The sequence below is a fragment of the Streptomyces sp. NPDC005805 genome (assembly GCF_040630445.1).
Taxonomy (GTDB): Bacteria; Actinomycetota; Actinomycetes; order Streptomycetales; family Streptomycetaceae; genus Streptomyces.
This window is the reverse complement of sequence record NZ_JBEXXN010000025.1, coordinates 1-55,660: the sequence shown is the minus strand read 5'-3', so window position 1 is coordinate 55,660 and position 55,660 is coordinate 1. Positions and strand designations below refer to the sequence as shown.

Sequence of the window (55,660 nt, the reverse complement as noted above, 5' to 3'; positions counted from 1 at the left end):
CGGCGTCAACTACACGGTCTCCGCCGGTGAGACGCTCGCCGTCCTCGGCGAGTCCGGCTCCGGCAAGTCCGTGACGGCGCAGGCCATCATGGGCATCCTGGACATGCCCCCCGGCCGCATCCCCAAGGGCCAGGTGCTCTTCCGCGGCCAGGACCTGCTGACCATGTCAAACGAGGAGCGGCGGCGCATCCGCGGCTCGAAGATCGCGATGATCTTCCAGGATGCGCTCTCCTCCCTCAACCCCGTGCTCTCCGTGGGCTACCAGCTCGGCGAGATGTTCCGGGTGCACCAGGGCCTGAGCAAGAAGCAGGCCAAGGCGAAGGCCATCGAGCTGATGGACCGGGTCAAGATCCCCGCCGCCGCGGCGCGGGTCAACGACTACCCCCACCAGTTCTCCGGCGGTATGCGCCAGCGCATCATGATCGCCATGGCGCTGGCCCTGGAGCCGGACCTGATCATCGCCGACGAGCCCACCACGGCCCTCGACGTGACGGTCCAGGCGCAGGTCATGGACCTGCTCGCGGAGCTCCAGCGCGAGTACAACATGGGCCTCATCCTGATCACCCACGACCTCGGCGTGGTCGCCGACGTCGCGGACAAGATCGCCGTGATGTACGCGGGCCGGATCGTCGAGACCGCCCCCGTGTACGAGCTCTACAAGCGTCCGGCCCACCCCTACACCAAGGGCCTGCTGGACTCGATCCCTCGCCTCGACCAGAAGGGCCAGGAGCTCTACGCGATCAAGGGCCTGCCGCCCAACCTGCTCAAGATCCCCTCGGGCTGCGCCTTCAACCCGCGCTGCCCCAAGGCCGAGGACATCTGCCGCACCGACATCCCGGCGCTGCACCCGGTGACCGAGCAGGACGGCGCCGATCTGCCGGGCCGCGGCAGCGCGTGCCACTTCTGGAAGGAGACGATCCATGGCTGAGCTCAGGAAGACCGACGAGGCCGTGGACGCGACTCCGAACACGACGGCCGTCGACAGGGTGGACGCCCCGACCGAGGACGCGGCGGTCGCCGCGATCGAGGCGCCCGTCGGGCGCGGGGAGCCGATCCTCCAGGTCCGCAATCTGGTCAAGCACTTCCCGCTGACCCAGGGCATCCTCTTCAAGAAGCAGGTCGGCGCGGTCAAGGCCGTGGACGGCATCTCCTTCGACCTGTTCCAGGGCGAGACCCTGGGCATCGTGGGCGAGTCCGGCTGCGGCAAGTCGACCGTCGCCAAGCTGCTGATGACGCTGGAGCGGGCGACCGCCGGCGAGGTCTTCTACAAGGGCCAGGACATCACCAAGCTGTCGGGGCGCGCGCTCAAGGCCGTGCGCCGCAACATCCAGATGGTGTTCCAGGACCCGTACACCTCGCTCAACCCCCGTATGACGGTGGGCGACATCATCGGTGAACCCTTCGAGATCCACCCCGAGGTGGCGCCGAAGGGAGACCGGCGCAAGAAGGTGCAGGAGCTGCTGGAGGTCGTGGGTCTCAACCCCGAGTACATCCACCGCTACCCGCACCAGTTCTCCGGCGGCCAGCGCCAGCGCATCGGCATCGCCCGCGGCCTCGCGCTCAACCCGGAGATCATCATCTGCGACGAGCCGGTCTCCGCGCTCGACGTGTCCGTGCAGGCGCAGGTCATCAACCTGATGGAGAAGCTCCAGGACGAGTTCAACCTGTCCTATGTCTTCATCGCGCACGACCTGTCCATCGTCCGGCACATCTCGGACCGGGTCGGCGTGATGTACCTGGGCAAGATGGCCGAGATCGGCTCGGACGTCCAGATCTACGACCACCCGACGCACCCCTACACCCAGGCGCTGCTGTCGGCGGTCCCGGTCCCGGACCCGGAGTCCCGTGAGGGCCGCGAGCGGATCATCCTCACCGGTGACGTGCCCTCCCCGGCCAACCCGCCGTCGGGCTGCCGCTTCCGCACCCGCTGCTGGAAGGCCGAGGACAAGTGCGCCACCGAGGTGCCGCTGCTCGCGGTGCCGGAGCGGTTCAAGGGCCAGGACACCCCGGCCGCGCACGAGTCGGCGTGCCACTTCGCCGAGGAGAAGGACGTCGTCCACGCCGTCTGATCCGCCTCCCGAGCGCCGTACGCGCCCGTCCCGCCCCTCCGGCGGGGCGGGCGCGTCCGCGTCGGGGGCCAGTCCGGCGGGGCGTCCGCGTCCGGGTCCGTCCGTGCCACGGGCCGTCCCCGGAAAAGGCGTTGCGGCGGGCGGGCACGGCGCGAAGAGTGACGGCATGTCCCTCACCGTCCGCCCGGCGGCGCTCGCCGACGCCCCCGCGATACGCGACCTGATGAACGCCGTCGACCTCGTCGAGATCGGCCGCCCCGAGACCGATCTGCACACGGTGGAGGCGGACCTCGCCCACCCGGAGACCGACCTCGCCCGCGACACCTGGCTCCTGACCGACACCGACACCGACACCGGCGCCGAAGGCCCCGTGGGGTACGGCGTGATCTGGAGCGACTCCGGGCAGGGGGACATCGGCGTCGACCTCTACACCCTGCCCGGCCGCTCCGACGCGACCGCGCTGCTGCTGGAGCGGATCGAGGAACGGGCCGCGGAGGCGGCGGCCGGGGCCGGGGCGGCGCGGGCCGTCCTCCATCTGCACCTCAATGTGCGCCCCGCCCTGGACACCGGCCTGCTGACCGGCCGGGGCTGGCGGACCGTGCGGCGCCACCAGATCATGACCCGCCCGCTGTCGCCCGCCTCCGACACCCCGCCCGTCCCGCCCGCCGGGCTGACCCTGCGCGACTGCCGGGACGAGGCGGACCGCCGGCTCGCCCACGCCCTGGTCGAGGAGACCTTCGCCGAGCACTTCGACCACCACCCGCGCCCCTATGCCTCCTGGCTCGACGACATCGACGGCGCCCGGCTCGACTGGTCGCTGGTGTGGATCGCCTCGCTGCCCGGGGAGGGCGATGTCGCCGTCCTGCTCAGCCGGGACGACCGGGAGGCCATGGGCTGGATCCGCAACGTCGGAGTCGTCGGGCGCGCCCGGGGCCGGGGGATCGCCGGTCATCTGCTGCGCCACGCCTTCGCCGTCTACGCGGCCCGCGGCCGGGACACCATCGGCCTGGGCGTGGACACCGGCAACGAGACCCGCGCCCTCGCCCTGTACGAGGCGCACGGCATGACCCTGCACTACGCGGTGGACACCTGGGAGGTCACTCTTCCGGCGGCAGCGGGAGCCGCCCGGCCGCGCTGAGGGTGCGTCATGTCCTGTATGGGGTGATATTCGGTGCTACGTCAGGCCGAGGACACGGGAGGAACCCCATGCGTGGAGCCACGCACGCCCGATGGGCCGCTTGCGCGGTGGCCGTCGCACTCGCGGCGACCGGCTGCGGCGGTGGCGGAGGCGACAGCGGAGGGAGCGGCGCGGACGGGATCGTCAGCTCCTCCTGGAGCGACCCCCAGAACCCCCTGGAGCCGGCGAACACCAACGAGGTGCAGGGCGGCAAGGTCCTCGACATGATCTTCCGTGGTCTGAAGAAGTACGACCCCAAGACCGGCGCGGCCACCGACATGATGGCCGAGAGCATCGAGACCACGGACTCGACCAACTTCACCATCAAGATCAAGAACGGCTGGACCTTCAGCAACGGCGAGAAGGTCACCGCCAAGTCCTATGTGGACGCCTGGAACTACGGCGCCAACCTGCGCAACAACCAGAAGAACGCCTACTTCTTCGGCTACATCGACGGCTACGAGCAGGTCCACCCCGAGAGCGGCGACCCCACCGCCCAGACCCTGTCGGGGCTGAAGGTCGTCGACGACCTCACCTTCACGGTCAAGCTCAGCCAGAAGTTCTCCACCTGGCCCGACACCCTCGGCTACTCCGCCTTCGCCCCGCTGCCCCAGGCCTTCTTCGACGACCACGACGCCTGGGTGGCCAAGCCCGTCGGCAACGGCCCGTACACCCTCCAGTCGTACCAGAAGGGCAACCAGGCCCAGCTGCGGCGCTGGGACGACTACCCCGGCCCGGACAAGGCGCAGAACGGCGGGATCGACCTCAAGGTCTACACCGACAACAACACCGCCTACACCGACCTGATCGCCGGCAACCTCGACCTCGTCGACGACGTCCCCGCCTCCCAGCTCAAGAACGTGCAGGCCGACCTCGGCGACCGCTACATCAACACCCCCGCCGGCATCATCCAGACCCTCGCCTTCCCGTTCTACGACGACGCCTGGAACACCCCGGACGGCGCCAAGCTGCGCACCGGGCTCTCCCGCGCGATCAACCGCGAGCAGATCACCCAGACGATCTTCCAGAACACCCGCACCCCCGCCAAGGACTGGACCTCCCCGGTCCTCGGCGCGGACGGCGGCTTCGACGACACCCTCTGCGGCGACGCCTGCGAGTACGACCCGGCCGCGGCGAAGCAGCTGATCGAGGAGGGCGGCGGTCTTCCCGGCGGCCAGGTGCGGCTCACCTACAACGCGGACACCGGCTCCCACCGGGACTGGGTCGACGCCGTCTGCAACTCCATCAACAACGCCCTCGGCAACGACAAGGCGTGCGTCGGCAACCCGGTCGGCACCTTCGCCGACTTCCGCAACCAGATCGGCGAGCAGAAGATGCCCGGCCCGTTCCGCGCGGGCTGGCAGATGGACTACCCGCTGATCCAGAACTTCCTCCAGCCGCTCTACTACACCAACGCCTCGTCCAACGACGGCAAGTGGTCCAACGAGCGCTTCGACGACCTGGTCGACCAGGCCAACGCCGAGAGCGACACCGCGAAGGCGGTCGACCTGTTCAAGCAGGCCGAGGAGGTCGTCCGCGACCAGATGGCGGCCATCCCGCTCTGGTACCAGAACGGCAGCGCCGGCTACTCGGAGCGGATCTCCAACGTGGCCCTGAACCCGTTCAGCGTCCCCGTCTACAACGAGATCAAGGTCAACTGACGGCGGAAGCCACCCGGCCCGGCGACGCGCACCGCGAGCGCCGGGCCGCACCCCTTCCCGGGACCTCCTGCCGGAGACCCCCGCCTCCCGCGACGACCCCCGGAGCGCTTCATGGGACGCTATGTGATCCGGCGTCTGCTGCAGATGATCCCGGTCTTCTTCGGCACGACGCTGCTGATCTTCCTGATGGTCAACGTCATGGGCGACCCGGTCGCCGGCCTCTGCGGCGACCGGCAGTGCGACCCCGCGACCGCCGCCCAGCTGCGCAAGGAGTTCGGCCTCGACAAGCCCGTGTGGCAGCAGTACCTGACCTACATGGGCAACGTCTTCACCGGCGACTTCGGCACCGCCTTCAACGGGCAGCCGGTCACCGAGCTGATGGGCGAGGCGTTCCCGGTCACCATCCGGCTCACCCTGGTCGCCATCTTCTTCGAGATCCTGATCGGCATCAGCCTCGGCGTCGTCACCGGACTGCGCCGCGGCCGGCCCGTGGACACCGGGGTGCTGATCCTGACCCTGGTCGTCATCGCCGTCCCCACCTTCGTCACCGGCCTGATCGTCCAGCTGGTGCTGGGCATCAAATGGGGCTGGATCGACCCCTCGGTCTCCTCCGACGCCCGGCTCGACGAACTGCTGGTGCCCGGCCTGGTGCTCGCCTCCGTCTCGCTCGCCTATGTCACCCGCCTCACCCGCACCTCGATCGCGGAGAACCTGCGGGCCGACTACGTACGCACCGCCAAGGCCAAGGGCCTGCCCCGGGGGCGGGTCATCCGGCGGCACCTGCTGCGCAACTCGCTCATCCCCGTGGTCACCTTCATCGGCACCGACGTGGGCGCCCTGATGGGCGGGGCCATCGTCACCGAGCGCATCTTCAACATCCACGGCGTCGGCTACCAGCTCTACCAGGGCATCCTGCGCCAGAACTCGCAGACCGTGGTCGGCTTCGTGACCGTGCTGGTCATCGTCTTCCTGCTGGCGAACCTGCTGGTCGACCTCCTGTACGCCGTTCTCGACCCGAGGATCCGCTATGCCTGAGCAGCAGCCTCCCTACGAGGACAATGCGATCGCCCCCACCGGCGCCGGCGGGGCCGCCGACCTCGCGATGAGCGAGGGCGAGACCCTGGAGAAGGCACCCGGCGGCGGCCCGCTCGGCACCGGCCCGTCCGGCAAGCCGCGCAGCCTCTGGTCCGACGCCTGGCGGGGCCTGCGGCGCAACCCCGTCTTCATCGTCTCCGCCTTGGTGATCCTCTTCCTGGTCGTCATCTCGATCTGGCCCTCGCTGATCGCCTCCGGAAACCCGCTGAGCTGCGACCTCGCCAAGGCGCAGCAGGGCTCCCAGCCCGGGCACCCCTTCGGCTTCAACGGCCAGGGCTGCGACGTCTACACCCGTACCGTCTACGGCGCCCGGACCTCGGTGACCGTCGGGGTCTGCGCCACCCTCGGGGTGGCGATCCTCGGCTCGGTCCTCGGCTCGCTCGCCGGGTTCTTCGGGGGCTCCTCGGACGCGATCCTCTCCCGGCTCACCGACATCTTCTTCGGCATCCCGGTGGTCCTCGGCGGTCTCGTCCTGCTCTCCGTGGTCACCTCCACCACGGTGTGGCCGGTGGTCGGCTTCATGGTGCTGCTCGGCTGGCCGCAGCTCTCCCGGATCGCCCGCGGCGCCGTGATCACCGCCAAGCAGAACGACTACGTGCAGGCCGCCCGCGCGCTCGGGGCGTCCAACACCCGGATGCTGCTGCGGCACATCGCGCCCAACGCGATCGCCCCCGTCATCGTGGTCGCGACCATCGCGCTCGGCACCTACATCTCGCTGGAGGCGACCCTGTCCTACCTCGGCGCCGGACTGAAGCCCCCGACCGTTTCCTGGGGCATCGACATCTCCTCCGCGTCCCCCTACATCCGCAACGCCCCGCACATGATGCTCTGGCCGGCCGGCGCGCTGGCGGTCACGGTGCTCGCGTTCATCATGCTCGGCGACGCGGTGCGCGACGCCCTCGACCCCAAGCTGCGTTAGGTGGTGCCCGCCATGTCCGTGACGCCCGCGGCGCCCGGCGCGTCGGAGCCGCTGCTCGACGTCCGGGATCTGCACGTCGAGTTCCACACCCGGGACGGGGTCGCCAAGGCCGTCAACGGGGTCGACTACACCGTCTCCGCCGGGGAGACCCTCGCCGTGCTGGGCGAGTCCGGCTCCGGCAAGTCGGTCACCGCCCAGGCGATCATGGGCATCCTCGACATGCCCCCCGGCCGGATCGCCGGCGGCGAGATCCTCTTCAAGGGGCGCGACCTGCTCAGGCTGGGCGAGGACGAGCGGCGCAGGATCCGGGGCGCCGAGATGGCCATGATCTTCCAGGACGCCCTCTCCTCGCTGAACCCGGTCCTGACCGTGGGCGACCAGCTCGGCGAGATGTTCACCGTCCACCAGGGCCTGTCCCGCAAGGACGCGAAGGCCCGGGCGGTCGAGCTGATGGACCGGGTCCGCATCCCGGCCGCCCGGGAACGCGTCGGGCAGTACCCGCACCAGTTCTCCGGCGGTATGCGCCAGCGCATCATGATCGCGATGGCGCTCTCCCTCGAACCGGACCTGATCATCGCGGACGAGCCCACCACCGCCCTGGACGTCACCGTGCAGGCCCAGGTCATGGACCTGCTGGCGGAACTCCAGCGGGAGCTGGACATGGGGCTCATCCTGATCACCCACGACCTCGGGGTGGTCGCCGACGTCGCCGACAAGATCGCCGTGATGTACGCGGGCCGGATCGTCGAGTCCGCCCCCGTCCACGACATCTACAAGGCCCCCGCCCACCCGTACACCAAGGGCCTGCTGGAGTCGATCCCGCGGCTCGACCAGAAGGGCCGGGAGCTGTACGCGATCAAGGGCCTGCCGCCCAACCTGCTGGACATCCCGCCCGGCTGCGCCTTCAACCCCCGCTGTCCGATGGCCCAGGACGTCTGCCGCACCGATGTGCCGCCGCTGTACGAGGTGGACGCGGACCGCCGCAGCGCCTGCCACTTCTGGGAGGCGACCCTCCATGGCTGAGGCGATCCTGGAGGTCCGCGACCTCGTCAAGCACTACCCGCTCACCCGGGGCATCCTCTTCAAGAAGCAGATCGGCGCGGTGAAGGCGGTCGACGGCGTCGACATCGACCTGATGGCCGGTGAGACCCTGGGCATCGTGGGGGAGTCGGGCTGCGGCAAGTCCACCCTCGCCCGGATGCTCGTCCACCTGGAACGGCCCACCGCGGGCGTGATCCGCTACAAGGGCGAGGACATCACCAAGCTGTCGGGGCGGGCGCTCAAGGCGGTGCGCCGGAACATCCAGATGGTGTTCCAGGACCCCTACACCTCCCTCAACCCCCGGATGACGGTCGGCGACATCATCGGGGAGCCCTTCGAGATCCACCCCGAGGTGGCGCCCAAGGGGGACCGCCGCAAGAAGGTGCAGGACCTCCTCGACGTGGTCGGGCTCAACCCCGAGTACATCAACCGCTATCCGCACCAGTTCTCCGGCGGGCAGCGCCAGCGCATCGGCATCGCCCGCGGGCTGGCCCTCCAGCCCGAGATCATCGTCGCCGACGAGCCGGTGTCCGCCCTCGACGTCTCGGTGCAGGCGCAGGTCGTCAACCTGCTGGACCGGCTGCAGAGCGAGTTCTCGCTCTCCTACGTCTTCATCGCGCACGACCTGTCGATCGTCCGGCACATCTCGGACCGGGTGGGCGTCATGTACCTCGGGAAGGTGGTGGAGATCGGCCGGGACGCCGAGATCTACGACCACCCCACCCACCCGTACACCCAGGCCCTGCTCTCCGCCGTGCCGGTGCCCGACCCGGAGGCCCGCGCCCACCGGGAGCGGATCATCCTCACGGGTGATGTGCCGTCACCGACGAACATCCCGTCCGGCTGCCGTTTCCGCACCCGCTGCTGGAAGGCGCAGGAACGGTGCGCCCAGGAAGTGCCGTTGCTGGCCGTCCCCGCCCATCTGCGGGACGCGCCCGGACCGGTGCGGCACCCGTCCGCCTGTCACTTCGCGGAGGAGCGGCATGTGGTGCCGAGTGGGGACGGCCGGGAGGGCTGACCGGGGGCCGGTCCGGGCACGGTGGGGCCCCGGGACGGTTAACACGGAGGCAACCCGGCCGACGCCGCTCCGATATACGGACGCGGCACGCTGAGCAGCGTACGGCCGTGCGGGTGCCGTTGGGCCGGCCGGGAGCCTCGCCATGTGGCTCCCGGCCGGTCACCCGCCCCGCCTGTCACAGGAGTTGACCGCCGAGTCGTGTCCGGCGGCCCCCTTGTCGGCCCTCCGGGGCGCGGGCAGGATCGAGGACGTGACTCTTTCGCGGGGGGCCCGGATCACCGGAGCGGCGCTCGCCGTGCTCCTCGCGCTGATCACCGCCGCCTGGATCGGACGGGACCTCCAGGCCGCCGGCGACCCCGCCGCCCTGTGGCGGCACTGGACGGGAGCGCCGCCGCTCGGCAGCCCGCTGGTCACCACGATCGTCGAACCCACCCTCCTCCTGCTCTACGCGGCGGTCGCGGTCGCCGCCCTCCGCTCGGCGGTCGCCGCCTCGGCGCTGGTGGCCGCCGCCCTGGTCACCCTCGCCGTCCGGCTCCCCGCCCTATGGGTGCTCACCGCCTCCTACATGGACCTCCAGGCCACCGGCGAACTGCGCGCCCGTGCCCTGTGGACCGCCTTCGCCGCCCTCGGGCTCGGCACCGGGCTGATCGTGACGGCCGTGGCGGGCCGCCGGCCCGCGGGCGCCCATCTCCACGAGGACGGCTGGTCGCCGCGCACCCGCGGCGGGGCGGAGCGGCTGACCCCGACCCGGCCCGCGCACGGCACCGGCGTCCTCGCCTTCCTGCTCCTCGGCACGGCCGCCGCGGTCACCCTCGCCTGGCAGGTGCGCTGGGCGTACGTCCTGGGCGCGGAGACCTGGCTGGATCTGTTCACCGGCGGGGCGCGGGCCCCGGTCCTGCTCCTGGAGCCGCCCTCGGCGTGGCTCGCCCTGACCGTCGCCCTCCTCGCCCTGGTCGCGGGCGGTGGGGGAGTCGTCCGGGCCGTGCACACCCGGCCGCTGGGCGCGGCGGTGGCCGGGCTGCTGTGCGCGCACGGGGTGGCGCAGACCGGGCTCTTCGTCCGGCAGGGGGTCTTCGGGGAGTTCGGGGCGATCTCCCTGGAGCGTCAACTCCTCGTCGCCACCGCGCTGTTCGAGCTGGGGGCCGGGGCCCTGCTGGTGGTCCTGCTGGTGCGGCGGGGCGAGGAGCTGCCGGACGGCGGCGCCTGGGCGGGCGGCGGCCCGGACACGGGCGGCCCCGGCGGCTACGGGTACCCGCCGGCCACGGCGTACGGCCATCCGCCCGCGCCGGGCTACGGCCACCCGCCCCGGACCGGGCCCGACCAGGCGCCCCCGCCGGGCTACGGGTACCCGCCCGCGCCGCCCACCTCGCGGCCGCCCGGCTGGTGAGCGGGCGGCCGCGCGGGCGGATCAGCGCGGCAGGCCCAGCGACCGCTTGAGGAAGTCGACCTGGAGCAGCAGCAGGTTTTCGGCCACCTGCTCCTGCGGGGTCATATGCGTCACCCCGGTCAGCGGCAGCACCTCGTGCGGGCGCCCGGCGGAGAGCAGGGCGGAGGACAGCCGCAGGGCGTGCGCCACCACCACGTTGTCGTCCGCCAGGCCGTGGACGATCAGCATCGGCCGGTGCGGGGTCTCGGCCACCGTCAGACCGTCGTCCCCGACCAGGGAGTTGGCCGTGTAGACCTCCGGCCGCTCGTGCGGGTCGCCGAGGTACCGCTCCGTGTAGTGGGTGTCGTACAGCCGCTGGTCGGTCACGGGGGCGCCGACGACGGCCGCGTGGAACACGTCCGGACGGCGCAGGGCCGCCATGCCCGCCAGATAGCCGCCGAAGGACCAGCCGCGGATGGCCACCCGCTCCAGGTCCAGGGGGAAGGACTTGGCGAGCGCCTGCAGGGCCTCCACCTGGTCGTCGAGGATCAGCCCGAAGTCGCCGCCGATCGCCTTCTCCCAGCCCGGGGACCGGCCCGGTGCCCCGCGCCCGTCCGCCACCACCACCGCGAAGCCCTGGTCGGCGAACCACTGCGCGGTCAGATGGGCGTGGTGCGCGGCGAGCACCCGGCGGCCGTGCGGGCCGCCGTAGGGGTCCATCAGCACCGGCAGCGGGCCGTCGCCCTCCCGGTGGCCGGACGGCAGCAGCACCGCGCACGGGATACGGCGCGGTCCGGCCTCCACCAGGAGCGGCCGGGCGGTCAGCGCGGGGCGTTCCGCGTACGAGGCGACGACGGCGATCTGCTCGCCGTCCCGCAGCACCCGCGCGGTGGTGCCGCTCGCGTCGGGGCGGGCGGAGGCGAGGACGGTGACGGCGCCCGAGCGGACCGCGGTGTGCACCCCGGGGCCGTCGGAGACCCGCCGCGGGCCGTCGTCCCCGACCCGGTAGATGTGGATCTCGCCGGTCTCCGGGGCGGCGGCGCTCTCGCCCGCGCTCGCGGAGACCAGGACGTCGTCCTCCCCGAGGTCGAGGATCGCGCGCAGATGGAGGTCCGGGCCGGTGAGCACCCGGTCGCCGGCCGCCAGCACCCGGGCGTCGTCCAGGTCGGCGATCCGGACCAGTCGGGAGGCGTCCCCGGCGCCGGCGTCCGTGTCCGTGTCCGTGCCGGGAGCGGCGGGCCGCCAGGCGGGGGCGCCGGGGAAGAGTTCCAGCCACGCCGGGTCCTCCTCCACGAGCACCGGACGGGTGGCCCCCGTCTCCGGATCGGCCGCCAGGTTGACCTGGGTGCGCTGGTCCCGCGACTGCACCAGCAGCAGCGGGGGCCCGGCGGCCGACCAGTGCACCCGGGCCAGGTACGGGTAGCGCTCCCGGTCCCAGACGATCTCGGTGCGCTCCCCGTCCAGGGCCACGGCGAACAGCCGCACCTCCGCGTTGGGCGTCCCGGCCGCCGGGTACGCGATCTCGGCGGGCCTGCGGTCCGGGTGGGCCGGGTCGCTGATCCACCAGCGCCGCACCTCGCTGTCGTCCACCCGCGCGACCAGCAGCCGGTCCGAGTCCGGGGACCACCAGAAGCCGCGCGAGCGGCCCATCTCCTCCGCGGCGACGAACTCGGCCAGCCCGAAGGTCACTCCGGGGCCGTCCGGCTCCGCCAGCGCCCGGTCGCCGCCGCCCTCGGCGCCCGTGACGCGCAGGGCGCCGCCCGCCGCGTAGGCGACGTACCGGCCGTCCGGCGACGGCCGGGGGTCGATCACCGGTCCGGCGACGGGCAGTTCACGGGCCGTGCCGGCGCGCAGCTCGGCCGTGAACAGCCGGCCGGACAGGGCGAAGGCCGCCAACTCGGCCGCCCCGTCCACCGCGTACTCCACGACCCCGGCCGAGCCCTCCCGGCTGCGCTCCCGCCGGGCCCGCTCCTCGGCGGGCAGGTCCTCCTCCGAACCGGCCGCCAGCTCCCGGGGGTCGGCGGCGATCCGCTCCCGCGGAACCGGGCCGTCCAGGTCCAGCACCCACAGCAGTCCGGTCCGGTCGGTGCCCGAGGCGGACCGCAGGAAGACCACCCGGGAGCCGTCCGGGGAGACGGTGAAGGCACGGGGGGCTCCCAGGGTGAACCGCTGGGTCCGCGCCGACTGACGCGGGAAGGAGAGCTGTTGCGTCGCTGTCATGGAGCGAACCTATGACACCGCGCCCGAGCGCGTGCGCCCCCGCGTGCTGCCGTGCACCGATCGATGCGTGGGCACGGATAGTTATGATCCGTAGCACAAGGTGGGTATGAACCTGCCGGCACATGCAACGGGACCGTCCCTACCGAATATCCGTCGAACTTCTGTGGAGGTGAACCGCCGTGGCACTCTCGATTTCGGCGGTGGTGCTGCTGGCGATCGTCGTCTTCCTGCTGATCCGGAAATCCGGGTTGAAGGGCGGGCATGCGGTGGTCTGCGTGTTGCTCGGGTTCTACCTCGCCAGTTCCTCGATCGCCCCGACGATCAGCGAGCTGACCACCAACGTGGCGGGAATGATCGGCGGGCTGAAGTTCTGACCGGGCCCCCTCGCTCTACCCTGGGCCCATGAAGGATCTCCCCGCCCGCCGTCTGCTCCTGGTGCACGCGCACCCGGACGACGAGTCGATCACCAACGGCGCCACGATGGCGCGGTACGCGGCAGCCGGTGCCCACGTCACCCTGGTGACCTGCACCCTCGGCGAGGAGGGGGAGGTCGTCCCGGACTCCCTCGCCCACCTCGCGCCCGACCGGGAGGACCGGCTCGGTCCCCACCGGGCCGGGGAGCTGGCGGAGGCGATGCGGGAGCTCGGCGTCACCGACCACCGCTTCCTCGGCGGACAGGGCCGGTTCCGGGACTCCGGGATGATGGGCGTCCCGCAGAACCACCGCGCGGGCGCCTTCTGGAACGCGGAGGTGGACGAGGCCGCCGCGTACCTCGTGGAGGTGATCCGCTCGGTGCGGCCGCAGGTCCTGGTGACCTACGACCCCCGCGGCGGCTACGGGCACCCGGACCACATCCAGGCGCACCGGGTCGCGACGCGGGCCGTGGACCTCGCGGCGGAGCGCGCCTACCGCCGCGACCTCGGCGCCCCGCACACCGTCGCCAAGGTCTACTGGAACCGGGTGCCCCGCTCCGTGGCCGAGGACGCCTTCGCCCGGCTGCGCGCCGAGGCGCCGGACCGCTTCCCGGGCGTCGCGGCGATCGGGGACGTGCCCGGAGTCGTGGACGACGCCCTGGTCACCACGGAGATCGACGGCACCGCGTACGCGGACCGCAAGGCCGCGGCGATGCGTGCCCATCTCACCCAGATCACCGTGGACGGGGCGTACTTCGCGCTCTCCAACGATCTGGGGCAGCCCCTGTTCACCACCGAGTACTACCAGTTGGCGGCCGGCGCCCCGGGGGAGACGGAGGGCGGGCGCGAGCGCGACCTGTTCGCCGGAATCGCCGGACTCGACCCGATCGCGGCCGGGGCGGGGAGCGCCGCCGGGCGTGAGGGACTTGGGGAGATTTCCGGAGGCGCGTCGTGACCGGGCCCTCCGCACCGGGTTCGTTCCTCGCGGGTCCTGTGAAGCCCGCGCGGATCGCCGCGTACGCCGGGCTGCTGGTGCTCGGCGCGCTCGTCGCCGTCGCCGGATCGCTCGTCCAAGGGGCCTGGTTCCCGGGCGGGTTGGCCGTCGCCCTGCTGGGGACGGGCGGTCTCTTCGCGGGCGCCCGCCGGGCCACCGGGACACAGCTCGGCGTGGTCTGGCCGGCCGTCGGCTGGCTGCTCACCATCGTGCTGCTGAGCATCGGACGGCCCGAGGGGGACGCCCTGTTCCCGGCCGGGATCGGGCCGCTGGTCTTCATGCTCGGCGGTACGGTCATGGCTGTGATGTGTGCCACCATGCAGCGGCCGCCGGGGACGGGCGGCGGTGCGCGGCCACTTGGCCGGTAACGGGCCGTCGGCCGCGTGCGCGCACCCTGGTCGCGCCGGTGGTCCCGGCCGGCCGGGACGCCCGTGAACTGGCCGTGCGCGGACGGCCCGCCGCGCACGGACGGGTACCGCTTCCCCTGGTCCCCGGGTGTCCGTCGGCACCGGACAGTATGGTGGTGCGCGCCGCCGAGCCGCCCGCAGCAGATGCTGTCCAGTAAGAACGGGGCGGCGACGCCAACCGGGAGAACCTGCTTTGAGTCGTGAAACTGACAGCTCCTCCTCCGGCCCCCAGGGGCGCGGTGGAGCCGCGTACCCCTCGGGAACCCCGCCGTACGGGTCCCGCCAGTATCCGTCGCTGCATCCGCAGGACGACCGGAACGCACCGGACGCCGACGCGGCGCCCGAGCAGCCCGACGAGCCCAGGACCGAGACGACGCTGACGACCCGGATCCGGATCAACATCCCCGGGTCGCGGCCCATCCCGCCGGTCGTGATGCGCACCCCGATGAGCGAGACGGACGTGGCCGCGCGGGGCGCGGGCGGGTCCGGTGGCGGGGCGGCCGCGTCCGGCGGCGAGCGGGAGAGCGGGCGCACCGGCAGCACTCCGCGGCCCGACGCGTCCGGGGGCGGCGCCGCGGGCGCGGCCTCCGGGAGTGCTCCGGCGGGCGGGGAGAAACCCCCGACCAGCGACTGGTTCGCGCCACGGAAGCCCGCCGCGGCGGCGCCCCCGCAGGGCGCGGGCGCTGCGCCCGGCGGCCCGGGCCCGAACGGTGTGCCCCCCGGCGGGGAGCCGCCCCGCAGGTCCGGGCTGGCGGACCTCGCCGACGCCGAGGCGGCACCCGGCCTGCCGACCCGTCCGCGGGCCGGCGCCCCCGAGGACCCGCTGCGCGGCACCGGGCCCAACCCGATCCTGGCGCAGGGCGGGCCGGGCGGCCCCGGTGCGCCCGGCGGCCCGGGCCTGCCGCGGCGCGGTGACGGTCCGGGCGCGCGGGACGGCTTCGCCCCGGCCGAAGGCTTCGCGCCCGGCGACGGTTTCGCGCCGCCCGGGCACGGCACCCCGCCGCACGGCACCCGGCGTCCCGGCGGCGGCCCCGCCGGTCCGGCCGGCCCGACGACGGGTCCGGCCACCGGCGACATGCCGTTCGGCCCCGGGCCGGGCGGACCGGGCGGTCCCGCCGGTGGCCCGCCGCGGCTGTCCGACGACACCGCCGTGCTGACCCCGCAGCGTCCCTCCCCGGAGCCTCCCGTCGGCGGCCATGTCTCGGGCGACACCCTCACCAGCGGCATCCCCGTGGTGCCGGGCGACGGGCCCCGCTCGCCGTTCCCGTCCTCCGGACCCGCGCGCACCCGAGGTGGCGCGCCGGGCTCCGACGCGGGCTACTCCGCGCCGGAGTTCCCGGCCGGTCCGGGCGGCGGCCCGGCGGGTCCCGCCGGGCCCGTCTCGGCGGCGGACGACGACGAGCCGGCGCCCCGCCCCGCCCCCGCGCGGCCCGCGAAGAAGGGCCGCTCCAAGCTGGTGCTGGCCGGTGCGGGCGTGGTCGGGCTGCTCGGCATCGCGTACGGGGCCGGTCTGCTGCTCAACCACTCCGACGTGCCGAAGAGCACCACGGTCCTGGGCGTCGACATCGGCGGCGGGACCCGGGACGAGGCGGTCAACAAGCTCGACTCCGAGCTGGGCGACCGGGCGGCGGGGACGATGCAGCTCTCGGTCGGCGGCAAGAAGGCGGAACTCGCCCCGGACAAGGCGGGGCTGTCCCTGGACAGTCAGGCGACCGTCCGCGGGGCTGCGGGCAGCGACTACAACCCGGTCTCGGTGATCGGCTCCCTCTTCGGGGGCGAGCGGGTGGCCCAGCCGGTGATCGTCGTCGACGAGGAGAAGCTGGCCGTCGCCCTCGCGGACCTGGCGGGCTCCGCCGGTTCCGCGAGCGAGGGCACGATCCGCTTCGAGCCGGGCCGTGCGGTGGCCGTGCCGGGCAAGCCGGGGGAGACCCTGGACGTCCAGCGCTCGATGATCAGCGTCAAGGACGCGTACCGGGCCCAGGTCGAGACGGGCAAGCCCAATGTGGTGACCCTGCCCGCCGCCACCCGTGAACCCACCATCAGCCAGGCGGAGATCGACCGGGCGATGAAGGAGTTCGCGGAGCCGGCGATGTCCGGACTGATCACGGTCCAGGCGGGCGGCAAGCAGATCCAGTTCGGCCCGGCCAAGTCCCTGCCGAAGATCCTCTCGATGCGTCCCGTCGAGGGGAAGCTCGTCGAGCACTACGACAAGGCGGCGATCGAGCAGCTCCTGGAGGGCGTGTTCGACGGCATCACCATCACCAAGGCCGACGGCAAGCAGCACCCGGTCAGCGCGGACGACGTGGCCCAGGCGATGGGCCCCGCGCTCCGTGGCAAGACCCCGGCGGAACGCACCGCGATCATCGACCTCGACCCGAGCTGACGCGGGGGCCCTCCGGGCCCGCGTCCCGGCCCCTGCCCCGGCCACCAGGCCGGGGCAGGGGCTGTCGGCGTGCGCCGGGTGCCGCGTGCTCGCGGCGCACCGCCCAGCGGCCGGTGCCGGCGGGCGCGGCCCGGCGGGCGCTTCGTCGCGTGGGCGGGCCGCGTTCGGGGGCGCTGCGGCCCGGCACCCGGTTCCGGGCCGGGGAAGGCAGGCCGGCGGGCGTCACGCCGTCGGTTCGGGCGGAACGGCCCGGTGCGGCGGCGGAGTGCTCGCGCGCTTGCGCGGCGGCGAGGCGCTCCGGGTGCGTCGGGCGGCCCCGGCCGCCGATCGCGGGTTCGCGGCGGAACGACCCCGCGCGCGGCCCGCTCCGGGGAGGACGTCCCCCGCGCGCGGCCCGCTCCCAGAACAGCGGGTTCTCGGGCGACCAGGGCAGGAACGGCCCCGCCCGCTCCAGGGAGAACGCCCTCCGCGCGGCCCGGTCCCGGATCGGCCCCCCGCGGCCCGGTCCGGGGGAACGGCCCCGCGCGCCCCGCCCCGTCCGGGGAGAACGCCCCCGCCCGAGCACGTCAGTTGAGCATCGCGCGGGCCGCGCGGGCGCGGCCGCGGATGGAGGACGCGGTCGTGGGCTCGACCGCGTCGACGATCTCCGCGTACGCGTCCAGCTCCGCCGCGCCCGTCAGGAAGTCGCCGCGCCGGACGAGGAGCTCGGCGCGTTCGTAGCGGAGGCGGGCGGGGTGGGAGGGGAGGAGCAGGAGGAGGTCGAGGGCCCAGAGGGCGACCTCGGAGCGCTCGGGGCGCGGGGCGGCCCAGGCGCGGATGTTGTTGAGGACGCGGGCGACCACCGCGAGGGTGTCGGAGGGGCGGAACATCGACGGGGTGGGCGCGGAGCCCGTCGCCTCGGTCACCAGCCGCTCGGTGTCCTCCGGGGACAGCGGCCGCCCGCCCGCGAACGGGTCCGCGAGGACCAGCGCGTCCGGCTCGCCGAAGCCGACGACGAAGTGGCCCGGCAGCCCCACCCCGTACACCTGGCCGCCCGCGCGCCGGGCGACCTCCGTCCAGAGGACCGACAGCAGGATCGGCAGCCCCCGCCGGCGGCGCAGCACCTCGTGCAGCAGGGAGGACTCCAGCCGCTGGTAGTCGGCCGGGAGGCCGTGGAAGCCCTCCCGGCCGCCCAGCAGCTCGGCCACCGCCCCGGCCCAGGCGTGCGGGCCGGAGAGGCCGTACGGCAGAGCCCCGGCCAGGCGGTCCAGTTCGATCTCGGCCGCGTCGATGTCGTCCTGGCCGAACCCCGGGTCCGCCTCGGCGCCGATGAGCAGGCAGAGCAGGGCCAGGTCGGGGCGTTCGGCGCGGGCCTCCTCGGCGAAGCGCTCCCGCCAGGGGCGCGGGCCGGGCACGGGCTCCTCGTGCGTCGGGTCGTGCATCGGGCGGTCCTCCCTCCGGCGGGCTTATCCGGCGCGGTGGTGGTGGTAGTGGTGGTGGACGGTGAAGCCGAGGCCCGCGTACAGCCCCAGGGCCGCCGCGTTGTCCGACTCGACCTGGAGCCAGCCGGCCGAGGCCCCCTCGTCCAGGGCCCGCCGGGCCAGCGCGGCCATCACCGTCGTCGCCAGGCCCCGCCGCCGCTGGGCCGGGTCCACCTCCACGGCCATGAACCCGGCCCAGCGCCCGTCCACCACACAGCGCCCGATCGCGGCGGGTGCCCCGCCCGCCCCGGGCACGGTCGCGAACCAGACGGACGGCCCCGAGGCCAGCACCGCGCGCACCTCCGGTCCGGGCTCGCCGACCCGCTGGTAGCGCCGCAGCCACGCCTCGTCCGCCGCCCGGTCCAGCCGTACGCCGGACACGTCCGCGTCCAGGTCGCCCAGCGGCGCGAGCGCGCCCGTGCGCACCTCGGCCGACACCTCGCGGGCCCAGCCCCGCTCCGCCAGCGCGGCGGCCAACTCCTCCTGGGTGCCCGCCGCGCCCGTCGCGGTCTGCACATACGCGGGCAGGCCCCGGGCCGCGTACCAGGAGCGCACCCGCTCCAGCGCCGCGTCCAGCGGCAGGCCCGGGTCGCCCAGCGGGAGCACGGAGTTGGCGCGCCGGGTGAAGCCCGCGGCCGCCCGCAGCTCCCAGTCGCCGAGCCGCTCGCTCTCCAGCGGCCGCCAGGCCCGCGCGGTGACCCGCGCCAGCTCCTCGAAGGAGGCCGCCGGGCCGCGCCGCCGGGCCGGGGCAGCGGGCACCGTCTTGCCCGCGACCAGCAGGGATTCCGCGATGCGGACGCTCTCGCCCGTGCGCCGTGTGATCAGCAGCACACCGTCGTTCCAGGATGTGAGAACCCCGACCGTGTCGGTGAACAGCGCGCCCGGCGCCGCCTGTACGCCCCGTGCCCGCACCGACACGCGTTTGCCCACGTCAGCAGGTGTGATGCGGACCGTGAGCCGTCCGCCGGACGTGAATTCCACTGATCTGCCAGCCCCTCCTGTTCGGATCGTCCCCCGGAACGGAGATACTAGGGGCGGGCATCGACGACGCCGCGCTCCCGCGCAAGCCAGCCCAAACCGAGGAGGAACGACAGCGTGACCTACGTCATCGCGCAGCCTTGTGTCGACGTCAAGGACAAGGCGTGCATCGAGGAGTGCCCCGTCGACTGCATCTACGAGGGCTCCCGGTCCTTGTACATCCACCCGGACGAATGCGTCGACTGCGGTGCTTGCGAGCCGGTCTGCCCGGTGGAGGCGATCTTCTACGAGGACGACACGCCGGACGAGTGGAAGGACTACTACAAGGCGAACGTCGAGTTCTTCGACGAGCTCGGTTCGCCCGGTGGTGCCTCCAAGCTCGGTCTGATCGAGCGGGACCACCCGTTCGTCGCCGCCCTGCCGCCGCAGAACGGCTGAGCCGCCCCGGAGCGGCCTCGTCCGCCGCTTCGGCGGACGCCCCTGCGCGCATCGCGGTCCCGTACGGCTCCTCGGCCGTACGGGACCGCGCCGTTGCGCCCCCGCCTTCGTCCTCCTCGCCCCGTCCAGCCGCACCAGAAAGCGAGCTCCCCGCCGTGGCCGCAGTCTCCGCCCGCCTGCCCGTCTTCCCCTGGGACAAGCTGGAGCCGTACAAGGCGACAGCGGCGGCCCACCCGGACGGCATCGTCGACCTGTCCGTCGGCACCCCGGTCGACCCGGTCCCGGCCGTCGTCCAACAGGCCCTCGTTGCCGCCGCCGACTCCCCGGGCTACCCGACGGTATGGGGCACCCCCGCGCTGCGCGACGCCCTCACCGGCTGGGTCACCCGCCGGCTGGGCGCGGTGGACGTGGCGCACACCAACGTCCTCCCCGTGGTGGGCTCCAAGGAGCTGGTCGCCTGGCTGCCGACCCAACTCGGCCTCGGCCCGGGCGACACCGTCGCCTACCCGCGCCTCGCCTACCCGACGTACGAGGTCGGCGCGCGGCTGTGCGGGGCGACGCCGGTGGTGTACGACGACCCGACCGAGCTGGACCCGGAGGGCCTGCGCCTGCTCTGGCTCAACTCGCCGTCCAACCCGACCGGGAAGGTCCTCGGCAAGGAGGAGCTGACCCGGATCGTGGCCTGGGCCCGCGAGCACGGCGTCCTGGTCTTCAGCGACGAGTGCTATCTGGAGCTGGGCTGGGAGGCGGAGCCGGTCTCGGTGCTGCACCCGGACGTCTGCGGCGGCTCCTTCGAGGGGATCGTCGCCGTCCACTCGCTCTCCAAGCGCTCCAACCTGGCCGGCTACCGGGCCGCGTTCCTCGCCGGTGACGCGGCCGTCCTCGGCGAACTGCTCCAGATCCGCAAGCACGGCGGGATGATGACCGCCGCCCCGGTGCAGGCCGCGACCGTGGCCGCCCTCGGCGACGACGCGCACGTGGCCGAGCAGCGGGCCCGGTACGCGGCCCGGCGCGAGGCGCTGCGCACCGCGCTGGAGGCGCACGGCTTCCGGATCGAGCACAGCGAGGCGAGCCTCTACCTCTGGGCGACGCGCGACGAGCCCTGCTGGGACACGGTGGCGCACCTCGCCGAGCGGGGCATCCTGGTGGCGCCCGGCGACTTCTACGGGGAGGCGGGGGAGCGCTTCGTACGGGTGGCGTTCACCGCCACGGACGAGCGGGTGGCGGCGGCCGTGAAGCGGCTCGGCGAAGGGGCCTGAGCGGCCCGGACGGACGCCTGCTGAGCACGGGAAAGCCCGGCCGGCGGTTGAGCACGGGGAAGGGCCCCGGGGAGCGTCGCTCCCCGGGGCCCTTCCCCGTCGTGGTGTGGGCGGGTCAGCCGCCCAGCGGCAGACCGCCGAGGGAGCTGGTGGCGCCACCGAGCGCACCGGTGGGCAGGCCGCCCTTGGTCGCGCCGCCCACCAGGCCGCCGGCCTCGCCCGCGGTGTCGCCGGTGGCCTTCTTGGCGACCGGGGTCGCCTTCTTGGCGGTCTTGCCGACCGTGTCGGCCGCCGCGGGCGCGGCCTTCCCGGCCGTCTTCCCGCCGACCTGGCCGGCGACCTTCGAGGTCTCCTTCGAGACGCCGTCGACCGTGCCGTCGAGGCTCGCGGTGTCGAGCGCCGACAGGCCGTCGACCGGGGCCTGGGGGAGGGCGACGGCGCCCGCGGAGCCGGCCGCACCGACCACGGGAGCTGCTCCCGCCGCGACGATCAGCGCGGCACGGGCGATCCGACGGGTCAGGGGGAGGGACATGATGCTCCTTGAAGCGAGAGGACGTTCGGACTGTGCGTGGTGCTGGTGCTGGTGCTGCTGTCCGGCGTACGGACGTCCTGACAACCGGCGGGAGGGCGGGGGAAGTTGCGGTGACCAGAGGTAAAGAATTGGTAACGCGTCGTATTGTCGTCCCTGTCGGAAAACGGGCGAACAATGTCATGTCCGAAAGGCCGCTGAACCGTCTCTGCCCTTGCCGCGCACGGGATGTGCGCGGTCGGACGGGTGTCCGGCGGGATGGGCGGGGTGCGTCCGGACGGAGAGTGGAGCAACTCCTTCGAGGGGCCCGGCGGCCGGTTGTGCGATTCGCCCGGCGGGGGCTCGGCAAGTCCTGACCGGGCCCTGACCGGGCTCCGGCAGGCTCCGGCGTGCGCCCTGGCGGGGCTCAGTGGGCGATGCGGAGGACGACCTCGTCGCCCGGCTTCCCGTCGGCCTTGCGCCAGCCCTCGCCGGAGCGGTCCTCGCTCCACACCCGGCCCTTGTAGGAGACCTCGGTGAGCCGCAGGGCCTCCGCCCGGGCCACCGCCCAGTGCGCCAGCTCCCAGCCGCGCCGCTCCGCGCCGCCGTCGTCCGCGTCCCCGGCGCCCTCCGGACCCGCGCCCTCGGGGCCCGTGCCGTCCGCCGGGTCCTCGGGCGCCGGCACCGGGACGGTCAGGACGGACGAACCCTGGGCGCCCGCGGTGCCCCGGCCGGGCCCACTGCCGGGCAGGACGTCCTTGCCGAACGCCCGGACCAGCTCGGCCCGTACCTTCGCGGGATCGCCCGGCTCGCCGTCCGAGCGCACCGAGCAGGTCAGCGTGGCTGCGGTGGAGCCGGTGAGGGCGGCGGCGAGCAGGGTCGCGTCCGGCTCGTGCTTCGCGTACGCCTGCGGGAAGCCGCTGCGCTGCACCGTCTGGGCCGCGTCGGTCAGCGGCATCCGCGAGTAGCCGGGCACCTCGGCCAGGCCCGCGTAGAACTTCCCGGCCGAGTAGACCGGGTCGAGGATCTGCTCCGGGGTGCCCCAGCCCTGCGAGGGGCGCTGCTGGAACAGTCCGAGGGAGTCGCGGTCGCCGTAGTCGATATTGCGGAGCGAGGACTCCTGGAGGGCGGTGGCCAGGGCGATGGTGACCGCCCGCTGCGGCATCCCGCGGGTGGTGCCGACCGCCGAGATGGTCGCCGCGTTGTCCGCCTGCTCCGGCGTCAGCTCGTACGAGGAGCCGCCCTCCGCCGAGGCCCGCACCACGCACCCCACCGGGCGGCCGCCGCCGAAGTAGTGGACGACGAGATAGCCGGCGAGGGCCAGCAGCACGAGAAGCGCGGCCGCACAGCGCAGAAGGCGGCCGCGCCGGACGGAGGAGGCGTTCCCGGACACGAGGCACACGGTACTGGAGGGGGTCCGGGCACCTGTTCGCCGGAGCACCCCCTTCCGGTGACACCGCCGTCGCCGTCGGTGGCCCCGGTGGCACCGACCGGGCCCCTCCGGCTTGCCCCGGCCGGGCCGTAAGGTCGGGGCCATGCCCGACAACGACCCCGCCAACGCCCCCGCCGGAGGCCCCGGCACCCACCCCGGCAACGTCCTCGACCTCCGCCTCGACGGCCCGGCCCTGACCGCCGCGCTGATCGACATCCCCTCGGTCAGCGGGGAGGAGAAGCCCCTCGCCGACGCCATCGAGCAGGCCCTGCGCGCCCTGCCCCACCTCACCGTCGACCGCCACGGCAACAACGTGGTCGCGCGTACGAACCTCGGCCGCGCCGAGCGGGTCGTCCTCGCCGGGCACATCGACACCGTGCCCATCGCGGACAACGTGCCCTCGCGGCTCGACGCCGACGGCATCCTCTGGGGCTGCGGCACCAGCGACATGAAGTCCGGCGTGGCCGTCCAGCTGCGGATCGCCGCCACGGTTCCCGAGCCCAACCGCGACCTCACCTTCGTCTTCTACGACAACGAGGAGGTCGCCGCCCACCTCAATGGCCTCGGGCATGTGGCCGAGGCACACCCCGACTGGCTGGAAGGGGACTTCGCGGTCCTGCTGGAGCCCTCCGACGGCGAGGTGGAGGGCGGCTGCCAGGGCACCCTGCGGGTCCATCTGCGCACCACGGGCGAGCGGGCGCACTCGGCCCGGAGCTGGATGGGCGCCAACGCGATCCACGCGGCCGGCCCGATCCTCGCCCGCCTCGCCGCGTACGAGCCCCGCCGGCCGGTCATCGACGGGCTGGAGTACCACGAGGGCCTGAACGCGGTCGGCATCGAGGGCGGGGTGGCCACCAACGTCATCCCCGACGCCTGCACGGTGGTCGTCAACTACCGCTACGCGCCCGACCGCAGCATGGCGGAGGCGGAAGCGCACGTCCGCGAGGTGTTCGCGGACTGCGGCGTCGACGAGATCGTGGTCGACGACCACACCGGCGGCGCGCTGCCGGGCCTCGCCCACCCCGCCGCGGCCGCGTTCATGGCCGCGGTCGGCGGCACCGCGAAGCCCAAGTTCGGCTGGACCGACGTCTCCCGCTTCAGCGCGCTCGGCGTCCCCGCCGTGAACTACGGACCCGGTGACCCGATGTTCGCGCACAAGCGGGACGAGCATGTCGCGGTGGACCGGATCACGCACTGCGAGCAGCGCCTGCGGGAGTGGCTGACCACCTGACGGCCCGGGGCCTGACGGCCCGGGCGGGGGATTGCGCGGAGTGCGGGCCACCGGGCCGCACCCCGGCCGATCGCCCGGATTTCGCCATTCGTAACGTTCGCCGACCTACCCTGTCCCGAAGCAAATGATGTTCGGCGGAGGGAGCAGGTCATGAGCAGCAACTCCGAGGGTCTGCGGGCACTGGAGGAGCAGAGACTGGGACCGGTGCTGCGCCGCAGGGACCAGGTACAGCCGGGGACGACCGACCAGCGGCTGCTGGACACCGAGGGCGACTCCCAGTGGGTGCACACCGACCCCTGGCGCGTGATGCGGATCCAGTCGGAGTTCGTGGAGGGCTTCGGGGCCCTCGCCGAACTGCCGAGCGCCATCAGCGTCTTCGGCTCCGCCCGCACCAGGCCGGGCACGCCCGAGTACGAGACGGGCGTGCGCCTGGGCCGGGCCCTGGTGGAGGCCGGCTTCGCGGTGATCACCGGCGGCGGGCCGGGCGCCATGGAGGCGGCGAACAAGGGCGCGCGCGAGGCGAGCGGGATCTCGGTCGGGCTCGGCATCGAGCTGCCCTTCGAGCAGGGCATCAACGAGCACGTCGACATCGGCGTGAACTTCCGCTACTTCTTCGTCCGCAAGACGATGTTCGTGAAGTACGCGCAGGGCTTCGTCGTCCTGCCCGGCGGACTCGGCACCCTGGACGAGCTGTTCGAGGCGCTCACCCTGGTCCAGACACGCAAGGTGACCCGCTTCCCGATCGTGCTCTTCGGCACGGAGTACTGGAGCGGCCTGGTGGACTGGCTGCGGGACACCGTGGTCGCCGAGGGCAAGGCGTCGGAGCGGGACCTGCTGCTGTTCCACGTCACGGACGACGTGGACGAGGCGGTCGCCATGGTCACCAAGGAGACCGGTCACTAGGACCGGTTTCCCCGGGCCCGAGGAACCCGGCCCGGGCCCGGGCCACGGCCGGGGCCCGGACCGGAAACCGACCCGGGCCCGGCGGTCCGGCAGCCGGGGTCCGTCCCTCGGGCCCCGGCCGGATGCCCGGCGCCCGCGGCTCAGGCGAGGCCGCGGCGGGCCACCGCCGGCGGGCGGTGGCCCGCGATCGACGCCACCATGTCCAGCACCTGCTTCGTCTCCGCGACCTCGTGCACCCGGTACACCCGCGCGCCCAGCCACGCGGAGACCGCGGTGGTCGCCAGGGTGCCGAGGACCCGCTCCTTCACCGGCTTGTCCAGGGTCTCCCCGACGAAGTCCTTGTTGGACAGGGACACCAGCACCGGCCAGCCGGTCTCCGTCATCTCGCCCAGCCGGCGGGTCGCCTCCAGGCTGTGGCGGGTGTTCTTCCCGAAGTCGTGGCCCGGGTCGATCATGATCGCGTCCCGGCGTACGCCCAGTTCCACGGCCCGCTCCGCGAGCCCGACCGTCACCCGCAGGATGTCGGCCACCACGTCCTCGTACGCGATCCGGTGCGGCCGGGTGCGCGGCTCGGCGCCGCCCGCGTGGGTGCACACCAGGCCCGCGCCGTACCGGGCGGCGACCGCGGCCAGCTCGGGGTCGACCCCGCCCCAGGCGTCGTTCAGGACGTCGGCCCCCGCCTCGCACACGGCCTCGCCGACCTCGTGCCGCCAGGTGTCGACGCTGATCACCACGTCCGGGTGGCGGCGGCGGACCTCCGCGACGAAGCCGACCGTGCGGCGCGCCTCCTCCTCGGCGGTGACCTCCTCGCCCGGTCCCGCCTTCACCCCGCCGATGTCCACGATCGCCGCACCCTCGGCGACGGCCTGCTCGACGCGGGCGAGCGCCGGCTCGTCGAGGAAGGTGGCCCCCTGGTCGTAGAAGGAGTCGGGGGTCCGGTTCACGATCGCCATGATCACCGGCTCGTGCGCGTCGAACTCGCGCCGTCCCAGCCGCAGCATCCGGGTTTCCTCCTCGGGTCGTCCGCCTGCGACCCTACTGTCCGAGTCCCGTGGCACGATCATCCCGGGACGTTTCCGCCCGGGGTCGCACCCGGGCGTCTTCCGGGGAGAGGGTCGCTCGTGTTCTTTTTCTTGCTGATCACGATGGTCGTGGTCGTCGCCGCGGTCACGCTCGCCGTGATCGGCGGCAACGACGGCACGGTGCTGCCCGACGCGCCGCCCGAGCAGCCGGCCGACCCGCTGCCCGCGAACCGGCCCGTCGCCCGCGCGGACGTGGACGCGCTGCGGCTGCCCGTCACCCCGCGCGGCTACCGGATGGCCGATGTGGACGACGTCCTCGACCGGCTGGGCGCGGAGCTGGCCGAGCGGGACGCCCGGATCGCCGAGCTGGAGGCCGCCCTCGCCGGGGCGCAGGCCACCGCGGTGCCCCGCCCCGACCTGTTCACCAAGCCGGGCGAGCAGGAGGACCGGTGACCTCCGGCGCCCTCCCCGGCCCGGACGGCCGCCCGCGCTGCCCCTGGGGCCTGTCCACCGACGACTACCTCGCCTACCACGACGAGGAGTGGGGCCGCCCGGTCCACGGCGACGACGCCCTCTTCGAGCGGCTGTGCCTGGAGGCGTTCCAGTCGGGCCTGTCCTGGATCACGATCCTGCGCCGCCGGGAGGGCTTCCGCAGCGCCTTCGCCGGGTTCCGGATCGCCGAGGTCGCGAAGTTCACCGAGGAGGACGAGGCCCGGCTCCTCGCCGACCCGGGGATCATCCGCAACCGCGCCAAGATCGCGGCCACCACGGCGAACGCGCGGGAACTGGCGGGCTGGTCCGAGGGCGAACTCGACCAGCTGATCTGGTCCCACGCCCCGGACCCGGCCCGCCGCCCCGCCCCGCGCACCCTCGCCGACGTACCGGCCGTGACCGACGAGTCCACGGCCCTGTCCAAGGCGCTGAAGAAGCGCGGCCTGCGCTTCGTCGGCCCCACGACGGCGTACGCCCTGATGCAGGCATGCGGCCTGGTCGACGACCACCTCGCCACCTGCATCGCCCGCGGGGCGCGCTAGCGCGCGCGACACCGGCACACGGCGCGCGGCCCTGCCCGGAGGCAGGGCCGCGCGCCGCCGGGCGGTGGCCCGCACAGCGGCTTCGCCGTACGGCGGCTTCGCCGTACGGCGGTGGCCCCGTGTGGCGGTCTTCCCCACCGCGGCGTCCCGCGCGGCGCGGTGTACCGCAGCCGCTTCGCAGCGCGGCGACGGCCCCGCGCCGGACGCCGGTCTCGCGGCGCGGACGGTGCGCCGCGCAGCGGTGGCCTCCGCACGGCGGCGCCCCGCCCCGGACGGTGTCCTGGCCCGGCGTCCGCGCGGCGGTGGGCCGCACAGTGGCTTCGCCGCGTGGGCGTGGGCGGCGGCGCCCCGCACGGCGGTTTCACGGCGCGGGCGCTGTCCTGCGCCGCGATGGCCCCGTGCGGCGGTTGTCCCGCTGCGGTGGCGTCCCGTCCCGCACAGCGGCCTCGCGGCGCGGGCGGCGTCCCGCGCGGCGGTGTGCCCCACAGTTGTGGCCCCGCATGGCGGCTCCCGCGCAGCGGTTTCGCGGTGTGCGGGCGGCGTCCTGGCGCGCCGCCGCGCCAGGACACGCGCGCGGCCCTGCCCGGAGGCAGGGCCGCGTCCCGCGCGGTGGCGTCCCGTCCCGCACAGCGGCTTCGCCGTGCGGGCGTGGCCCGGCCGCCCGGCGGCTACCGCCGCGCGGGGCTGGGGCGTCAGCGGCCCAGGTAGCGCGGCTTCTGCTTCGACAGGAACGCGTTGACCGCGATCGAGTGGTCCTCGGAGGCGCCGGCCCGTGCCTGGAGTTCCTCCTCCTTGTCCAGGGCCTCGTCCAGCGAGTGGTCCGCCCCGTACGCGAGGGACTCCTTGAGCGCGGCGTAGGCGAGGGTCGGCCCCTCGGCCAGCGCTCGGGCGGTCCGCGCGGCCTCCGTGGCGAGGTCGTCGGCCGGGACGAGCCGGTTGGCGATGCCCCAGTCGTACGCCTCCTGCGCGCTGAACGAGCGCGGGAACAGCAGCAGATCGGCGGCCCGGCTGCTGCCCACCAGCCGGGGCAGGGTCCACGACACACCCGAGTCGGCCGTCAGCGCGACCCCCGCGAAGGAGGTCGTGAACGAGGCGGTGTCCGCCACGATCCGGTAGTCCGCGGCGAGCGCGAAGCCCAGGCCCGCGCCCGCGGCGACCCCGTTGACCCCCGCCACCACCGGCTTCGGCATCCCGGTGAGCGCCCGCACGATCGGGTTGTAGTGCTCCCGGACGGTGCTCATGACACCCCCGGAGCCCGTCGTCTCCCCGGCCGACAGGAGCTCGACGTGCTCCTTGAGGTCCTGGCCGACACAGAACGCCCGGCCGGTCGCGGTCAGCAGCACCGCCCGGACGGCGGGGTCGTCCGCCGCCGCGCGGGCCGCGTCCCGCAGGGCGACCTTCGCCTCCACGTTCATCGCGTTCATGGCCTCGGGCCGGTTGATCGTGATCGTCGCGAGTCCGTCGCTCACGTCGTACAGCACGGCGTCGGCCATGGCGGTGTCCCCTTTGCGGTTTCGACGGCAGTGTCGGGGCCCAGCATGGCGGAGAGCACCGCGCGCCGTCCGGCCGGGCCGTGTGACCTGCGTCAAACTCCGCCACCCGGCGGCGGGGCGGAGGAGCGCGAAGTATCGCAGGCGGATCCCCGAATTGAGTGGTTTTGAGAGAGCGCGTTGCCTAAGCGATGCGGACCGATGTTGGTCTTTGGGTCCCGCCATGCGGGATAATGACCTGGAAGCACTGTGTTCGATGCCGGTGACACAGCACCTGTCATGGGGCCGCCGGCTGCGATGAGCTGGTTTCAGGAAGGGGAACGAGCATGGCGGCCATGAAGCCGCGGACGGGCGACGGCCCGCTCGAGGTGACCAAGGAGGGGCGGGGCATCGTCATGCGCGTTCCGCTCGAAGGCGGCGGTCGACTTGTCGTCGAGCTGACTCCGGACGAAGCCGATGCCCTCGGTGACGCCCTGAAGAAGGTCGTCGGCTGACACATCCCGGTTTTCCGCGACCGCCCCGGTGCTCCGCTGCGCCGGGGCGGTCGCGCGTTCCGGCGCAGCCAGAGCCAGAGCCAGAGCCAGAGCCAGAGCCAGAGCGGGAGCCGGAGCCACAGCCGGGCCGGGACCGCGTTCCGCCGGGGCCGGGCCCGTCAGCCGCGCCGCACCGCGCAGAGCAGACCGTCGCCGACCGGCAGCAGGGTCGGCAGCCACTCCGCGCTCTCCCGTACGGCCCGCAGCAGCTCACGCACCCGCAGCACCTCCGAGGGCTGGACCGCCGAGTCGACGGTGCGGCCCTCCGCGAAGACGCCCTCGAAGCAGACGACACCGCCCGGCCGCAGCAGGCGCAACGATTCAGCAAGGTAGTCCAGCGACTCCCCGCGGTCCCCGTCGCAGAACACCAGGTCGTATCCGCCGTCCGCCAGCCGGGGCAGCACCTCCAGGGCGCCGCCCGGGATGAACCGGGCGCGGTTGGCCGCGAACCCGGCCGCGCGGAACGCCTCCCGCGCGAACTGCTGGCGCTCGGGGTCCTGGTCCACCGTGGTCAGCACGCCGTCGGGCCGCATCCCCTGGAGCAGGTAGATACCGGAGACGCCGGTGCCCGTGCCGATCTCGGCGACCGCCTTGGCGTCGGCGGTCGCGGCCAGCAGACGCAGCGCGGAGCCCGTGCCGGGCGACACCGAGGGCAGCCCCGTCTTGCGGGCCCGCTCACGGGCCCAGCGCAGGGCGTCGTCCTCGGCGAGAAAGGCGTCGGCGAACGCCCAGCTCGTCTGCCGGTTGGCGGTAATGACCCTCTCCTGTCCCCGTAGTTGGCGCGACGCCGACTGTATCCGCTGCGCTCGGGAACCCGCAGATGGGACCGGGCGTTGTGACAGGACGGGAGTACATGGACCGACGAGGGAAGCCGGACCCAAATCGACGTAAAGATTCTTATCCGGAGCTAACGGGCGAGGTGGCTATGGTAGGGGCTCCGCTGGACACCATCAGAGCTGACAGGGGAGGTGCGGCTGCGCCTGCGGACCGGAAGGGCGTGCTGAAGCGCCTCCTCAGGTCGGCGGGTGAGCCCGAATCCGTGACCAAGAACGCTGACCGTTCCGTGCCCACCGACTCCGTCACCACAGCGACCTTCGCATCGGATGCGGAATCGCAGGCGTGGACCCCTCCCACCTGGGAGGAGATCGTCAGCATGCACAGCGCGCGGGTCTACCGCCTCGCCTACCGCCTCACGGGCAACCAGCACGACGCCGAGGACCTCACCCAGGAGGTCTTCGTCCGTGTCTTCCGCTCGCTGTCCACGTACACCCCCGGCACCTTCGAGGGCTGGCTCCACCGGATCACCACCAACCTCTTCCTGGACATGGTCCGCCGCAAGCAGCGCATCCGCTTCGACGCCCTCGGCGACGACGCGGCCGAGCGCCTGCCGAGCCGGGAGCCCTCCCCCCAGCAGGTGTTCAACGACACCCACTTCGACGCGGACGTCCAGCAGGCACTGGACACCCTCGCGCCGGAGTTCCGCGCCGCGGTCGTTCTCTGCGACATCGAGGGCCTGTCGTACGAGGAGATCGCCGCGACCCTGGGTGTGAAGCTCGGCACCGTCCGCAGCCGTATCCACCGGGGCCGCTCGCATCTGCGCAAGGCGCTCCAGCACCGGTCCCCCCGGTCCCGCTCCGAGCAGCGGACGCCCGCCGTCGCCGCCCTCTCGGGGGAGGGCGGACCGGCGTGAACGGCACGGAACCCACCCCCGCCGAGCAGCACCTCGGAGACCGGCTCGCCGCCCTCGTCGACGGCGAGCTGAAGCACGACGCCCGCGACCGGGTGCTGGCGCACCTGGCCACCTGTCCCCGCTGCAAGGCCGAGGCGGACGCACAGCGCCGCCTGAAGAACGTGTTCGCGCAGTCCGCGCCCCCGCCCCTGTCGGAAGGGCTGCTCGCACGGCTCCAGGGACTGCCCGCGGGCCCCGGCGACCCGGGCGGTCCGGGCGGCTCGGGCCCCTTCGGCGGCGGTCCGGGCGAGCGGGTCCTCGGAGCGCTGACCCCGTCGGGACATCCCCGCGGCCGCGGCGGGGAGACCTTCGGGTACGTCCCCGGGGGCGCCCACGCCACGGTCCTGCCCGGCGGCTCCGACAGCGGGTTCCCCATCCATGAGGTGGGCCGCCAGGAAGCGGGCCGGGCCGAGGCCGAGCGCTCGCCGTGGCGGGCCCGGCGGTTCGCGTTCGCCGCGGCCAGCGCGGTGTCCTTCGCGGCCATCGCCCTCGGCGGCGCGGTCCCGGTCGACCTCTCGGGCGAGACCAACGCGCGCGGCCAGGGCGGCGGGAACAAGGTCAGCCCCTTCCGCACGGCGGTGCCGTCCGGCGGCACGACCCAGGGCGGGGCCACCTCGGTCCGCGCCTCGGAGTCCGACCGCCGGCGCGGTGTCACGAGGACGGACACCCAGGCCCTCACCGCCGTCACGCCCGCGGCCCCGCCCGTGGTGCAGGGGCGGTCCGCGCCGTTCGCCGCTCCGCTCCTGATGAACGACCCCATGGCGCTGTCGCCGCTGATGCGGCCCGCCGGTCCGGCCTTCCAGGCGCAGTCCCTGTCGGGCCTGCCGCCGGTGCTCGCGCCCGTCCTGCCGAGCGTGCCGCCGACGGCCGCCGCCTCCGCGTCGTCGACCTCACCGCTGACGCCGCTGCGCTGAACCCACCGCGTTGACGCCGCCGCGCCGTCCGGACGGCGGCGCGCACCGGCGGGCCGCGCTGACCGGAAGCCGTGCTCTGCCCTGCGCGCGGAATCGCAAACCTGGTTGAATCCTTCAGGCGCGCCCCGCGGGGGCCCGCACAGGGACCGGCAGTTGCGGGGAGAGCATGGACGACGGGAAGCCCACCGGACCGAAGGCGAAGTGGTGGAGCCGGCCCAGCACGGGACACGGCACGGCCTCCGGAGCGGACGGGACGGAGGCCAGGGCCGCCGCCGACGCGCCCCCGGCACCCGGGCACGAGCCCACGGCACCGGAGCCCGAGCCCGCGCCCGTCACCGCCCCCGCCGGGACCGGCTCCGGCCCCGTGGCGCCCGTCGCGGAGGACGACCGGCCCGAGCCACCGGCCGCCCCCCGCCGGCCGGTGCCCCTGCACGAACCCGACCCGTACAGCACCCCGCCGTACGGTGACCCCGGGCCGTGGGCGCCCGCGCCGCCCGTCCAGCGCCCCGCGCCCGTCACCCCGGCCCACGGCACCCCCGCGCCCACGCCCGCCCAGGGCACCCGGGTCCCTGCCCAGCCCACGGCCCCGCAGACGCAACCGCAGCCCGAGCCGCAGGCCCCGGGCCCGGCCACCGCGCACCACACCCCGCCCCAGCCGCCCCACCAGGCACAGCACACGCCCCCGCACCCGCGTCCCCAGCCCCCGCACCCGGTCGCCCCGCAGCCCGTGTTCGCCGAGCGGCCGCAGCCCCTCAACTCCGTGTGGCTCCAGTACGACCCGTGGAGCGCGCCCGGTGTGCCGCTCAGCGAGGCCGGTGAGCCCGCGCCCCGCAAGCGCCGCAGGGGCGCCCTGCTGGCCGGGGCCGTGGTCCTCGCCCTCGTCGCGGGCGGCATCGGCGGCGTGGTCGGCGCCTATGCCGAGCGCAACGGCGGCCTCACCTCGCTGGAGCTGCCGCAGGCCGGGGTCGAGAGCGCGGACCGCGCGCCGGACAGCGTCGCCGGGATCGCGGCCAGCGCCCTGCCCAGCGTGGTCACCCTGCACGTCAGCGGGGGCGGCGAGCAGGGCACCGGGACGGGCTTCGTGCTCGACAAGCGCGGCCACATCCTCACCAACCACCATGTGGTGGACCCGGCCGGTGCCTCCGGCGACATCACCGTCACCTTCAGCGGCGGCGAGACGGCCGAGGCGACCCTGGTCGGCAAGGACAGCGGCTACGACCTCGCCGTGGTCAAGGTCAGCGGTGTCTCCGGACTCAAGCCGCTCCCGCTGGGGAACTCCGACAACGTCCGCGTCGGCGACCCGGTGGTGGCCATCGGCGCCCCCTTCGACCTCCAGAACACGGTCACCTCCGGGATCATCAGCGCCAAGGAGCGCCCGATCACGGCCGGCGGGGAGAAGGGCGACGGCAGCGACGTCAGTTATGTCGACGCCCTCCAGACCGACGCCCCGATAAACCCGGGGAACTCCGGCGGACCGCTCGTCGACGGCAAGGCCCGGGTCATCGGCATCAACAGCGCGATCCGGGCGGCCGACAGCGGCGCGGGCCCGGACGGCGGCCAGGCCGGGTCCATCGGCCTCGGCTTCGCCATCCCGATCAACCAGGGCAAGCGGGTCGCCGAGGAACTGATCAACACGGGCCGGGCCACCCACCCGGTGATCGGCGTCAGCCTGGACATGAAGTTCACCGGCGACGGCGCCCGCGTCGGCGAGAAGGGCAGGGACGGCACCCCGTCCGTCACCCCCGGCGGCCCGGCCGCCTCGGCGGGCGTCAAGCCCGGTGACGTGATCACCGCGGTCAACGGCCAGCGGGTGCACAGCGGCGAGGAGCTGATCGTCAAGATCCGCGCCCACCGGCCCGGCGACCGGCTGGAACTGACCCTCACCCGGGGCGCGGCCAAGCGGACCGTGGAGGTCACCCTCGGCACCGCGGACTCCTCGTGACGGCCGCCTCCGGGGCCCTGCGGCCGGTGGCCGCACCCCCGGCCACCGCCCCGATGTCCGGAAGGTACCGGGACGACAGGTGCGCCAGGTACCGTGGTCGGGGTCCGGATCCCCTCGGACCCGCGGGCCACCGAGAACACGAGGAGCAGCAGGGTGTTCAATGACATAGGCGGACTGGAACTGGTCGTTCTGGTCGTTCTCGCCGTGCTCATCTTCGGCCCCGACAAGCTGCCGAAGGTCATTCAGGACGCCGCCCGCTTCATCCGCAAGATCCGCGCGTTCTCCGAGAACGCCAAGGACGACATCCGCAGCGAGCTGGGGCCGGAGTTCAAGGACTTCGAGTTCGAGGACCTCAACCCCAAGGCGTATCTGCGCAAGCAGCTCGCGGAGAACGACGACCTGAAGGAGCTCAAGGAGCTCCGCAGCAGCTTCGACCTCAAGAAGGAGATCACCGACGTCGCCGACGCGGTGAACGGCCGGGAACCCTCGGGCGTGTCCGGTGACTCGGTGCCCGCCGCGGTCAACGGCTCCGCCGCCGCGAGCGGCCCCGACCTGCTGAAGAAGGGCGACAAGCCGGCCCGGGACGAGCGTCCGCCCTTCGACTCCGACGCCACCTGAGACCTGCCCCGGGACCGGTCGGTCACCGTCCGCCGTCACGAGGTGGCTATTCTCTCCATCTGTCCGTCAGCGCACGCGCCCCGGGCGGCGCGGCTGTAGGTGGCTGAAGGTGTGGAGACGACAGGAGGCGGCCGGATGACGGCGCACAGTACGGCCGGAGTCGCACCGGTCCCGGGCGGCGACCCCGCCACCGACCGGGGAGCGGCCGCCGCCGCGGCGGCACGGCGCACCGCCGAGGGCTTCCGGAGCGCCGGTTTTCCCTGGTACGGGCTGGACGGCGCCTTCAGTGGTCCGCGCCGCCTGATGCAGGTGGGCACCGCCGCCGACGGGAGCGTGCAGCACGGCGCGATCGGCCACGGCGACGAGCCGTCGATAAAGAACGAGCACACCGGCACCGAGAAGGAGCGCTTCGCGGTCGTGGTGACCGTCGCCGCGAGCCCCGTGCGGCGCAGCGGCGACGGCACGGGCGTGCTGGAGGCGACCACGGTGTCCTCCGCGGCCTGGCTCGCGGGTTCCGGGCTGCTCGCCCACACCTGGCCCCCGCAGCTCGACCACACCCTGCGGGACGACTGGCTCGACCAGCAGACCGAGGCGGCCTTCGCCCTCGCCGACGACCTGGCGGGCCCCGAGTGGTCGGCGCTGTCCCTGCCGGTGGACGGCGTCCCGACGCCGTTCCACTACCGCGAGTCCGAGTTCGGCTGGGTGCTGGCGGGCGCGGCGGTCGACAGCGGGGTCCACATCGGCGCGTACGGGCGCGGGATGAGCGCGTACGGGCTGGGCTTCTCCGTGGTGGAGGACCTCGACGCGTATCTGTAGGGCCCGAGGCGGTGAGACGCCGCCGGGCGGCACGCGGACTCCGCGTACCGCCCGGCGGCGTTCTCGGTCTCTCAGAACTTGTTGCGCGGGGTGATGCCCAGGCTCATGCCGGACAGACCGCGCTGCCGGCCGCCCAGCTTCCCGGCGATGGAGCGCAGCGCCGAGCCGGCGGGGGACTCCGGGTCGGTCAGCACGACCGGCTTGCCCTCGTCGCCGCCCTCGCGCAGACGCACGTCGATCGGGATGGAGCCCAGCACCGGCACGTTCGCGCCGGTCGTCCTGGTCAGCCCCTCGGCGACCTTCTGGCCGCCGCCGGTGCCGAACACGTCCACCATCTCGTCGCAGTGCGGGCAGGGCAGGCCCGACATGTTCTCGACCACGCCGACGATCTTCTGGTGGGTCTGCACCGCGATGGATCCGGCCCGCTCCGCGACCTCGGCGGCGGCCTGCTGCGGGGTGGTGACGACCAGGATCTCCGCGTTCGGCACCAGCTGGGCCACGGAGATCGCGATGTCGCCGGTGCCCGGGGGCAGGTCGAGCAGCAGCACGTCCAGGTCGCCCCAGTACACGTCCGCCAGGAACTGCTGGAGGGCGCGGTGCAGCATCGGCCCGCGCCACACCACCGGGGCGTTGCCGGGGGTGAACATGCCGATGGAGATCACCTTCACGCCGTTCGCCGACGGCGGCATGATCATGTTCTCGACCTGGGTGGGGCGGCCGTCGGCGCCGAGCATGCGGGGCACGCTGTGGCCGTAGATGTCGGCGTCCACGACACCCACCTTCAGCCCGTCGGCGGCCATCGCGGCCGCCAGGTTCACGGTCACGGAGGACTTGCCCACACCGCCCTTGCCGGAGGCCACCGCGTAGACCCTGGTCAGCGAGCCGGGCTTGGCGAACGGCACCTCCCGCTCGGCGGTCGTGCCGCGCAGCGCCGCCGCGAGGTCCTTGCGCTGCTCGTCGCTCATCACGTCCAGGGAGACGTCGACGCGGGTGACGCCGTCGAGCCGGGCGACCGCGTCCGTCACGTTCTTCGTGATCGTGTCGCGCATGGGGCAGCCCGAGACGGTCAGGTACACCGTGACGGCGACCGTGCCGTCGTCCCCGATGTCGACCGATTTCACCATGCCCAGTTCGGTGATCGGTCGGTTGATCTCGGGGTCGTTCACCGTCGCCAGTGCCGCGAGCACCGCGTCTTCCGTAGCCATACCGACGATGGTACGGCGCGGGCTCCCGGCTTCGGAAAGCCCGTCAGCGGTCGCCTTCGTCACGCTCGCCGGACCCCGCCGGCGGGAATGCGGCGCGCTGCTCCTCCAGCTCGCGCACCAGGTCCTGGAGTTCGGAGCGGATCCAGTCCCGGGTGGCCACCTCGCCCAGGCCCATCCGCAGGGCCGCGATCTCCCGGGTCAGGTACTCGGTGTCCGCGATCGAGCGCTCGTTCTGCTTGCGGTCCTGCTCCAGGTTGACCCGGTCCCGGTCGTCCTGGCGGTTCTGCGCCAGCAGGATCAGCGGCGCCGCGTAGGACGCCTGGAGGGACAGCGCCAGGGTCAGGAAGATGAACGGGTACTCGTCGAAGCGCAGATTCGCGGGCGCGCTGACGTTCCACACCACCCAGGCGATGATCGTGAGCGTCATCCAGACGAGGAAACGTCCCGTCCCGAGGAAGCGCGCGATCTTCTCCGACAGCCGCCCGAAGGCCTCCGGGTCCCAGTCCGGCAGCAGGTTCCGGCGCGCCGGGCGCGGCTGGTCCAGGCGCACCCGCCGGGACGCGGCCGAGGCGCCCGACGGCGTCCGTTCGCGCGCCTCGCCCCGCTCCGCCGAGCCCGGATCGCCCCCGCTACCCATGGGCGGACCCCTGGACCGGCTCCTCCAACGGCTCCTGGGCGGACTCCTCGAACTCGGTCTCCCGCCAGTCCTCGGGCAGCAGATGGTCCAGCACGTCGTCGACGGTGACGGCGCCCAGCAGGGAACCGCTCTCGTCCACGACGGGCGCGGCGACCATGTTGTACGCGGCGAGATAGCTGGTGACGGCGGGCAGCGCGGTGTCCGGCGACAGGGGCGGCAGATCGCTGTCCACGATCGAGCTGACCAGGGTGAACGGCGGGTCCCGCAGCAGCCGCTGGAAGTGCACGGTGCCCAGGTACTTGCCGGTCGGCGTCTCGTCCGGCGGCCGGCAGACGTAGACCTGCGCCGCGAGGGCCGGGGACAGGTCCTGCTGGCGGACCCGGGCGAGGGCGTCGGCGACGGTCGCGTCCGGGCGGAGCACGATCGGCTCGGTGGTCATCAGACCGCCCGCGGTGCGCTCCTCGTACGACATCAGGCGGCGCACATCGGCCGCGTCGTCCGGCCGCATCAGGGTCAGCAGCCGCTCCTTGTCCTCCTCCGGCAGCTCCGAGAGGAGGTCGGCGGCGTCGTCCGGGTCCATCGCCTCCAGGACGTCGGCGGCCCGCTCCTCCTTCAGCTTGCCGAGGATCTCCACCTGGTCGTCGTCCGGCAGCTCCTCCAGGACGTCCGCGAGCCGGTCGTCGTCGAGGGCGGCGGCCACCTCGGCGCGGCGCTTGGGGGAGAGGTGGTGCAGCACATTGGCCAGGTCCGCCGGGCGGAGCTGCTCGAAGGTGGCGAGCAGGCTCTCCGCGCCCTGCCCGTGCTCCTCCAGCGAGAAGCCGGTGACGGCGGACCACTCGACGGTCAGGGTCTCGCCCTTGCGCCGCAGCGCCCCGCCCTTGCCCTTGCGCACGAAGACCTTGTCGATCTCCCAGTCCCGGCGGGCGGGGAGCTGCTGGACGGCCACGTCCAGGACGGTGACCTCCTCGCCGCTCTCCACCAGGCGCACCCGCCGGTCGAGGAGTTCGCCGAGGACCAGGCGCTCGGTGGGGCGCTGCTCGAAGCGCCGCACGTTGAGGACCCCGGTCGTGATCACCTGGCCGGACTCCACGCCGGTCACCCGGGTCATCGGCAGGAAGATCCGCCGCCGGCTGATCACTTCGACGACGAGACCGAGGAGCCGGGGCGGCCGGTGGCCCACCCGCAGCATCGCGACCAGGTCGCGGACCCGGCCCACCTGGTCGCCCGCCGGGTCGAAGACGGGCACGCCGGCGAGATGCGAGACGAAGACCCGGGGCGCGCCGGCCGCCATGCCGCCCCTCCTTGTGTACGAAAGTCCCGGTGGGGACCAAAAGCCGCTGTTCGACGAGGTAGAGGGTGCCCGCCATGATCGGCGGAACACCTCCACCAGGCTAGCCCGTGCCCCTGGGCGCCGCCCTCGGCCGGGGTCCGTACGGCTCCGTGCCCGGCGGTGCGCGGGCCCGGGTACGCTGCCGTCTGCCATCCCCCACGGATGATCCCCCACAGATGAGAGGCAGGGCGCCGGTGACTTCCCTCCCTATCGCCGGCCGGGCCCGTCGCGCGGCCCTCGCGGTGGCGCTGTGCGCCGGTCTGTCCGCCGGGCTCACGGCGTGCGGCGAGGACCCGGACGCGGGCACCAACGGGGTCGGCAGGCTCAGCGCCCAGGAGATCGAGACCAAGGCCCGTGCGGCGGCCGACGCGGCGGCCTCGGTGCGGCTCTCGGGGACCCTGGTGAGCAAGGGCGGCACCTACAAGCTGAACATGCGCCTCAAGCACGAGGGCGCCACCGGCTCGGTGACCTCCAAGGACAACACCTTCGAGCTGCTGCGCATCGGGGACAGCCTCTTCCTCAAGGCCGACGCGGGCTTCTGGAGCCACGCCGACGGCAAGCAGGACGCCGAGCCGACCGAGGCGGACGTGGAGGCGGCGCAGAAACTCGGCGACAAGTATGTGAAGGTTCCCGAGGGCGACCCCTCCTACAAGCAGTTCCGCGGCTTCACCGACATGGATGTGCTGCTCGACGGCCTCCTCGGGATGCAGGGCAAGCTCAGCAAGGGCGACCGCACCGAGGTCGGCGGGGTGAAGACCATCAAGGTGCTGGCGGCCGAGGGCGAGGGCGGGGTGCTGGACGTGTCCCTGATCGGCGAGCCGTATCCGCTGAAGTTCGCCCGGGCGGGCGGCGCGGGGGTGCTGCTGCTCGGGGACTGGGACAAGGAGTTCCCGCTGGAGGAGCCGGCGAAGGACGAGACCCTGGACTACGGCGGCCAGCTCCCCAAGACCTCGGGCGACTGACGGCCCCGGGGACTCCGCGCGGCCCCGAGCGGCGAGCGGGCCCGGTCCGGTGCGGCCCGGCCCGGGGTCAGCGGCGGCGCTTGAACAGCAGTTTCGGCAGGGCCGCGGGCACCGGCCGCCGGGTGACCGCGTCACTGGGCAGGGGCGGCGCCGCGTGCGAGGCGTCGGACAGTTCCCCGCCCGAGACGCCCGCGCCCCGGGGCTCCAGCCGCAGCACCCGGCACTCCCGGGCCCAGCGCTCGGTCATCCGCTCCGCGTCGGGCGCGTTCAGCCGCTTGCCCTTCAGCTCGGCGACGGCCGCCTCCCATGCCTCGGAGCCCGGCTCCAGGGCCCGCACCGAGGCGGTCCAGACGACCAGCCGGCCGCCCTTGTCCTTGCTGCGGACGGTGACCTCGGCGCTCCCGCCGTCGGCCAGGCCGGGCAGCGGCTGCTCCCCGGGGCCGTCGCCGACCACATGGGCGGCCCCGTCGTGCCAGACGTGCCACAGCGCGCGGGCCGGCCCGTCGCCGCGGACCCAGACGAGGCCGGACTTCCTGGTGGCCTCCTCGACGAGCGCCTGGCCGAGCAGTGGGGATGTCATACGGGCAGCCTACCGAGGGGCCCGCGGCCTCCCCGGCGGCGATCGGAGCCCGAGGGAGTGTCCGGAACGTCGCGCCGTTCGCCCGGCGAGCGTGCGTGCCGGACGTCGTGGACCAGGCGGGGCTTCGCGGACACGACCTACAGCCAGCCGTTGCGCTTGAGGGTGCGGTGGATGGTGAAGCAGACGACGGCGATACCGGTGAGCACGGCCGGGTAGCCGTACTCCCACTGGAGCTCCGGCATGTGGTCGAAGTTCATGCCGTAGATCCCGCAGACCGCCGTGGGCACGGCGATGATCGCGGCCCAGGAGGTGATCTTGCGCATGTCCTCGTTCTGCGCGACGGTCGCCTGCGCCAGGTTGGCCTGGAGGATGGAGTTCAGCAGCTCGTCGAAGCCGATGACCTCCTCCTGGACGCGGGCGAGGTGGTCGGCGACGTCCCGGAAGTACTTCTGGATGTCCGGGTCGATCAGCCGCATCGGACGCTCGCTCAGCAACTGCATCGGGCGCAGCAGCGGGGAGACGGCGCGCTTGAACTCCAGTACCTCGCGCTTGAGTTGATAGATCCGCCCGGCGTCGCTGCCGCGCGGGCCGCTCTTCGCCGGGGCGGAGAAGACGTCGATCTCCACCTCGTCGATGTCGTCCTGCACCGCCTCGGCGACGGCGATGTACCCGTCGACGACATGGTCGGCGATGGCGTGCAGCACGGCCGAGGGGCCCTTCGCCAGCAGCTCGGAGTCCTTCTGGAGGGTGTGCCGCAGGGCGCGCAGCGATCCCTTGCCGCCGTGCCGGACGGTGATGACGAAGTCCCGGCCGGTGAAGACCATCACCTCGCCGGTCTCCACCACCTCGCTGGTGGCGGTGAGTTCGGCGTGCTCCACGTAGTGGATCGTCTTGAAGACCGTGAACAGGGTGTCGTCGTAGCGCTCCAGCTTGGGCCGCTGGTGGGCGTGGACGGCGTCCTCCACGGCCAGCGGGTGGAGGCCGAACTCGGCCGCGATGCCCGCGAACTCCTGCTCGGTCGGCTCGTGCAGGCCGATCCAGGCGAAACCGCCGTCCTCGCGTACGCGGCACATCGCCTGACGGGGCGTCAGTGATCCGTCGGCGTCCAGTCGCCTGCCGTTCCGGTAGACCGCGCAGTCCACGACGGCGCTGGAGGCGGACGGGTCGCGGGTGGTGTCGTAGGTGCTGTACGCGGTGCTGTTCTTGCGCAGGGAGGGGCGCACGGCGGCGCGCAGGTCACGGATCATCGACATGGCTGGCTCCTTCACGGAGGGCCGTCGGCGACGGTGTGGCACAGCCCGGAATGGGGACGTCGGCGCTACGTCCGCAAAGCGGGCGGCACCGCGGATCGCGGTGACGGCGTTTGCTGCAGACAGGGAAAGGCGTCGAGCTCTTCCGTGACGTGGGAAGCCGGGGACCGCGCACCGTCACGCCCCTGGTCCGCACCGGTGGACGGTGCGCGGGGGGTCAGGCGTGCCGCGGTCGGGAAGGCCGTGCGGAAGAGCTGCTGGTACTGCACGATCGACTTCGGTCCATCGCAGCCCCACCTCCTCCGGCCGGTCCCCCGTGGGGGATGACGTGACGCCGGGACCGGAGCGCTGCTCCCTCGGTGGCCGCGGGGAGGTGTCCCTGCGGGCTGTCCCGACCAGCGGCCAAGACTATCAGCCGACAACGGGTCAATCCCTGGGTTTGCCCGTTCCTTACGCGTTTTATGCTCGCGGGATGGAAGAAGTTCTCGCATCGGTCGAAACCAGGCTGCGCAGCGCGCTCGGTGAACCGGACGCCCGCGCCGCCGTGACCTTCCTCGGCGCGGACCGCATCGAGGTCCTGCGCTTCCGGGAGACGGGCGGGGGCGGCGGCACCGGCGGGGACGTGGTGCGCTACGCCACCCTCGGGATGTCGGCGTCCCCGATGACGGACCCCGCCGCCGCCTTCGCCGATCCGCACAAGGGCCCCCGCGCCGAACTGGTCCTCTCCGTCCGCGCGGGCGGAGCCGACACCGACAAGGTGCTGCGCCCGCTCGCCGTGCTCGCGGCCTCGCCCCAGGTGGAGGGGGTCGTGGTCGCCCCGGGCGCCTCCCTCGACGTGGGTGAACCCCTGTGGCCCGGCGCGCCGTTCGCCTCCGTCCTGGTCGCCGAGCCGGGCGGTCTGGTGGCCGATCTGGAGCTGGCCGAGCCCCTGGAGCCGGTGCGCTTCCTGCCGTTGCTGCCGATGACCGCGAACGAGGCGGCGTGGAAGCGGGTGCACGGCGCGGCGGCCCTCCAGGAGCGCTGGCTGACGCACGGCACGGACCTGCGCGATCCGCTGCGCCGGTCCGTGACCCTGGACTGAGGCCCGGCGGTCGGCCCGCGGCCGGGCCTCGCGGGTCGGCGTCCCGCGCCGCTGTCAACGCACCGGACGGGTGATCGTCCTTGACGCGGCGACGGGCGGAGAGGACCGTGGAACCTTATGAGGGGCGAACCCAGTTGCCCGAAGTGCGGTGGCCGGGTCAGGGCGCCCGGTCTCTTCGCCGACTCCTGGCAGTGCGATGTCCACGGCGCCGTGTATCCGATGCAGCCGGTGATCCCGCCCAGCGTCGAGGCCCTCGGGGTCGTCGTGCACCGCGCCCAGGTCCCCGTGTGGATGCCCTGGCCGCTGCCCGTCGGCTGGCTGTTCACCGGGGTCGCCTACGCGGGGGACGACCGCAGCGGCGGCCGGGCGACCGCCGTCGCCTGCTCGGGCCCCGGCCCGCTCGGCGGTATCGGCGAGATGCTGCTGATCGCCGAGGAGCTGGGCGTGGGCCTCGGCGCCCGGTACGCGGGCATCGACGGCCCCGACCCCGGGCCGCACATCGCGGTCGACGGCCCCCCGCAGGCGAAGATCACGGCGGCCGGGCGGCCCTCGCCGCTCTGGCACGTCCCCGGCGTCCCCGACGACCGCGCGGTCTTCGCGGGGGAGGCGCGCGGGCTGTGGCTCTGGGCCGTCCTCTGGCCCGAGCAGGCCGGTCTGGTCCTTCACGACGAACTCGTCCTCACCGATCTGCGGGACGCCGGGGCGGAGGTCGAACTCCTGCCGTGCGGGGCGCTGTCGCCGCGACTGCTGTCCTGAGCGGTGTCCGGGGTGGGCTCGCGTGTCCTGAGCGGTGTCCGGGGCGGTCCGCCGCGACGTCGGGGTAAGGGGCCCGGCATGAGGTGTGGTCTTACCCTCACCCGGGGCCCGGGCGTACGGAACGGGCCCGCGCGGCGGTTATCCTGAGGCGTCCCCGTCCGCCCCCGAGCCCCGGAGTCAGCCGTCGTGCGCATCGATCTGCACACCCACTCCACGGCCTCGGACGGCACGGACACCCCCGCCTCACTGGTGCGTGCCGCGTCCGCCGCCGGGCTGGACGTCGTCGCCCTCACCGACCACGACACCACCCGCGGCCACGCCGGGGCCGCCGCGGCCCTCCCCGAGGGCCTGACCCTGGTCACCGGCGCCGAACTCTCCTGCCGCCTCGACGGCGTGGGCCTGCACATGCTGGCCTACCTCTTCGACGCCGAGGACCCCGAGCTGCTGCGCGAACGCGAACTCGTCCGCGACGACCGCGTGCCGCGCGCCCGGGCCATGGTGGACAGGCTCCGCGAGCTGGGCGTCCCCGTCACCTGGGAGCAGGTCGCCCGGATCGCCGGTGACGGCTCCGTGGGCCGCCCGCACATCGCCGAGGCGCTGGTCGCGCTGGGCGTTGTCCCCTCGGTGTCGGACGCCTTCACGGCCGACTGGCTCGCCGACGGCGGGCGCGCCTACGTCGAGAAGCACGAACTCGACCCCTTCACCGCGATCCGCCTGGTCAAGGCGGCCGGCGGGGTGAGCGTCTTCGCCCACCCGGGAGCCGTCAAGCGGGGCCGCACCGTCCCCGAGAGCGCCCTCGCGGAGCTGGCGGCGGCGGGGCTCGACGGCGTCGAGGTGGACCACATGGACCACGACGAGGCCACCCGCGCCCGGCTGCGCGGTCTCGCCGGCGACCTCGGCCTCCTCGTCACCGGGTCCAGCGACTACCACGGCAGCCGCAAGACCTGCCGGCTCGGTGAGTACACCACCGACCCCGAGATCTACGGCGAGATCACCCGGCGCTCCACCGGCGCGTTCCCCGTGATGGGCACCGGCGGGTCCCCGGCCGTCTAGGCCGTCCGGCTCGCTCCGACTCCGCCTGATCCGCCCGCCCCGGCGTTCCGCCGGGGGTCCCGCCCTGTCCACCCGGCCCCGCCGTGTGCGTCCGTGCGCGCGGCGGTTGCTCCGGTGGTGCGGCGGCCCCGTCTCCCACCTCCCCGAAAACCCTCTCCCCGCAAGGCCCTTCACTGTGTTCGACGCCGCCGTCTTCGGCTCCCTCTTCCTGACCCTCTTCGTCATCATGGACCCGCCCGGGATCACCCCGATCTTCCTGGCGCTGACCTCCGGGCGGGCCACCAAGGTCCAGCGCCGGATGGCCTGGCAGGCCGTGCTCGTCGCCTTCGGCGTGATCACGGTCTTCGGCATCCTCGGCCAGCAGATCCTGGACTATCTGCATGTCTCGGTGCCCGCGCTGATGATCGCGGGCGGACTCCTTCTGCTGCTGATCGCCCTCGACCTGCTCACCGGCAAGACGGACGAGCCCAAGCAGACCAAGGACGTCAACGTCGCCCTCGTCCCGCTGGGGATGCCGCTGCTGGCCGGACCGGGCGCGATCGTCTCGGTCATCCTGGCCGTGCAGCACGCGGACGGCGCGGGCGAGCAGCTCTCCGTCTGGGCCGCGATCGTCGCCATGCATGTGGTGCTGTGGCTGACGATGCGGTACTCGCTGGTCATCATCCGCGTCATCAAGGACGGCGGTGTGGTCCTGGTGACGCGGCTCGCCGGCATGATGCTCTCCGCGATCGCCGTGCAGCAGATCATCAACGGCGTGACCCAGGTGGTCCGGGGCTCCTGAACCGCCGGGCCGCCTGCCCTGACGCACCGCGCCCCCGTACCGGACTCCGGTACGGGGGCGCGGTGCGCGTGAGGCCGCGCACGGCGGCGGGGCGGCAAGGGTTATGAAGCCGAGGTCTCGGCGGGCCGGATGAGGATGCGCTGGCCGATCGAGGCGGCCTGCTGCACGATCCGGTTGACGGAGGCGGCGTCCACGACGGTGCTGTCCACGGCGCTGCCGTCGACGTCGTCCAGTCGCATGATCTCGAAGCGCAACGGCTTCTCCCTTCGTCTGATCCTCCTGAAGGAGAACTGCTGACAGACGGAAATTCTCCGTCCGTGTACACAGGTGCACAACGGGATGCATCCTGCAAACATTCCCTACGCTAAGGAAAATTTTTGGATGGCTAACTATTGATGACTTGCTACTGGCGAGTAGCGCCGTGTGCGCGGAGAATGAGGCGCGTATGAACGAGCCCGCCACCACCCCGCCCCGCGACGACGCCCCGGACCCCGGACCCGGCACCGGCGTCGCCGCGGTCGCCGCCCGCCTGGAGCGCACCAATGAGCTCCTGCAGCGGATGCTCGCCGAGGTCGCGAAGACCCCGTCGACCCACGCCATCTTCGTCGACGCCGGTTACGTCTACGCTTCGGCCGGGTTGCTGGTCGCGGGCACCGAGGACCGGCGCGCCTTCGACCTGGACGCCGAGGGGCTGATCGACGCCTTCATCGACAAGGCCCGCTCGATCTTCGCCGACAGCCGGCTGCTCCGCGTCTACTGGTACGACGGCGCCCGGCGCCGCATCCACACCCCCGAGCAGCAGGTGATCGCCGAACTGCCGGACGTCAAGGTGCGCCTGGGCAACCTCAACGCCAACAACCAGCAGAAGGGCGTCGACTCCCTGATCCGCAGCGACCTGGAGTCCCTCGCCCGCCACCGCGCCATCAGCGACGCGGCCCTGGTCGGCGGCGACGAGGACCTGGTCCCGGCGGTCGAGGCCGCGCAGGGCTACGGCGCGCGCGTCCACCTCTGGGGCATCGAGGGCGCCGACGGCCGCAACCAGGCCGAGCCGCTGCTCTGGGAGGTCGACAGCCAGCGCACCTTCGACCTGGACTTCTGCCGCCCCTATGTCACCCGCAAGCCGGTCACGACCTACGAGAACGAGGGCACCCCGCCGCCGTCCCGGGACGAGGTGCGCTTCGTCGGCGCGCAGATCGCCGCGAACTGGCTGGGGGAGCGGGGCAGGACCGAGATGGCGGGTCTGCTGCCCGGCCACCCCTTCCTGCCCGGTCCCGTCGACCAGGACCTGCTGATGGACGCGGAACGGCTGCTCCAGCGGTCCCTGCGCGGGCACGCGGTGCTGCGGCGGGCGCTGCGGGACGGGTTCTGGCAGCACCTTCAGTCGCAGCTCTAGGAAGGTGTCCGGCCAGGATCCGCCGGACACCTCCTGACCCTCGCGACCGCCCGCGGCGTCGCTTCTCAGTGGTGGTCCCAGAAGCGGACCAGGGCCTCGGCCGTCTCGGCCGGCCGGTCCGTGTTGGGGGAGTGGTCCGCCCCCGCGATCACCGTCCGCGCCGCCCCGAGCCGTTCCGCGGTGGCGGTCAGCAGGGGGACCGGCCAGGTGTCGTCCCGTTCGCCGGAGAGGACGTGAAGGGGGAGGCCGAGCGCCCTCAGCTCATCGGTCCGGTCGGGCTCGACGGTCAACTGCCGCCCGGTGGCGAGAAGTTGGGCCGGGTTGTGGCGCAGCCACCGGGCCCGCAGATCGTCCCGGTCGCCGTTGGTGCCCGTCTCGGTGTCCTCCGGGGTGGGCGCCTCCAGCGCTTGGATCGCGGTCCAGACCTCGTCCATCGTCATCACGGCGAGCGCGTCGGCCAGCAGTTTCACCTTCTGCTGCTGGGGCTCGCTGACCGCGGCCGGGCCCGAGGACATCAGGGTGAGGGTCCGGAAGGGGGACGGGTCGCGCAGCACCGCCGCCCGTGCGATCTGGCCGCCGAGCGAGTGCCCGACCAGGTGCAACGGGGTGCCGCCGGTGCCGAGGGCGGCGGCCTGCGCGAGGACGTCCGCGGCCAGCTCGCTCTGCGCGTAGGCCGCCTCGTCGGCGGGCCCCTCGGTCTCGTACTGCCCCCGCCCGTCCACGGCCACCGCCCGGAAGCCGGCCTCGGCGAGCGGCTCCAGCAGGGCGATGAAGTCCTCCTTGCTGCCGGTGTAGCCGGGCAGCAGCACCACGGTCGCCCGCGGCTCCCCGGCCGGGGGCCGGGCGTCAAGCACCGCGAACTCCCCGCGCGCGGTGGCGAGACGAACGGAACGGGCACAGGCGGGCGGTACGAACGTGGGCGGACGGCTCATGAGCCAGAGGCTAACGCGAGCCCACGCGGCCCGCGCCCCCGCCCGGCCCCGCGAGGGGCGGGCCGCCGGCGGGAGGCGGCGGGGGTACGCCGGGGGCGGACGGAGGGGGGTCCGGCCTCGGGGCTTCGGCGCCCGTGGCTCGCGCCCGCCGCCAGGCGGGCCGATCGGCCCGGACGCGGGGGAACGCCGGGTCCAGCCCCGGCGTCTCCGCAGGGGCGGAGGTCCAGCCCGTGGCATCTCCGCAGGGGCGGGGGAGGGCGGCACGGCTTCGGGGGCCTTCGCCTGCCTCGCCGGAGGCGGGGCGCGGGTTCCCCTCCCGGCGGTGCCGCTCAGGGCCCACCGCACCCGGCGGGGCGAGCCGCCCGTCGTACGTGCCGGGGGCGGGCCGCCCCGGCACGTACCCCCGGCGCGGGAACGCCGATCGGCCCGGCCCCCTGCGACAGGGGGCCGGGCCGATCGGGTGGGGCGAGGGGCGGTCAGCTCTCGGCCGGGGCCGGGGTGTCCGCCTTCTTGCGGGTGCGGCGGGGCTTCGGCTCCGCCGGCGCCTCGGCGGTGTCCGCCGCGGTCTTGCGCGCGCGGCGCGGCTTCGCCTCGGGCTCCGCGCCCTCGGTCGTCGCGACGGCCTTGGGGGCACGGGTGCGGCGGGCCTTGGGCTCTGCCTCGGCCACCGGCGCCGCCTCCGCCGTCTTGCGGGTGCGGGTCCGGCGCGGCTTGGTCTCCGCGACGGCCGTCGCGGCCGTGGCGACCGTCTGGAACTCCACGGTGTCACCGCCGTCCGCCGGCTTGGCGACCCGCGCGCGGGTGCGACGCGGCTTGGTCTCCGGCGCGGCAGCGGCGGTCTCGGCGATCGCCGTGGCGACCGTCTGGAACTCCGCCGACTGCGTCTCGGTCACCGGCCGCGCCGCACGGCTGCGGGTCCGGCGCGGCGTGGACTCGGGCGCGGCGGCCTCGGCCGGCTCGGCGGCTTCCGCCGCCTGCGCCGACTCGGCGACGGGCGTGCTCACCGCGGCCTTGCGGGTCCGGCGGCGGCGCGGCGCCGCCACGGTGGGCTCCGCGGCGGGCGCGGTCACAGCGGCCTCCGCCACCACGGTCTCGGCGGCCTCCACGACCGCCGTGGCGGCCGACGCCTCCCCGCCGCTGCGGGTCCGTCGGCGCCGGCGCGGGGTGCGCGGCTCCGTCGGCGCGTCGCCCGTGGACTGCTCGGGCACGGCCGACGCGGCGGTCTCCGCCCCGGCGAGGTCCGAGCCCCCGCGAGTACGCCGGCGCTGACGCGGCGTCCGCGTACGGGCCGGGCGCTCCTCGCGGGCAGCGGCAGCGGCAGCGGCGGCGGGAGCGGACCGGCGGCCGCGGCCGCCCGTCTCGCCCAGGTCCTCGACCTCTTCCGCCGCCAGACCGGCGCGGGTGCGCTCGGAGCGGGGCAGCACACCCTTGGTGCCCTCGGGGATGCTCAGCTCCGCGTACAGGTGCGCCGAGGTGGAGTACGTCTCGACCGGGTCGTTGAACGGCAGGTCCAGCGCCTTGTTGATGAGCTGCCAGCGCGGGATGTCGTCCCAGTCGACCAGGGTGATCGCGATGCCCTTGGCGCCCGCGCGGCCGGTGCGGCCGATGCGGTGCAGATAGGTCTTCTCGTCCTCGGGCGACTGGTAGTTGATGACGTGCGTCACGCCCTCGACGTCGATACCGCGCGCGGCGACGTCGGTGCAGACGAGCACGTCCACCTTGCCGTTGCGGAAGGCGCGCAGGGCCTGCTCGCGCGCGCCCTGGCCCAGGTCGCCGTGGACCGCGCCGGAGGCGAAGCCGCGCCGGGCGAGCTGGTCCGCGATGTCGGCCGCGGTCCGCTTGGTCCGGCAGAAGATCATCGCCAGTCCGCGGCCGTCGGCCTGCAGGATGCGGGAGACCATCTCCGGCTTGTCCATCGAGTGCGCGCGGTAGACGTGCTGCGCGATGTTCGCGACGGTCGCGCCCTCGTCGTCCGGCGCGGTGGCGCGGATGTGCGTGGGCTGCGACATGTAGCGGCGGGCCAGACCGATGACCGCGCCCGGCATGGTCGCCGAGAACAGCATGGTCTGCCGCTTGGCCGGCAGGAACTGGATGATCTTCTCGACGTCGGGCAGGAAGCCCAGGTCGAGCATCTCGTCGGCCTCGTCGAGGACGAGGGCGCGCACATGCGAGAGGTCCAGCTTCTTCTGGCCGGCCAGGTCGAGCAGACGCCCGGGCGTGCCGACGATCACGTCGACGCCCTTCTTGAGCGCCTCGACCTGGGGCTCGTAGGCCCGGCCGCCGTAGATCGCGAGCACGCGGACGTTGCGCACCTTGCCGGCGGTCAGGAGGTCGTTGGTGACCTGTGTGCACAGCTCACGGGTGGGGACGACGACCAGGGCCTGCGGGGCGTCGGTGAGCTGGTCGGGACGGGCCCGGCCGGCCTCCACGTCCGCGGGGACGGTGACGCGCTCCAGCAGCGGCAGGCCGAAACCGAGCGTCTTGCCGGTGCCGGTCTTGGCCTGGCCGATGACGTCGGTGCCGGAGAGCGCGACGGGGAGGGTCAGCTCCTGGATGGGGAAGGGATTGACGATGCCGACGGCTTCGAGGGCCTCGGCCGTCTCGGGAAGGATCCCGAGATCCCGGAAAGTCTTGGGCTGCTGCGTAGTCAGGGTGTTGCCTCTTCTGTGAGACGCGGCACGAGGCGAACGCTGGGGGTCGTACCGCACCCGGGTACTGGCCGGCCGGAAGGGCCGGAGGGTGCGGGACCACTGCCGTCGCTCGAGCGTCGTACCGCTGAGGGGCCCCTCATCTGCGTCCGTGCGCACACAGTGCGCGCGATCCGCGTGGAGGGCGGGCGGGTCGGAGCCGATCGGGCCACCGACCGGGCATCCTCATTCATGAGACGGCCCACCGAGCAGATCTGTGATGCCGATGCTCAGCAGGCGCAATACCACTGTACCCCCAAATCGCGCATGTGTGTTGGGCGAAATCCCGTCGGATGTGCTCGGGGTGCGGTTGACCAGGCCCTTCCCCGCTGTGGCGGGCGGGCTATTGTGCGCTCCATGGAGACGCCTGACAACGCCACTGAACACACCGGGATCGCCGCCCAGGACTGGGCCGCGGCCTCCGCCGAACCCCAGTACCGCGCCGCCGTGGTCGATCTTCTCGGCGCTCTCGCGTACGGCGAGCTGGCGGCCTTCGAGCGCCTCGCCGAGGACGCGAAGCTGGCGCCGACGCTGGCCGACAAGGCGGAGCTGGCGAAGATGGCGTCCGCCGAGTTCCACCACTTCGAGCAGCTGCGGGACCGGCTGACCACGATCGAGGCCGAGCCCACCGCGGCCATGGAGCCCTTCGCCCAGGCCCTGGACGACTTCCACCGTCTGACCGCGCCGTCGGACTGGCTGGAGGGCCTGGTCAAGGCGTATGTCGGCGACTCGATCGCGAGCGACTTCTACCGCGAGGTGGCGGAGCGGCTGGACAGCGACACCCGCGCCCTGGTCCTCGGTGTGCTGGACGACACCGGGCACGGGAACTTCGCGGTCGAGAAGGTCCGCGCGGCGATCGAGGCCGATCCGCGGGTCGGCGGCCGGCTCGCCCTGTGGGCGCGCCGACTGATGGGCGAGGCGCTCTCCCAGGCCCAGCGGGTGGTGGCGGAGCGCGACGCGCTGTCGACGATGCTGGTCGGCGGGGTGGCCGACGGCTTCGACCTGGCGGCGGTCGGCGAGATGTTCTCCCGGATCACCAAGGCGCACACCAAGCGGATGGCGGCGCTCGGCCTGGCGGCCTGACGCCCCCGGTATCGGTATCCGCCATCGCTATCCGTCCGGCCCGGGTCCCGGGGCCCGGAAAGTCCCGGGGCCCGGGGAGTCCCGGGGCTCAGAAGGGGAAGGCGCGGCGCAGCCCCCGGGCCCGGGGCCCGGGCCGGATCAGCAGGGAGAGCAGCACCGCGCCGATCGCCGCCGAACCGATCAGGGTGGCCGCGGGATTGCCCGGGCCGAGCGCGACATGGGTCACATAGGCGCCGAAGACCGCGCCCAGGGTGCCCGTGGTGAAGACGGCCCGGCGCGCTGGAAGACGTTCGGAGAGGTGACGGGTCGCGGCCCAGGACAGGGCCAGTCCGACCAGGACGGAACCGAGCGTTTCCAGAATCACTGCTGATCACCTCACGCCGTACGGGGCAGAGTCGGTCGGTCACAGCCGGTACTACCCGGCGCGAACGGATCACAACCCTCCCCGAGCGGGCGGCAACATGCCTGATCAGCGCAATCCACCCGGCCTCCGGACGCAGCCCGGCGAGGCTCCGGGGACACGCGAGCGGGGCCCGGCGGACACTGTCCGCCGGGCCCCGCCCGTACACCTTTCGCGGGCGCCTACAGGGCGCCGAACCCCACGCGCCGCGTCGCCGACTCGCCGATCTCCACGTAGGCGAGGCGGTCGGACGGCACCAGGACCTTGCGGCCCTTCTCGTCCGTCAGGCTGAGCAGCTGCGCCTTGCCGGCCAGCGCCTCGCTCACCGCGCGCTCGACCTCCTCGGCGGACTGCCCGCTCTCCAGAACGATCTCCCGGGGCGCGTGCTGCACGCCGATCTTGACCTCCACGGCTATGTCCCTCCGAACGGTCCGTGCGTTGCGCGATCAACCGCGCCGTACGCAGCACACATTAGCCCGGTCACGGGACGGCTCCCGCGTCCGCGCGGAACGCCAGGAGCGAACAGCGGCCCGGGGGCGGCCCCGGGCCGCCGGGCCGCCACCGCTCAGTGCTGCTCGGAGCCGTGCAGCGGGAAGCCCGCGATACCGCGCCAGGCGAGCGAGGTCAGCAGCTGGACGGCGGTGTCCCGGGGGACGGAGGAGCCGCTGGAGAGCCAGTACCGGGCCACCACCTGGGAGACCCCGCCGAGGCCCACGGCCAGCAGCATGGACTCCTCCTTGGACAGTGCGGTGTCCTCGGCGATCACGTCCGAGATGGCCTCCGCGCACTGGAGGGACACCCGGTCCACCCGCTCGCGCACCGCCGGCTCGTTGGTCAGGTCCGACTCGAAGACCAGGCGGAACGCGCCGCCCTCGTCCTCCACGTATGCGAAGTAGGCGTCCATCGTCGCGGCCACGCGCAGCTTGTTGTCCGTGGTCGAGGCAAGGGCGGTGCGGACGGACTGGAGGAGGGCCTCGCAGTGCTGGTCCAGCAGCGCGAGGTAGAGCTCCAGCTTGCCGGGGAAGTGCTGGTAGAGCACCGGCTTGCTGACGCCGGCGCGCTCGGCGATGTCGTCCATGGCGGCCGAGTGGTAGCCCTGGGCCACGAAGACCTCCTGGGCCGCGCCCAGGAGCTGGTTCCTGCGGGCTCGGCGTGGCAGGCGCGTGCCCCGCGGGCGCGCCGCCTCTGTCTGCTCGATGGCTGTCACGCCGCCTCCCATGTGGTGAACAAGCACAGTCGTTCCATAAGCGCTGTGCGCCGCGCCCGCCATCGTACTTTTCGGTAACGAGGCTGTGCGTGGTGCGGACGCAGAATTTCACGGACCGGACAGACGCGGAAGCGCCCTGCCCGCCCGCACCCGGCGGACATACCGGCGGCAAGCCTCTCAGGCCGCCGCGGGCCGCGGTCGCCGGGTCAGCGGCGGGCCGTCACCGGTAGTCGTCCTCGTCGAGCGAGACGGTACGTGCCTGCTCCGCGGCGTCCGCCTCGTTCGCGCCCTCCGGGGCGGCGCGCAGCGGCTCGTCGCGCTCGGGCCGGACCTCCGTGTGCTGCTCGGCGGCGTCCGCCTCGGGGACCTCCGGCCCGTCGGCGGCCGACTCGTCCTCCTCCGCGAAGGTCTCCGGATCGCTCGGGTCGACTGTCATATCGCACCGCTTTCCCTGGAATGCGTGGTCGGGACCGGGTGCCCGGGACCGCGGGTGCCGAATCGTGCGGCCGGGAACACGGTGTCCGCCTTCCGAGCGTAGGAGTTCGGCAGGCCGGACGCTATGTGTGCGGCTCTGTGCGCCGGGCGGGCCCTGTGACGCCGAACACAGGGGGCCGGGCGTGATCGTCTCGTAACATTGCCCGCATGTCTTCGACCGAGCTGCCGGGCGCCCGGGCCGTGGGCGCCGCCGCGGCCCCCAAGGTCGCGGCGGTCCGCGTCGCCGAGGGCGAGGAGCTGCGCTCCGCCGTCCTGCCCGGACTGACGCTGACCGTCCGCTCCCGGCCCCCCACCCGGGCCGGGCTGCCGCCCGCGCTGTACGTCCACGGACTCGGCGGCTCCTCCCTGAACTGGTCGGCGCTGATGCCGCTGCTGGCGGACGTCGTCGACGGCGAGGCCGTCGACCTGCCCGGCTTCGGCGACTCGCCGCCGCCGCAGGACAACGACTACTCGGTGCGCGGCCACGCCCGGGCCGTCGTCCGGCACCTCGACGCCGCCGGCCGGGGCCCCGTGCACCTCCTGGCGAACTCGCTGGGCGGCGCGGTCTGCACCCGGGTCGCGGCCGCCCGCCCCGACCTCGTACGGACCCTGACCCTGATCTCGCCCGCCCTGCCCGAGCTGCGGGTCCAGCGCTCCGCGGTGCCCACCGCACTGCTCGCGCTGCCCGGCGTCGCCGCGCTGTTCGCCCGCACGACCCGGGGCTGGAGCGCGGAACAGCGCACGCGAGGAGTACTCGCCCTCTGCTACGGAGACCCCTCACGGGTGACGGACGAGGGCCTGCGCAACGCCGTCGAGGAGATGGAGCGGCGGATGCGCCTCCCCTACTTCTGGGAGGCGATGACCGGGTCCGCCAGGGGGATCGTGGACGCCTACACCCTCGGCGGGCAGCACAACCTGTGGCGGCAGGCGGAGCGGGTGCTCGCACCGACTCTGCTCGTCTACGGGCGCAGGGACCGCCTTGTCTCGTACCGTATGGCGCGCAAGGCGACGGCGGCGTTCCGGGACTCCCGGCTGCTGACGCTCCCGGAGGCCGGGCACGTTGCGATGATGGAATACCCGGAGACGGTCGCCCAGGCGTTCCGGGAACTGCTCGACGACTGCGGTGGGAGCTGACCGGCGCGTGGGACGACACAGCCGCAAGGGCCCGGCGCCCAAGCAGGCCGCGACCGGGGGGGTACCCGGGGCGGCGTCCGGTGCGCCGGAGGCCGGCGCCGCCGCGTCCGGCGGCGGACGGCGCCGCCGGGGATCCGCGTCCGCCGGTCCGGGCGCGCACGCTCCGGCCGGGGACGCGCCGTACCCGGCCGCCCGGGGCGGGCATCCGGAGCACCACGAGGCGGGCGGCGGCTGGGGCGACCCGTACGCCGGGGCCGGGTACCCGGGTGCCGGCGCGCGGGCGCGGGTCGCGCCGGGCCGGACGGCACCGGGGGCGCCCCGGGTGCCGGCGCCGCGCCGGGAGTTCCTGGAGGCCTTCGACGGGCCGGCGGCGGCCCCCGCCCGTCCGGCGGGGACAGCGGGCCTCGACGGCGACTACGGCTCCGACGACTTCGACGCGTTCGGCGGCGCCCGGTCCGCCCCGGCGCGGCACAGGGTGGACGCGCCGGCCGGCCATGCGTCCTCCGGCGGGGACGGGCCGGACGACGGCGGGCGCGACGGCGGCGACGACGAGCTGCCCGCACGGGGCGGCAGGGGGCGGGCCTTCACCGGGGTCGCGGCCGCCGCCGTGACGACCGTCCTCGCCGTGGTGGTCGCCGGGCAGGTGGCCGACGGCGGCGGGGAGAGCGTGGGCGCGCAGTCGGCGGGCCAGGGGCGCGGCGCCCTGCAGGAGCGGCCGGACCGCTCCGAGGGCCGCCCGACCCCGCCGCGGGAGGCGGTCGCCGAGCCCGCGCCCGCCGCGCCGGTCCCCACCTACCGGCAGCTGATGGCCACGCAGTTCCCTCTCGACCCGAAGCTCAAGGGGCCGGGGACCTTCGAGGCGGTCAAGGGCTTCGACAAGGCTCCGGGCAAGGGACGGAAGGTGCGCTACCGGATCGACGTCGAGAAGGGCCTCGGCCTGGACGCCGGGCTCTTCGCCCGCGCCGTGCAGGAGACCCTCAACGACGACCGGAGCTGGGCGCACAACGGGGCGATGACCTTCGAGCGGATCTCCTCGGGCGAGCCGGAGTTCGTGATCACCCTCGCCAGCCCGGGGACCACCGGGGTCTGGTGCGCCAAGTCCGATCTCGACACGACCGTGGAGAACGTCTCCTGCGACTCGGCCTCCACCGAGCGCGTGATGATCAACGCGTTCCGGTGGGCGCGCGGCGCCGACACCTTCGGGCCGGGCGCGATGACGGCCTACCGGCAGATGCTCATCAACCACGAGGTCGGGCACCGGCTGGGGCACGACCACGTCAACTGCAGGACCCCCGGGGCCCTCGCGCCGGTCATGCAGCAGCAGACCAAGTCCCTCGACATCGGCGGGATCAGCTGCCGCCCCAACCCCTGGGTGCATCCCGGGGAGTAGCCCCGCTCCGGCGGCTCCGGCGGCGGTGCGCGCCGCCGGAACGGTTCCGCCATGTGGACTTCCGTATGACTCCGTGTGACGGAGCGACACCCTAGCGCGACGGAACGCCTCGCGGGCGCGAAAGTTACGTGTATTCACCCCTTCCGGTGGCGGGGGGGGGGGGGCCCCGGGGCGCGCCCCCCCCCCCCCCCCAAAAAAATTGATGACTCTTACCGCCGCTGTAGGCATCTCCGCGCGGCCACCGCGATATGGGTG

The 55,660-nt window shown here is 73.8% G+C and carries 54 protein-coding genes (1 of these 54 cut by a window edge); 34 read left to right on the top strand and 20 right to left on the bottom strand.

The window, feature by feature from the left end:
* The 9 genes from ABZ457_RS16500 to ABZ457_RS16460 all read left to right on the top strand — a co-directional run.
* Positions 1-928, top strand: partial view of an ABC transporter ATP-binding protein gene (locus tag ABZ457_RS16500; protein WP_359158257.1) — the 3' portion only. 131 nt of this gene lie to the left of the window's left edge; 928 of the gene's 1,059 nt are visible here — the last part of the coding sequence; the start codon falls outside the window, past its left edge; the stop codon is at positions 926-928.
* Positions 921-2,069 carry a dipeptide ABC transporter ATP-binding protein gene (locus ABZ457_RS16495; protein WP_359158256.1) on the top strand — a complete coding sequence of 383 codons (1,149 nt, stop codon included), beginning with the start codon at positions 921-923 and terminating at the stop codon, positions 2,067-2,069. The genes ABZ457_RS16500 and ABZ457_RS16495 overlap by 8 nt, the downstream gene beginning before the upstream one ends.
* Before the next feature lie 166 nt (positions 2,070-2,235).
* Complete coding sequence (locus ABZ457_RS16490; protein WP_359158255.1) at positions 2,236-3,207, top strand: GNAT family N-acetyltransferase; 972 nt, start codon at positions 2,236-2,238, stop codon at positions 3,205-3,207.
* A 68-nt stretch (positions 3,208-3,275) separates the two neighbouring features.
* On the top strand, positions 3,276-4,907 hold the full coding sequence (locus ABZ457_RS16485) for an ABC transporter substrate-binding protein (RefSeq protein WP_359158253.1): 1,632 nt from the start codon (positions 3,276-3,278) through the stop codon (positions 4,905-4,907).
* A 111-nt stretch (positions 4,908-5,018) separates the two neighbouring features.
* Complete coding sequence (locus ABZ457_RS16480; protein WP_359158251.1) at positions 5,019-5,942, top strand: ABC transporter permease; 924 nt, start codon at positions 5,019-5,021, stop codon at positions 5,940-5,942.
* Complete coding sequence (locus ABZ457_RS16475) at positions 5,935-6,921, top strand: ABC transporter permease (protein WP_359158249.1); 987 nt, start codon at positions 5,935-5,937, stop codon at positions 6,919-6,921. Before ABZ457_RS16480 ends, ABZ457_RS16475 begins: the two co-directional genes overlap by 8 nt.
* A 12-nt stretch (positions 6,922-6,933) precedes the next feature.
* A complete protein-coding gene (locus ABZ457_RS16470) occupies positions 6,934-7,944 on the top strand; it encodes an ABC transporter ATP-binding protein (RefSeq protein WP_359158247.1) in 1,011 nt (336 codons plus the stop codon).
* Complete coding sequence (locus tag ABZ457_RS16465) at positions 7,937-8,980, top strand: dipeptide ABC transporter ATP-binding protein (RefSeq protein ID WP_359158246.1); 1,044 nt, start codon at positions 7,937-7,939, stop codon at positions 8,978-8,980. Before ABZ457_RS16470 ends, ABZ457_RS16465 begins: the two co-directional genes overlap by 8 nt.
* Positions 8,981-9,230: 250 nt before the next feature.
* Positions 9,231-10,367: a hypothetical protein gene (locus ABZ457_RS16460; RefSeq protein WP_359158244.1), complete on the top strand. Its 1,137-nt coding sequence runs from the start codon at positions 9,231-9,233 to the stop codon at positions 10,365-10,367.
* A gap of 21 nt (positions 10,368-10,388) precedes the next feature.
* Here ABZ457_RS16460 and ABZ457_RS16455 read toward each other — a convergent pair whose 3' ends face one another.
* A complete protein-coding gene (locus ABZ457_RS16455) occupies positions 10,389-12,566 on the bottom strand; it encodes a prolyl oligopeptidase family serine peptidase (RefSeq protein WP_359158243.1) in 2,178 nt (725 codons plus the stop codon).
* A 179-nt stretch (positions 12,567-12,745) separates the two neighbouring features.
* On the opposite strand from ABZ457_RS16455, the gene ABZ457_RS16450 reads away from it, so the two are divergent.
* The 4 genes from ABZ457_RS16450 to ABZ457_RS16435 all read left to right on the top strand — a co-directional run bounded on the left by ABZ457_RS16450 (position 12,746) and on the right by ABZ457_RS16435 (position 16,763).
* Complete coding sequence (locus ABZ457_RS16450; protein ID WP_018845651.1) at positions 12,746-12,940, top strand: hypothetical protein; 195 nt, start codon at positions 12,746-12,748, stop codon at positions 12,938-12,940.
* 28 nt (positions 12,941-12,968) lie between these two features.
* Positions 12,969-13,934 (top strand): N-acetyl-1-D-myo-inositol-2-amino-2-deoxy-alpha-D-glucopyranoside deacetylase, encoded by a 966-nt coding sequence (mshB, locus tag ABZ457_RS16445; protein ID WP_359158240.1) that lies wholly within the window; start codon positions 12,969-12,971, stop codon positions 13,932-13,934.
* Positions 13,931-14,341 carry a DUF6113 family protein gene (locus ABZ457_RS16440; protein WP_359158239.1) on the top strand — a complete coding sequence of 137 codons (411 nt, stop codon included), beginning with the start codon at positions 13,931-13,933 and terminating at the stop codon, positions 14,339-14,341. The genes mshB and ABZ457_RS16440 overlap by 4 nt, the downstream gene beginning before the upstream one ends.
* 232 nt (positions 14,342-14,573) lie before the next feature.
* Entirely contained in the window at positions 14,574-16,763 is a 2,190-nt protein-coding gene (locus tag ABZ457_RS16435; RefSeq protein ID WP_359158237.1) for a hypothetical protein, read from the top strand.
* A gap of 566 nt (positions 16,764-17,329) precedes the next feature.
* On the opposite strand, the gene ABZ457_RS16430 is transcribed toward ABZ457_RS16435, so the two are convergent.
* The gene (locus tag ABZ457_RS16430) at positions 17,330-18,184 is read right to left on the bottom strand and encodes a transglutaminase-like domain-containing protein (RefSeq protein WP_359158235.1); all 855 of its coding nucleotides are present in this window, start codon (positions 18,182-18,184) and stop codon (positions 17,330-17,332) included.
* 24 nt (positions 18,185-18,208) lie between these two features.
* Complete coding sequence (locus tag ABZ457_RS16425; protein WP_359158233.1) at positions 18,209-19,204, bottom strand: GNAT family N-acetyltransferase; 996 nt, start codon at positions 19,202-19,204, stop codon at positions 18,209-18,211.
* A 114-nt stretch (positions 19,205-19,318) separates the two neighbouring features.
* On the opposite strand from ABZ457_RS16425, the gene fdxA reads away from it, so the two are divergent.
* On the top strand, positions 19,319-19,639 hold the full coding sequence (fdxA, locus tag ABZ457_RS16420) for a ferredoxin (protein WP_105869511.1): 321 nt from the start codon (positions 19,319-19,321) through the stop codon (positions 19,637-19,639).
* Between the two features lie 155 nt (positions 19,640-19,794).
* A complete protein-coding gene (locus ABZ457_RS16415; protein WP_359158231.1) occupies positions 19,795-20,898 on the top strand; it encodes a bifunctional succinyldiaminopimelate transaminase/glutamate-prephenate aminotransferase in 1,104 nt (367 codons plus the stop codon).
* Positions 20,899-21,013: 115 nt separating this feature from the next.
* On the opposite strand, the gene ABZ457_RS16410 is transcribed toward ABZ457_RS16415, so the two are convergent.
* Positions 21,014-21,430 (bottom strand): hypothetical protein, encoded by a 417-nt coding sequence (locus ABZ457_RS16410; RefSeq protein ID WP_018845643.1) that lies wholly within the window; start codon positions 21,428-21,430, stop codon positions 21,014-21,016.
* A 403-nt stretch (positions 21,431-21,833) separates the two neighbouring features.
* On the bottom strand, positions 21,834-22,799 hold the full coding sequence (locus ABZ457_RS16405) for a hypothetical protein (RefSeq protein WP_359158229.1): 966 nt from the start codon (positions 22,797-22,799) through the stop codon (positions 21,834-21,836).
* Between the two features lie 142 nt (positions 22,800-22,941).
* Between ABZ457_RS16405 and dapE the strand changes: the two genes are divergently transcribed.
* On the top strand, positions 22,942-24,069 hold the full coding sequence (gene dapE, locus ABZ457_RS16400; RefSeq protein ID WP_359158228.1) for a succinyl-diaminopimelate desuccinylase: 1,128 nt from the start codon (positions 22,942-22,944) through the stop codon (positions 24,067-24,069).
* 150 nt (positions 24,070-24,219) lie between these two features.
* The gene (locus ABZ457_RS16395; RefSeq protein ID WP_359158226.1) at positions 24,220-24,972 is read left to right on the top strand and encodes a TIGR00730 family Rossman fold protein; all 753 of its coding nucleotides are present in this window, start codon (positions 24,220-24,222) and stop codon (positions 24,970-24,972) included.
* Positions 24,973-25,112: 140 nt separating this feature from the next.
* On the opposite strand, the gene folP is transcribed toward ABZ457_RS16395, so the two are convergent.
* Entirely contained in the window at positions 25,113-25,973 is an 861-nt protein-coding gene (gene folP, locus ABZ457_RS16390) for a dihydropteroate synthase (RefSeq protein ID WP_359158225.1), read from the bottom strand.
* 120 nt (positions 25,974-26,093) lie between these two features.
* Here folP and ABZ457_RS16385 point away from each other — a divergent pair, with 120 nt between their 5' ends.
* Together ABZ457_RS16385 and ABZ457_RS16380 are read left to right on the top strand one after the other, a co-directional pair.
* Complete coding sequence (locus ABZ457_RS16385; protein ID WP_359158224.1) at positions 26,094-26,447, top strand: DivIVA domain-containing protein; 354 nt, start codon at positions 26,094-26,096, stop codon at positions 26,445-26,447.
* Complete coding sequence (locus ABZ457_RS16380; protein ID WP_359158223.1) at positions 26,444-27,028, top strand: DNA-3-methyladenine glycosylase I; 585 nt, start codon at positions 26,444-26,446, stop codon at positions 27,026-27,028. The genes ABZ457_RS16385 and ABZ457_RS16380 overlap by 4 nt, the downstream gene beginning before the upstream one ends.
* Before the next feature lie 692 nt (positions 27,029-27,720).
* Here ABZ457_RS16380 and ABZ457_RS16375 read toward each other — a convergent pair.
* Positions 27,721-28,521 carry an enoyl-CoA hydratase-related protein gene (locus tag ABZ457_RS16375; protein ID WP_359158222.1) on the bottom strand — a complete coding sequence of 267 codons (801 nt, stop codon included), beginning with the start codon at positions 28,519-28,521 and terminating at the stop codon, positions 27,721-27,723.
* 323 nt (positions 28,522-28,844) lie between these two features.
* Here ABZ457_RS16375 and ABZ457_RS16370 point away from each other — a divergent pair, with 323 nt between their 5' ends.
* Entirely contained in the window at positions 28,845-29,012 is a 168-nt protein-coding gene (locus ABZ457_RS16370) for a DUF3117 domain-containing protein (RefSeq protein ID WP_003966491.1), read from the top strand.
* 158 nt (positions 29,013-29,170) lie between these two features.
* Here ABZ457_RS16370 and ABZ457_RS16365 read toward each other — a convergent pair whose 3' ends face one another.
* Positions 29,171-29,848 carry an O-methyltransferase gene (locus tag ABZ457_RS16365; RefSeq protein ID WP_359158291.1) on the bottom strand — a complete coding sequence of 226 codons (678 nt, stop codon included), beginning with the start codon at positions 29,846-29,848 and terminating at the stop codon, positions 29,171-29,173.
* 128 nt (positions 29,849-29,976) lie between these two features.
* Between ABZ457_RS16365 and sigE the strand changes: the two genes are divergently transcribed.
* From sigE to ABZ457_RS16340, 5 genes are all read left to right on the top strand, one after another.
* The gene (gene sigE / locus ABZ457_RS16360) at positions 29,977-30,741 is read left to right on the top strand and encodes an RNA polymerase sigma factor SigE (protein WP_359158220.1); all 765 of its coding nucleotides are present in this window, start codon (positions 29,977-29,979) and stop codon (positions 30,739-30,741) included.
* Complete coding sequence (locus ABZ457_RS16355) at positions 30,738-31,694, top strand: zf-HC2 domain-containing protein (protein ID WP_359158219.1); 957 nt, start codon at positions 30,738-30,740, stop codon at positions 31,692-31,694. Before sigE ends, ABZ457_RS16355 begins: the two co-directional genes overlap by 4 nt.
* A 166-nt stretch (positions 31,695-31,860) precedes the next feature.
* Positions 31,861-33,636 (top strand): trypsin-like peptidase domain-containing protein, encoded by a 1,776-nt coding sequence (locus tag ABZ457_RS16350; RefSeq protein ID WP_359158217.1) that lies wholly within the window; start codon positions 31,861-31,863, stop codon positions 33,634-33,636.
* Between the two features lie 153 nt (positions 33,637-33,789).
* Positions 33,790-34,254, top strand: coding sequence for a sec-independent translocase (locus ABZ457_RS16345; protein WP_359158216.1), 465 nt, complete (start codon positions 33,790-33,792; stop codon positions 34,252-34,254).
* 135 nt (positions 34,255-34,389) lie between these two features.
* Positions 34,390-35,070, top strand: coding sequence for a hypothetical protein (locus ABZ457_RS16340; RefSeq protein ID WP_359158214.1), 681 nt, complete (start codon positions 34,390-34,392; stop codon positions 35,068-35,070).
* Positions 35,071-35,141: 71 nt separating this feature from the next.
* Here ABZ457_RS16340 and ABZ457_RS16335 read toward each other — a convergent pair whose 3' ends face one another.
* The 3 genes from ABZ457_RS16335 to ABZ457_RS16325 are packed head-to-tail and all read right to left on the bottom strand — an operon-like array spanning position 35,142 to position 38,203.
* Positions 35,142-36,275, bottom strand: coding sequence for an Mrp/NBP35 family ATP-binding protein (locus ABZ457_RS16335; RefSeq protein ID WP_359158212.1), 1,134 nt, complete (start codon positions 36,273-36,275; stop codon positions 35,142-35,144).
* Positions 36,276-36,318: 43 nt separating this feature from the next.
* On the bottom strand, positions 36,319-36,912 hold the full coding sequence (locus ABZ457_RS16330; RefSeq protein WP_359158211.1) for a DUF1003 domain-containing protein: 594 nt from the start codon (positions 36,910-36,912) through the stop codon (positions 36,319-36,321).
* Positions 36,905-38,203 carry a CBS domain-containing protein gene (locus ABZ457_RS16325; RefSeq protein WP_359158209.1) on the bottom strand — a complete coding sequence of 433 codons (1,299 nt, stop codon included), beginning with the start codon at positions 38,201-38,203 and terminating at the stop codon, positions 36,905-36,907. The genes ABZ457_RS16330 and ABZ457_RS16325 overlap by 8 nt, the downstream gene beginning before the upstream one ends.
* A gap of 233 nt (positions 38,204-38,436) precedes the next feature.
* Between ABZ457_RS16325 and ABZ457_RS16320 the strand changes: the two genes are divergently transcribed.
* A complete protein-coding gene (locus ABZ457_RS16320; RefSeq protein WP_359158208.1) occupies positions 38,437-39,204 on the top strand; it encodes a hypothetical protein in 768 nt (255 codons plus the stop codon).
* A gap of 67 nt (positions 39,205-39,271) precedes the next feature.
* Here the strand turns inward: ABZ457_RS16320 and ABZ457_RS16315 are convergent, their stop codons facing one another.
* Positions 39,272-39,784, bottom strand: coding sequence for a hypothetical protein (locus ABZ457_RS16315; RefSeq protein ID WP_359158207.1), 513 nt, complete (start codon positions 39,782-39,784; stop codon positions 39,272-39,274).
* 137 nt (positions 39,785-39,921) lie between these two features.
* A complete protein-coding gene (locus ABZ457_RS16310) occupies positions 39,922-41,037 on the bottom strand; it encodes a magnesium and cobalt transport protein CorA (protein WP_359158206.1) in 1,116 nt (371 codons plus the stop codon).
* Between the two features lie 469 nt (positions 41,038-41,506).
* Here ABZ457_RS16310 and ABZ457_RS16305 point away from each other — a divergent pair, with 469 nt between their 5' ends.
* The 4 genes from ABZ457_RS16305 (at position 41,507) to ABZ457_RS16290 (ending at position 44,705) form a co-directional block, all read left to right on the top strand.
* Entirely contained in the window at positions 41,507-42,115 is a 609-nt protein-coding gene (locus tag ABZ457_RS16305; protein WP_359158205.1) for a suppressor of fused domain protein, read from the top strand.
* Between the two features lie 117 nt (positions 42,116-42,232).
* Complete coding sequence (locus ABZ457_RS16300) at positions 42,233-42,871, top strand: DUF6758 family protein (RefSeq protein WP_018845622.1); 639 nt, start codon at positions 42,233-42,235, stop codon at positions 42,869-42,871.
* A 186-nt stretch (positions 42,872-43,057) separates the two neighbouring features.
* The gene (locus ABZ457_RS16295) at positions 43,058-43,924 is read left to right on the top strand and encodes a PHP domain-containing protein (RefSeq protein WP_359158203.1); all 867 of its coding nucleotides are present in this window, start codon (positions 43,058-43,060) and stop codon (positions 43,922-43,924) included.
* A gap of 175 nt (positions 43,925-44,099) precedes the next feature.
* On the top strand, positions 44,100-44,705 hold the full coding sequence (locus tag ABZ457_RS16290; protein WP_359158201.1) for a MarC family protein: 606 nt from the start codon (positions 44,100-44,102) through the stop codon (positions 44,703-44,705).
* A gap of 101 nt (positions 44,706-44,806) precedes the next feature.
* On the opposite strand, the gene ABZ457_RS16285 is transcribed toward ABZ457_RS16290, so the two are convergent.
* Complete coding sequence (locus tag ABZ457_RS16285) at positions 44,807-44,959, bottom strand: hypothetical protein (protein ID WP_359158200.1); 153 nt, start codon at positions 44,957-44,959, stop codon at positions 44,807-44,809.
* 191 nt (positions 44,960-45,150) lie between these two features.
* Here ABZ457_RS16285 and ABZ457_RS16280 point away from each other — a divergent pair, with 191 nt between their 5' ends.
* Positions 45,151-46,098 (top strand): NYN domain-containing protein, encoded by a 948-nt coding sequence (locus tag ABZ457_RS16280; protein WP_359158198.1) that lies wholly within the window; start codon positions 45,151-45,153, stop codon positions 46,096-46,098.
* Positions 46,099-46,163: 65 nt separating this feature from the next.
* On the opposite strand, the gene ABZ457_RS16275 is transcribed toward ABZ457_RS16280, so the two are convergent.
* Entirely contained in the window at positions 46,164-47,030 is an 867-nt protein-coding gene (locus ABZ457_RS16275; RefSeq protein ID WP_359158197.1) for an alpha/beta hydrolase, read from the bottom strand.
* Between the two features lie 476 nt (positions 47,031-47,506).
* Positions 47,507-49,738: a DEAD/DEAH box helicase gene (locus ABZ457_RS16270; protein ID WP_359158195.1), complete on the bottom strand. Its 2,232-nt coding sequence runs from the start codon at positions 49,736-49,738 to the stop codon at positions 47,507-47,509.
* A 336-nt stretch (positions 49,739-50,074) separates the two neighbouring features.
* On the opposite strand from ABZ457_RS16270, the gene ABZ457_RS16265 reads away from it, so the two are divergent.
* Positions 50,075-50,800 carry a ferritin-like fold-containing protein gene (locus ABZ457_RS16265; RefSeq protein ID WP_018845615.1) on the top strand — a complete coding sequence of 242 codons (726 nt, stop codon included), beginning with the start codon at positions 50,075-50,077 and terminating at the stop codon, positions 50,798-50,800.
* Positions 50,801-50,888: 88 nt separating this feature from the next.
* On the opposite strand, the gene ABZ457_RS16260 is transcribed toward ABZ457_RS16265, so the two are convergent.
* From ABZ457_RS16260 to ABZ457_RS16245, 4 genes are all read right to left on the bottom strand, one after another.
* Positions 50,889-51,164 carry a hypothetical protein gene (locus tag ABZ457_RS16260; protein ID WP_359158194.1) on the bottom strand — a complete coding sequence of 92 codons (276 nt, stop codon included), beginning with the start codon at positions 51,162-51,164 and terminating at the stop codon, positions 50,889-50,891.
* A gap of 218 nt (positions 51,165-51,382) precedes the next feature.
* Positions 51,383-51,610 (bottom strand): DUF3107 domain-containing protein, encoded by a 228-nt coding sequence (locus tag ABZ457_RS16255; RefSeq protein ID WP_018845613.1) that lies wholly within the window; start codon positions 51,608-51,610, stop codon positions 51,383-51,385.
* Positions 51,611-51,765: 155 nt separating this feature from the next.
* Complete coding sequence (locus tag ABZ457_RS16250) at positions 51,766-52,407, bottom strand: TetR/AcrR family transcriptional regulator (protein WP_026277264.1); 642 nt, start codon at positions 52,405-52,407, stop codon at positions 51,766-51,768.
* A 220-nt stretch (positions 52,408-52,627) separates the two neighbouring features.
* On the bottom strand, positions 52,628-52,843 hold the full coding sequence (locus ABZ457_RS16245; protein WP_359158193.1) for a hypothetical protein: 216 nt from the start codon (positions 52,841-52,843) through the stop codon (positions 52,628-52,630).
* 206 nt (positions 52,844-53,049) lie between these two features.
* On the opposite strand from ABZ457_RS16245, the gene ABZ457_RS16240 reads away from it, so the two are divergent.
* Positions 53,050-54,015: an alpha/beta hydrolase gene (locus tag ABZ457_RS16240; RefSeq protein ID WP_359158191.1), complete on the top strand. Its 966-nt coding sequence runs from the start codon at positions 53,050-53,052 to the stop codon at positions 54,013-54,015.
* A gap of 7 nt (positions 54,016-54,022) precedes the next feature.
* Entirely contained in the window at positions 54,023-55,405 is a 1,383-nt protein-coding gene (locus tag ABZ457_RS16235; protein ID WP_359158190.1) for a DUF3152 domain-containing protein, read from the top strand.
* Positions 55,406-55,660 lie beyond the last annotated feature (255 nt).

Coding starts and splice junctions, on each gene's coding strand:
- ABZ457_RS16455 (WP_359158243.1), bottom strand. CDS start 12,566: ATGACAGCGACGCAACAGCTCTCCTTCCCGCGTCAGTCGGCGCGGACC.
- ABZ457_RS16265 (WP_018845615.1), top strand. CDS start 50,075: ATGGAGACGCCTGACAACGCCACTGAACACACCGGGATCGCCGCCCAG.
- ABZ457_RS16375 (WP_359158222.1), bottom strand. CDS start 28,521: ATGGCCGACGCCGTGCTGTACGACGTGAGCGACGGACTCGCGACGATC.
- mshB (WP_359158240.1), top strand. CDS start 12,969: ATGAAGGATCTCCCCGCCCGCCGTCTGCTCCTGGTGCACGCGCACCCG.
- ABZ457_RS16305 (WP_359158205.1), top strand. CDS start 41,507: ATGGAAGAAGTTCTCGCATCGGTCGAAACCAGGCTGCGCAGCGCGCTC.
- ABZ457_RS16465 (WP_359158246.1), top strand. CDS start 7,937: ATGGCTGAGGCGATCCTGGAGGTCCGCGACCTCGTCAAGCACTACCCG.
- ABZ457_RS16350 (WP_359158217.1), top strand. CDS start 31,861: ATGGACGACGGGAAGCCCACCGGACCGAAGGCGAAGTGGTGGAGCCGG.
- ABZ457_RS16370 (WP_003966491.1), top strand. CDS start 28,845: ATGGCGGCCATGAAGCCGCGGACGGGCGACGGCCCGCTCGAGGTGACC.
- ABZ457_RS16395 (WP_359158226.1), top strand. CDS start 24,220: ATGAGCAGCAACTCCGAGGGTCTGCGGGCACTGGAGGAGCAGAGACTG.
- ABZ457_RS16330 (WP_359158211.1), bottom strand. CDS start 36,912: ATGGGTAGCGGGGGCGATCCGGGCTCGGCGGAGCGGGGCGAGGCGCGC.
- ABZ457_RS16410 (WP_018845643.1), bottom strand. CDS start 21,430: ATGTCCCTCCCCCTGACCCGTCGGATCGCCCGTGCCGCGCTGATCGTC.
- ABZ457_RS16475 (WP_359158249.1), top strand. CDS start 5,935: ATGCCTGAGCAGCAGCCTCCCTACGAGGACAATGCGATCGCCCCCACC.
- ABZ457_RS16245 (WP_359158193.1), bottom strand. CDS start 52,843: ATGACAGTCGACCCGAGCGATCCGGAGACCTTCGCGGAGGAGGACGAG.
- ABZ457_RS16485 (WP_359158253.1), top strand. CDS start 3,276: ATGCGTGGAGCCACGCACGCCCGATGGGCCGCTTGCGCGGTGGCCGTC.
- dapE (WP_359158228.1), top strand. CDS start 22,942: ATGCCCGACAACGACCCCGCCAACGCCCCCGCCGGAGGCCCCGGCACC.
- ABZ457_RS16335 (WP_359158212.1), bottom strand. CDS start 36,275: ATGGCTACGGAAGACGCGGTGCTCGCGGCACTGGCGACGGTGAACGAC.
- ABZ457_RS16340 (WP_359158214.1), top strand. CDS start 34,390: ATGACGGCGCACAGTACGGCCGGAGTCGCACCGGTCCCGGGCGGCGAC.
- ABZ457_RS16325 (WP_359158209.1), bottom strand. CDS start 38,203: ATGGCGGCCGGCGCGCCCCGGGTCTTCGTCTCGCATCTCGCCGGCGTG.
- ABZ457_RS16300 (WP_018845622.1), top strand. CDS start 42,233: ATGAGGGGCGAACCCAGTTGCCCGAAGTGCGGTGGCCGGGTCAGGGCG.
- sigE (WP_359158220.1), top strand. CDS start 29,977: ATGGTAGGGGCTCCGCTGGACACCATCAGAGCTGACAGGGGAGGTGCG.
- folP (WP_359158225.1), bottom strand. CDS start 25,973: ATGCTGCGGCTGGGACGGCGCGAGTTCGACGCGCACGAGCCGGTGATC.
- ABZ457_RS16310 (WP_359158206.1), bottom strand. CDS start 41,037: ATGTCGATGATCCGTGACCTGCGCGCCGCCGTGCGCCCCTCCCTGCGC.
- ABZ457_RS16480 (WP_359158251.1), top strand. CDS start 5,019: ATGGGACGCTATGTGATCCGGCGTCTGCTGCAGATGATCCCGGTCTTC.
- ABZ457_RS16430 (WP_359158235.1), bottom strand. CDS start 18,184: ATGCACGACCCGACGCACGAGGAGCCCGTGCCCGGCCCGCGCCCCTGG.
- ABZ457_RS16495 (WP_359158256.1), top strand. CDS start 921: ATGGCTGAGCTCAGGAAGACCGACGAGGCCGTGGACGCGACTCCGAAC.
- ABZ457_RS16490 (WP_359158255.1), top strand. CDS start 2,236: ATGTCCCTCACCGTCCGCCCGGCGGCGCTCGCCGACGCCCCCGCGATA.
- ABZ457_RS16315 (WP_359158207.1), bottom strand. CDS start 39,784: ATGACATCCCCACTGCTCGGCCAGGCGCTCGTCGAGGAGGCCACCAGG.
- ABZ457_RS16275 (WP_359158197.1), bottom strand. CDS start 47,030: ATGAGCCGTCCGCCCACGTTCGTACCGCCCGCCTGTGCCCGTTCCGTT.
- ABZ457_RS16240 (WP_359158191.1), top strand. CDS start 53,050: ATGTCTTCGACCGAGCTGCCGGGCGCCCGGGCCGTGGGCGCCGCCGCG.
- ABZ457_RS16280 (WP_359158198.1), top strand. CDS start 45,151: ATGAACGAGCCCGCCACCACCCCGCCCCGCGACGACGCCCCGGACCCC.
- ABZ457_RS16470 (WP_359158247.1), top strand. CDS start 6,934: ATGTCCGTGACGCCCGCGGCGCCCGGCGCGTCGGAGCCGCTGCTCGAC.